General features: G+C 64.1%; 49 protein-coding genes and 1 tRNA gene (2 of these 50 only partly in view). 17 read left to right on the forward strand and 33 right to left on the reverse strand.

Features of this window, described 5'->3' with window-relative positions:
* The 3 genes in view from ACJRPG_RS17630 to ACJRPG_RS17640 are tightly spaced (each overlapping or abutting the next) and all read right to left on the reverse strand, a layout consistent with a single transcriptional unit that may run on beyond the window.
* Window positions 1-277: the 5' portion of a class I SAM-dependent methyltransferase gene (locus ACJRPG_RS17630; protein ID WP_408001407.1), read on the reverse strand. 941 nt of this gene lie to the left of the window's left edge; 277 of the gene's 1218 nt are visible here — the first part of the coding sequence; the start codon lies at window positions 275-277; the stop codon falls past the left edge of the window.
* Window positions 274-1014 (reverse strand): DUF1365 domain-containing protein, encoded by a 741-nt coding sequence (locus ACJRPG_RS17635; protein ID WP_408001408.1) that lies wholly within the window; start codon window positions 1012-1014, stop codon window positions 274-276. Before ACJRPG_RS17635 ends, ACJRPG_RS17630 begins: the two co-directional genes overlap by 4 nt.
* Entirely contained in the window at window positions 1004-2281 is a 1278-nt protein-coding gene (locus tag ACJRPG_RS17640; protein WP_408001409.1) for an NAD(P)/FAD-dependent oxidoreductase, read from the reverse strand. The genes ACJRPG_RS17635 and ACJRPG_RS17640 overlap by 11 nt, the downstream gene beginning before the upstream one ends.
* A 155-nt stretch (window positions 2282-2436) precedes the next feature.
* On the opposite strand from ACJRPG_RS17640, the gene ACJRPG_RS17645 reads away from it, so the two are divergent.
* Window positions 2437-3360 (forward strand): MerR family transcriptional regulator, encoded by a 924-nt coding sequence (locus tag ACJRPG_RS17645; RefSeq protein WP_408001410.1) that lies wholly within the window; start codon window positions 2437-2439, stop codon window positions 3358-3360.
* Between the two features lie 50 nt (window positions 3361-3410).
* Here the strand turns inward: ACJRPG_RS17645 and ACJRPG_RS17650 are convergent, their stop codons facing one another.
* From ACJRPG_RS17650 to ACJRPG_RS17695, 10 genes are all read right to left on the reverse strand, one after another.
* Window positions 3411-4757, reverse strand: a complete 1347-nt coding sequence (locus tag ACJRPG_RS17650) for a TolC family outer membrane protein (protein ID WP_408001411.1) — start codon at window positions 4755-4757, stop codon at window positions 3411-3413.
* Between the two features lie 71 nt (window positions 4758-4828).
* Window positions 4829-5152, reverse strand: coding sequence for a rhodanese-like domain-containing protein (locus tag ACJRPG_RS17655; RefSeq protein ID WP_408001412.1), 324 nt, complete (start codon window positions 5150-5152; stop codon window positions 4829-4831).
* Between the two features lie 9 nt (window positions 5153-5161).
* Window positions 5162-5815 carry a protein-L-isoaspartate O-methyltransferase family protein gene (locus ACJRPG_RS17660; protein WP_408001413.1) on the reverse strand — a complete coding sequence of 218 codons (654 nt, stop codon included), beginning with the start codon at window positions 5813-5815 and terminating at the stop codon, window positions 5162-5164.
* A gap of 141 nt (window positions 5816-5956) precedes the next feature.
* Window positions 5957-6592 carry a TetR/AcrR family transcriptional regulator gene (locus ACJRPG_RS17665; RefSeq protein WP_408001414.1) on the reverse strand — a complete coding sequence of 212 codons (636 nt, stop codon included), beginning with the start codon at window positions 6590-6592 and terminating at the stop codon, window positions 5957-5959.
* Window positions 6593-6719: 127 nt separating this feature from the next.
* Window positions 6720-7124 carry a helix-turn-helix domain-containing protein gene (locus tag ACJRPG_RS17670; protein WP_408001415.1) on the reverse strand — a complete coding sequence of 135 codons (405 nt, stop codon included), beginning with the start codon at window positions 7122-7124 and terminating at the stop codon, window positions 6720-6722.
* Between the two features lie 85 nt (window positions 7125-7209).
* Window positions 7210-7521, reverse strand: a complete 312-nt coding sequence (locus ACJRPG_RS17675; RefSeq protein WP_408001416.1) for a type II toxin-antitoxin system RelE/ParE family toxin — start codon at window positions 7519-7521, stop codon at window positions 7210-7212.
* A gap of 190 nt (window positions 7522-7711) precedes the next feature.
* Window positions 7712-9697: a TonB-dependent receptor gene (locus ACJRPG_RS17680; protein WP_408001417.1), complete on the reverse strand. Its 1986-nt coding sequence runs from the start codon at window positions 9695-9697 to the stop codon at window positions 7712-7714.
* A gap of 79 nt (window positions 9698-9776) precedes the next feature.
* Window positions 9777-10112, reverse strand: a complete 336-nt coding sequence (locus ACJRPG_RS17685; protein ID WP_408001418.1) for a hypothetical protein — start codon at window positions 10110-10112, stop codon at window positions 9777-9779.
* Between the two features lie 38 nt (window positions 10113-10150).
* Window positions 10151-10672, reverse strand: a complete 522-nt coding sequence (locus ACJRPG_RS17690; protein ID WP_408001419.1) for a hypothetical protein — start codon at window positions 10670-10672, stop codon at window positions 10151-10153.
* A gap of 50 nt (window positions 10673-10722) precedes the next feature.
* Window positions 10723-12357, reverse strand: a complete 1635-nt coding sequence (locus tag ACJRPG_RS17695) for a glycoside hydrolase family 43 protein (protein WP_408001420.1) — start codon at window positions 12355-12357, stop codon at window positions 10723-10725.
* A 142-nt stretch (window positions 12358-12499) separates the two neighbouring features.
* Here ACJRPG_RS17695 and ACJRPG_RS17700 point away from each other — a divergent pair, with 142 nt between their 5' ends.
* Both ACJRPG_RS17700 and ACJRPG_RS17705 read left to right on the forward strand, forming a co-directional pair.
* Entirely contained in the window at window positions 12500-13438 is a 939-nt protein-coding gene (locus ACJRPG_RS17700) for a retroviral-like aspartic protease family protein (RefSeq protein ID WP_408001421.1), read from the forward strand.
* Between the two features lie 145 nt (window positions 13439-13583).
* Window positions 13584-14753: a DUF445 domain-containing protein gene (locus tag ACJRPG_RS17705; RefSeq protein WP_408001422.1), complete on the forward strand. Its 1170-nt coding sequence runs from the start codon at window positions 13584-13586 to the stop codon at window positions 14751-14753.
* Here ACJRPG_RS17705 and ACJRPG_RS17710 read toward each other — a convergent pair.
* Window positions 14743-15648, reverse strand: a complete 906-nt coding sequence (locus ACJRPG_RS17710) for a LysR family transcriptional regulator (protein WP_408001596.1) — start codon at window positions 15646-15648, stop codon at window positions 14743-14745. The two genes, ACJRPG_RS17705 and ACJRPG_RS17710, sit on opposite strands and share 11 nt — an antisense overlap.
* 103 nt (window positions 15649-15751) lie before the next feature.
* Between ACJRPG_RS17710 and ACJRPG_RS17715 the strand changes: the two genes are divergently transcribed.
* Window positions 15752-16609 (forward strand): NmrA family NAD(P)-binding protein, encoded by an 858-nt coding sequence (locus ACJRPG_RS17715; protein ID WP_408001423.1) that lies wholly within the window; start codon window positions 15752-15754, stop codon window positions 16607-16609.
* Between the two features lie 15 nt (window positions 16610-16624).
* Window positions 16625-16912: a YkgJ family cysteine cluster protein gene (locus ACJRPG_RS17720; protein WP_408001424.1), complete on the forward strand. Its 288-nt coding sequence runs from the start codon at window positions 16625-16627 to the stop codon at window positions 16910-16912.
* A 4-nt stretch (window positions 16913-16916) separates the two neighbouring features.
* Here the strand turns inward: ACJRPG_RS17720 and ACJRPG_RS17725 are convergent, their stop codons facing one another.
* The 7 genes from ACJRPG_RS17725 to ACJRPG_RS17755 form a co-directional block, all read right to left on the reverse strand.
* Window positions 16917-17372: a GNAT family N-acetyltransferase gene (locus tag ACJRPG_RS17725; RefSeq protein WP_408001425.1), complete on the reverse strand. Its 456-nt coding sequence runs from the start codon at window positions 17370-17372 to the stop codon at window positions 16917-16919.
* Window positions 17369-18172: a hypothetical protein gene (locus ACJRPG_RS17730; protein ID WP_408001426.1), complete on the reverse strand. Its 804-nt coding sequence runs from the start codon at window positions 18170-18172 to the stop codon at window positions 17369-17371. Before ACJRPG_RS17730 ends, ACJRPG_RS17725 begins: the two co-directional genes overlap by 4 nt.
* A 94-nt stretch (window positions 18173-18266) precedes the next feature.
* Window positions 18267-19319 (reverse strand): LacI family DNA-binding transcriptional regulator, encoded by a 1053-nt coding sequence (locus tag ACJRPG_RS17735; protein ID WP_408001427.1) that lies wholly within the window; start codon window positions 19317-19319, stop codon window positions 18267-18269.
* A gap of 12 nt (window positions 19320-19331) precedes the next feature.
* Complete coding sequence (gudD, locus tag ACJRPG_RS17740; protein WP_408001428.1) at window positions 19332-20657, reverse strand: glucarate dehydratase; 1326 nt, start codon at window positions 20655-20657, stop codon at window positions 19332-19334.
* Complete coding sequence (locus ACJRPG_RS17745; protein WP_408001429.1) at window positions 20654-22873, reverse strand: glycoside hydrolase family 3 N-terminal domain-containing protein; 2220 nt, start codon at window positions 22871-22873, stop codon at window positions 20654-20656. The genes gudD and ACJRPG_RS17745 overlap by 4 nt, the downstream gene beginning before the upstream one ends.
* 6 nt (window positions 22874-22879) lie before the next feature.
* Entirely contained in the window at window positions 22880-24697 is a 1818-nt protein-coding gene (locus ACJRPG_RS17750; protein WP_408001430.1) for a glycoside hydrolase family 2 protein, read from the reverse strand.
* A gap of 94 nt (window positions 24698-24791) precedes the next feature.
* Window positions 24792-27185, reverse strand: a complete 2394-nt coding sequence (locus ACJRPG_RS17755) for a TonB-dependent receptor (protein ID WP_408001431.1) — start codon at window positions 27183-27185, stop codon at window positions 24792-24794.
* A 258-nt stretch (window positions 27186-27443) separates the two neighbouring features.
* Between ACJRPG_RS17755 and ACJRPG_RS17760 the strand changes: the two genes are divergently transcribed.
* From ACJRPG_RS17760 to recQ, 5 genes are all read left to right on the forward strand, one after another.
* Complete coding sequence (locus ACJRPG_RS17760) at window positions 27444-28265, forward strand: NAD-dependent epimerase/dehydratase family protein (RefSeq protein WP_408001432.1); 822 nt, start codon at window positions 27444-27446, stop codon at window positions 28263-28265.
* A gap of 139 nt (window positions 28266-28404) precedes the next feature.
* On the forward strand, window positions 28405-30594 hold the full coding sequence (locus ACJRPG_RS17765; RefSeq protein WP_408001433.1) for a BT3233 family polysaccharide utilization protein: 2190 nt from the start codon (window positions 28405-28407) through the stop codon (window positions 30592-30594).
* An 80-nt stretch (window positions 30595-30674) separates the two neighbouring features.
* Window positions 30675-33062, forward strand: coding sequence for a TonB-dependent receptor (locus ACJRPG_RS17770; protein WP_408001434.1), 2388 nt, complete (start codon window positions 30675-30677; stop codon window positions 33060-33062).
* 206 nt (window positions 33063-33268) lie between these two features.
* On the forward strand, window positions 33269-34102 hold the full coding sequence (locus ACJRPG_RS17775) for an undecaprenyl-diphosphate phosphatase (protein WP_408001435.1): 834 nt from the start codon (window positions 33269-33271) through the stop codon (window positions 34100-34102).
* Between the two features lie 5 nt (window positions 34103-34107).
* On the forward strand, window positions 34108-35922 hold the full coding sequence (gene recQ / locus ACJRPG_RS17780) for a DNA helicase RecQ (RefSeq protein WP_408001436.1): 1815 nt from the start codon (window positions 34108-34110) through the stop codon (window positions 35920-35922).
* Here the strand turns inward: recQ and ACJRPG_RS17785 are convergent.
* Window positions 35880-36770, reverse strand: a complete 891-nt coding sequence (locus ACJRPG_RS17785; RefSeq protein WP_510183111.1) for a helix-turn-helix domain-containing protein — start codon at window positions 36768-36770, stop codon at window positions 35880-35882. The two genes, recQ and ACJRPG_RS17785, sit on opposite strands and share 43 nt — an antisense overlap.
* Window positions 36771-37124: 354 nt before the next feature.
* Between ACJRPG_RS17785 and ACJRPG_RS17790 the strand changes: the two genes are divergently transcribed.
* Window positions 37125-38036: a DMT family transporter gene (locus tag ACJRPG_RS17790; RefSeq protein ID WP_408001438.1), complete on the forward strand. Its 912-nt coding sequence runs from the start codon at window positions 37125-37127 to the stop codon at window positions 38034-38036.
* Here the strand turns inward: ACJRPG_RS17790 and ACJRPG_RS17795 are convergent.
* A complete protein-coding gene (locus tag ACJRPG_RS17795) occupies window positions 37989-39014 on the reverse strand; it encodes a PEP-CTERM sorting domain-containing protein (protein WP_408001439.1) in 1026 nt (341 codons plus the stop codon). The genes ACJRPG_RS17790 and ACJRPG_RS17795 overlap by 48 nt on opposite strands.
* 115 nt (window positions 39015-39129) lie before the next feature.
* Here ACJRPG_RS17795 and ACJRPG_RS17800 point away from each other — a divergent pair, with 115 nt between their 5' ends.
* Window positions 39130-40860, forward strand: coding sequence for an amidohydrolase (locus ACJRPG_RS17800; protein WP_408001440.1), 1731 nt, complete (start codon window positions 39130-39132; stop codon window positions 40858-40860).
* A gap of 1 nt (window position 40861) precedes the next feature.
* Here the strand turns inward: ACJRPG_RS17800 and trmB are convergent, their stop codons facing one another.
* Entirely contained in the window at window positions 40862-41542 is a 681-nt protein-coding gene (gene trmB / locus ACJRPG_RS17805) for a tRNA (guanosine(46)-N7)-methyltransferase TrmB (protein ID WP_408001597.1), read from the reverse strand.
* Window positions 41543-41723: 181 nt separating this feature from the next.
* Here trmB and ACJRPG_RS17810 point away from each other — a divergent pair, with 181 nt between their 5' ends.
* Window positions 41724-42227: a hypothetical protein gene (locus tag ACJRPG_RS17810; RefSeq protein ID WP_408001441.1), complete on the forward strand. Its 504-nt coding sequence runs from the start codon at window positions 41724-41726 to the stop codon at window positions 42225-42227.
* Here ACJRPG_RS17810 and ACJRPG_RS17815 read toward each other — a convergent pair.
* The 4 genes from ACJRPG_RS17815 to ACJRPG_RS17830 form a co-directional block, all read right to left on the reverse strand.
* The gene (locus ACJRPG_RS17815; RefSeq protein WP_408001442.1) at window positions 42194-42493 is read right to left on the reverse strand and encodes a hypothetical protein; all 300 of its coding nucleotides are present in this window, start codon (window positions 42491-42493) and stop codon (window positions 42194-42196) included. The two genes, ACJRPG_RS17810 and ACJRPG_RS17815, sit on opposite strands and share 34 nt — an antisense overlap.
* A gap of 93 nt (window positions 42494-42586) precedes the next feature.
* Window positions 42587-42763 (reverse strand): DUF3606 domain-containing protein, encoded by a 177-nt coding sequence (locus ACJRPG_RS17820; RefSeq protein ID WP_408001443.1) that lies wholly within the window; start codon window positions 42761-42763, stop codon window positions 42587-42589.
* A gap of 91 nt (window positions 42764-42854) precedes the next feature.
* A complete protein-coding gene (locus ACJRPG_RS17825; RefSeq protein WP_408001444.1) occupies window positions 42855-43202 on the reverse strand; it encodes a nuclear transport factor 2 family protein in 348 nt (115 codons plus the stop codon).
* Window positions 43203-43231: 29 nt separating this feature from the next.
* Window positions 43232-43305 (reverse strand) — tRNA-Gly (locus ACJRPG_RS17830).
* A 491-nt stretch (window positions 43306-43796) separates the two neighbouring features.
* Between ACJRPG_RS17830 and ACJRPG_RS17835 the strand changes: the two genes are divergently transcribed.
* From ACJRPG_RS17835 to ACJRPG_RS17850, 4 genes are all read left to right on the forward strand, one after another.
* Window positions 43797-46493: a TonB-dependent receptor gene (locus ACJRPG_RS17835; RefSeq protein ID WP_408001445.1), complete on the forward strand. Its 2697-nt coding sequence runs from the start codon at window positions 43797-43799 to the stop codon at window positions 46491-46493.
* A gap of 65 nt (window positions 46494-46558) precedes the next feature.
* A complete protein-coding gene (locus ACJRPG_RS17840; RefSeq protein ID WP_408001446.1) occupies window positions 46559-47656 on the forward strand; it encodes an amidohydrolase family protein in 1098 nt (365 codons plus the stop codon).
* Entirely contained in the window at window positions 47653-50328 is a 2676-nt protein-coding gene (locus ACJRPG_RS17845; protein ID WP_408001447.1) for an alpha-galactosidase, read from the forward strand. The genes ACJRPG_RS17840 and ACJRPG_RS17845 overlap by 4 nt, the downstream gene beginning before the upstream one ends.
* Window positions 50325-51857, forward strand: a complete 1533-nt coding sequence (locus ACJRPG_RS17850; RefSeq protein WP_408001448.1) for a DUF4832 domain-containing protein — start codon at window positions 50325-50327, stop codon at window positions 51855-51857. Before ACJRPG_RS17845 ends, ACJRPG_RS17850 begins: the two co-directional genes overlap by 4 nt.
* A 12-nt stretch (window positions 51858-51869) precedes the next feature.
* Here the strand turns inward: ACJRPG_RS17850 and agaR are convergent, their stop codons facing one another.
* The 5 genes in view from agaR to ACJRPG_RS17875 are tightly spaced (at most 57 nt apart) and all read right to left on the reverse strand, a layout consistent with a single transcriptional unit that may run on beyond the window.
* Window positions 51870-52637 (reverse strand): transcriptional repressor AgaR, encoded by a 768-nt coding sequence (gene agaR, locus ACJRPG_RS17855; protein ID WP_408001449.1) that lies wholly within the window; start codon window positions 52635-52637, stop codon window positions 51870-51872.
* 57 nt (window positions 52638-52694) lie between these two features.
* Complete coding sequence (locus tag ACJRPG_RS17860; protein WP_408001450.1) at window positions 52695-53672, reverse strand: N-acetylglucosamine kinase; 978 nt, start codon at window positions 53670-53672, stop codon at window positions 52695-52697.
* Window positions 53656-54840 (reverse strand): SIS domain-containing protein, encoded by a 1185-nt coding sequence (locus ACJRPG_RS17865; RefSeq protein WP_408001451.1) that lies wholly within the window; start codon window positions 54838-54840, stop codon window positions 53656-53658. The genes ACJRPG_RS17860 and ACJRPG_RS17865 overlap by 17 nt, the downstream gene beginning before the upstream one ends.
* Window positions 54834-56144, reverse strand: a complete 1311-nt coding sequence (locus tag ACJRPG_RS17870) for a D-tagatose-bisphosphate aldolase, class II, non-catalytic subunit (RefSeq protein WP_408001452.1) — start codon at window positions 56142-56144, stop codon at window positions 54834-54836. Before ACJRPG_RS17870 ends, ACJRPG_RS17865 begins: the two co-directional genes overlap by 7 nt.
* Before the next feature lie 2 nt (window positions 56145-56146).
* Window positions 56147-56877, reverse strand: the 3' portion of a protein-coding gene (locus tag ACJRPG_RS17875) for an EamA family transporter (protein ID WP_408001453.1). 220 nt of this gene lie beyond the right edge of the window; only the last 731 of its 951 coding nucleotides appear in the window; its start codon lies off the right edge, out of view; its stop codon occupies window positions 56147-56149.

Raw genomic sequence — 56877 nt, forward strand, 5'->3', positions numbered from 1 at the left:
CAAGATCGTCGGTCTCCCAGTCGCCCGCGATATAGCCTTCCGCAAAACCGATATCGCCACGGCGCAGCAGCGCACCGAACACCGACCAGCGATGCAGCACCAGCGTGGCCGGTGCGCTGCCGTCGCCGAAGACCAGCGTGGCGCCGTCCGGCATGCGCAGGTGCAGCGTACCGTGGCGCAGGCGGCCGAGCAGCCGTAGTACCGGACGCGCGGTCCACGGCGGACGCGGCGCGGCGCGGCCGCTGATCGGGCAAGGGGGCAGGGTGTGGGCGCTCATCGGGTCACCTGTGGAATGTGAGTGGCGGGTTTGCTGAAGAAAGGCACGCGCCGCAGCCAGAGCCGCAGCGCCTGCACATGAATGCGGAACACGACCGCCAAGGTCGCCAGCGGGGCCGCGGCGGCCAGCCGCAGGATGGCGCCGTCCGTCATCGGCTGCGCAATACCGGTCAGGCTGGTGCGCAGCAGGATGCCGTCGCGGTCGTGGTAGTCGATGGCGGCCAGGTGCCGCCCCGCGCGCTGCGCGAAGCGGAAACGGTAGCGCCCTTCCACGCGGCAGAAAGGCGAGACATGGAACACCTTTTCCGCCTCGGCCGCGCCGTCTTCAAGGAGGTAGCAGTGGCGCTCGCCGAAGGTGTTGTTCACCTCGCACAGCACGGCGCGCAGCGTGCCATCCGCGCGGTGGCAGAACCAGAAGGAAACCGGATTGAATACGAAGCCGAACAGGCGCGGCATCGTCTGCAGCCATACCTGGCCGTCCGCGTCGTGGATGCCCTGCCCGTGCAGCAAGGCGTCGATCCACGGCAGCAGCGCAGTCTTGCCGTCGCCGTGGTCGCGGTCCAGCAGGGACAGCACATTCGGCCGGTTATAGGAAAACCAGCGCAGGACCGCCGCCGGCGCGCCGCCGCGCAGCGGCACGCGGATGAAGAAGGCCGGATAGCGGAAGGCATGCCGCACCGGGCGCCGCCGCGCATGGCGCACCTCGCCCCGGCACAGTTCCACGCGGTCAGGCGGCATGCCGCACCTGCGCTTTCGCAATCAGCGCATCCGCCACTTCGAGGCCGGAACGCAGTCCGTCTTCGTGGAAACCGTAGCCCGTCCAGGCGCCGGCCAGCCACACATGTCCCCTGCCCTGCGCCTGCGGCAGCCAGCGCTGGGCATCCACCGCGCGCTGGTCGAACACCGGATGCGCATAGTCGAACTGCGCCAGCACCGTCCCGCTTTCCGGTTCGCGCAAGGGGTTCAGCGACAGCAGCACCGGCTTGCGGAACGGCAGCGGCTGCAAGCGGTTCAGCAGGTAGTGCACGCAGACCCGCGGATCGCCGGGGCCGGCGCCTTCGTAGTTCCAGGCGGCCCAGGCTTTGCGCTTGCGGGGCAGGCAGGAGGCATCCGTATGCAGCACGGCGCGGTTCTGCTGATAGCCGACGGATTCCAGCACGCGCCGCTGCATAACGTCGGCATCGCCCAGCAGCGCCAGCGCCTGGTCGCTATGGCAGGCCAGCACCACCTCATCGAAAAACTGCTCCGCCGCGGCGGTGCGCACCCGCACCGGATGCGGCCCGCCCATGGGCATCCGCCGTACCGACAGCACGGGGGCGCCGGCCATCCGCTGCGGAATCTGCGCCAGCATGCGCTGCACGTAGTGCCGCGAGCCGCCGCGCACGGTGCGCCATTGCGGCCGGTCCGTCACCTGCAGCAGCCCGTGGTTGTGGCAGAAGCGCGCGAAAGTCGACAGCGGGAAGGCCAGCATCTGCGCCGTGGGGCAGGACCAGATGCAGGCCGCCATCGGCAGCAGGTACCAGTCGCGGAACGGCGCGCCGAATCCGTGCAGGTCGAGAAAATCGCCCAGCGAGAGCGGGCCTGCTTCATGCTGCACTGCTGCCGTAGCGAGCCGGTTGAAACGGGCGATGTCGGCCAGCATGCCGATGAACCGGCGGTCGAACAGGTTGCGGCGCTGGGCGAAGACGGTATCCACGCTGCTGCCGGACCATTCCAGCTTGCGGCCGGCGCGCGGCATCTGCACCGAGAAGCTCATATCGCTGTCCGCCACATCCACGCCCAGTTCCTCGAACAGGCTGCACAGGCGTGGATAGGTGCGGTGGTTGAACACCAGGAAGCCAGTATCAACCCCGGCGCTCTGCCCCTCCAGGCTGACTTCCACCGTATTACTATGGCCGCCGAACCTGGTGTCGGCCTCGAACAAGGTCACGTCCAGCCCTGCCCGCGCCAGGCGCCAGGCACAGCCGAGCCCGGAGATTCCGGCGCCCACCACAGCAATTTTCATGACAGTCTCCGTTTTGTCTTGGACAAATCAAATTTTTGTCTATGCTGAGACAAAGCGGAGAAAAAGTCAACAATACGTTTGCCGTCAACAGTTTAACTGCGTAGAATGGTCGTGAGCAGCGTTTCCCAGTTCGCATTAAAGGCCTATACAAAAGAATGTGCAGTCAGCCCGTCATTACGATCAGCGATGTGGAGCGCGACACCGGCGTCGCCAAGGAAACCCTGCGCAAGTGGGAACAGCGCTATGCCTTTCCGGCGCCCGAGCGCGATGCGCTCGGGGAGCGCGTGTATCCGCCCGAGCAGCTGGCCAAGCTGAGGGTGGTAAAACGCCTGATCGACCGCGGATACCGGCCGGGCAAACTGATGCGCTGCAGCGCCGAAGAGCTGGCCCGGCTGGAAGCCCATTGCGATCCGCGCCTGCCGCCGCCGCCCGTGCAGCCCGACCTGCAGGCCTACCTCCAGCACTTCCGCACCGAGGACGCGGCCCAGTTCCATGACAAGCTGCGGCAATCCCTCTACAAGCTCGGCCTGGAACGCTTTGTGATGGAGTTGGCTTCACCGCTCAGCACGTTGATTGGCGAAGCCTGGAGCACGGGCAAGCTCGGCGTGTTCGAGGAGCACCTGCTGAGCGAGGGACTGCAGCAGACGCTGCGCAGCGCAATCTACGGGCTGCCGCAGGCGCAGGGCGAGCCATCCGGGCCGCGCATCCTGCTGACGACCCTGCCCGACGAGAAGCACGGCCTGGGCCTGCTGATGGCGCAGGCCCTGTTCACCCTGCATGGCGCGCGCTGCATCTCGCTGGGGGTGCAGACCCCTGTGCCGGATATCCTGGCGGCGGCCGCGGCGCAGCGGGCCGATATCGTGGCGCTGTCCTTCTCCAGCGTCTGCAGCGCTTACCAGGTGCGGAAGGGGATCGAAGCACTGCGCGCCGGTTTGCCGCCACGCGTAGCGCTGTGGGCCGGCGGCAGCAATCCCGCCTTGCGGCGCCATACGCCGCCCTGGCTGCAGGTGCTGGACCTGCACAGCGCCGGACCTGCGCTGGCGGCCTGGCATGCCGCGCACGGGACGGACAGGACGTAAAAAAGCCGGCTTCAAGCCGGCTTTTTACTGCGATACGAATCCGCTGCTGCTTAGTTCACCAACAGGGCGTTGACCGGCTGCAGGTCCGTTTCCTTCAGCGTGCCGGCAGCGGCCTTCAGGCGCAGGCCGTTCATGATGGTGTCGTAGCGCGCTTTCGACAGGTCCTTCTGGGTTGCATACAGCTGGCGCTGCGCGTTCAGCACGTCGATGTTGATACGCACGCCAACCTGATAACCCAGCTTGTTGGAATCCAGCGCCGACTTGCTCGACACTTCCGCCGCTTCCAGCGCCTTTACCTGCGACAGGCCGGTATTCACGCCGAGGAAGGCAGTGCGGGCGTTCTGGGCGGCGGCACGCTTGCTCGCTTCCAGGTCGTTACGCGCCTTCTCTTCCAGTGCGATGGCTTCGCGCACACGGCTGGTGACGGCAAAGCCGTTGAAGATCGGCACGCTCCACTGCACGCCGATGGCGTTGTTCTTGGTGGTGCCCTGGATGTTGTTGAAGGAGTTGCGCTGCTTCTGCGCCACCAGGTCCAGCGTCGGCATATGGCCGGCACGCTGCAGCGAAATCTGGCGCTTGGCGATTTCCACCGCCAGTTCCTGCACCGTAACGCTGTAGTTCTGGCCTTCGGCTGCCGAGATCCATGGGTCGATGGCGGCCGGTTCGGGCGGCGCGATGGTCACGCCCGTACGCAGGCCTGCCAGGTCGCCCGGCGCCTGGCCGATGATCTGGCGCAGCGCATTGCGCTTCACTTCCAGGTCGTTGATCGCCGCAAATTCCTGCGCCACCACCAGGTCATACGCTGCCTGCGCTTCGTGCGTGTCGGTGATGGTCTGGGTGCCCACTTCGAAGTTACGCTTGGCCGATGCCAGCTGCTCGGTGGTGGCCGACTTCTGCGCCTGCGTGGCGGTCAGGTTGTCCTGCGCGGTCAGCACGTCGAAGTAGGCCTGGGCCACGCGCAGGATCAGGTCCTGCTGGGCCGCCGCGAACTGGGCTTCGGCCTGGGCCTGGGACAGCTTGCTCTGCTCGTACTGCTGGTAGTTCGCCCAGCGGAACAGCGGCTGCGTGAGCTGCAGCGTGTAGCTGTTGTTGTGGTTATCCTGGTTCACCTTGGTGATCTCCACCAGCTGGCCATCCACCACATCGATCGCGCCGATATTGCCCGGCGTGCGGTCGCCGTAGTTGCGCAGGTTCTGGCCGGTCAGCGTGACGGTCGGCAGCAGCAGAGAACGGCCCTGGGTGATGCGCTCCTGGCCGGCGGTCAGCGAATTGCGCGCGCTGGCGAAGGTGGCGTCGTTGGCCTGCGCTTGCTGGTACACCTGGAGCAGGTCGGCCGCCTGTGCGTTGAGCGTGAACAGTGCGCTGGCAATCAGCACGGCGATGAGGGGTCTCTGCATTGCTATCTCCGTTGGAGTCGTCAAAAAGTTTTCAGGATCTTGTTGTTCTTGCTGCTTGAAACTTGTTCCGCCTAGTAGCGCGGCATGGTGTCATCCACCTGCGTTGCCCAGGCATGCACGCCGCCGGTCAGGTTGCTCACCTTTGCGAAGCCATGCCGCTCCAGAAAGGCCGCCACCTGCAGGCTGCGCGCGCCGTGATGGCAGATGCAGACAATCTCCGCATCTTCATCCAGGTCGTCGATGCGGGCCGGAATGGTCTGCATCGGCATCAGCTGGGCGCCCGGAATGCGGCAGGTGTCGAACTCCCACGGCTCGCGTACGTCCAGCAGGAAAGGCTTGCTGCGGCCTTCATCCGTCAGCCATGCGGCCAGTTCCGGTGCGCTCAGATGCTGCATCGTCTCGCCTCAGAACGTGAAGTGCGAGGGCGTTACCGCGGCGCTCAGCGGCTTCACATCGGTTTCAAACAGCTTCTTGGTGTCGTAGCCGTTATCGCCGGTGCGGGTAATCAGGTGCGCGGACATCACTGGCGATTCGCCGATGATGGCCAGGATGCGGCCGCCGGTCTTCACCTGCTGCAGCACGCCCTCCGGCAGCACGGGCAGGCTGCCGGCAAACACGATGGCGTCAAAGGGCGCGCCGCTGGTCCAGCCCTGGGCGCCATTGCCCAGTTCCACGGTCACGTTGCTCACGCCATTGGCCGCCAGGTTCGCTTCCGCCGCCGCCTTCAGCTCCGGCGAGATTTCCACGGCGGTCACGTGGCGGGCCCGGTGCGCCAGCAGCGCGGCCAGGTAGCCGGTACCCGCGCCCACCAGCAGCACGTTCTCATGCTTCTTCACCTGCGCGTCCTGCACGATGCGCGCCTCGATTTTCGGCGTCAGCATCGATTCGCCACCGGCCAGCGGGATTTCCGTATCCACGAAGGCCAGATTCTTGTACGCGGCAGGCACAAAATTCTCACGTTTCACGACCAGCAACAGATCGAGGATATCCTTGTCCAGCACGTCCCAGGGACGGATCTGCTGTTCGATCATGTTGAAACGGGCTTGTTCGATATTCATCTTTTAAGACTCAGTGAAGGATTAGGAATCCGTCATTTTATCGTTGAACTGGTCAGGACGGCATATTAACGATAATGACCGGGGATCGAGGAAAATTGCGACAGTCTGCAGTTTAGAGGGGCTGAACGACGTAAAAAGGGGCTAGGCGGGCGCCTTCAGGCCGCGCTGGACCATGGCCAGGAAGGTGTCCATGAACACATCCGGGTCGATTTCGTGGGTATCGCAGGGGAAGAAGCTGTGGGTCCACATGGTGAGCATCAGCACTGGCGCGCACAGCACCATGGTCATGGTGGGCGCATGGTGCGGGATGAACTCGCCCCGTTCGATGCCGCGCTCCAGCACCACAGTGATCAGGTTCTGGGCCCGAGACACCACTTCCTCGTTATAGAACTGCGCCAGTTCGGGGAAGTTACCGGATTCGGCCATGATCAGCTTGTCCAGCCCGGCGGCCCGGGTGGCGCCGAATTCGGTCCACCAGCGGCTCAGCAGGGTACGCAGCAGCTCGGCGCTGCTGACTTCGGTCGCCGCGGCGAACTCGACTTCGGCATCGCCGATGATCTGCACGATGTTCTCGCGCACCACGGCCTTGAACAGCTCCTGCTTGTTCTCGAAATACAGGTACAGCGTGCCCTTGGAGACGCCGGCCTTGCGCGCCACGTCCTCCAGCCGGGTGGCGGCAAAGCCGCGGTCCACGAACAGGTCGAGCGCAGCCGCCAGCAGCTCCTGCGGCCGGGCGTCCTTGCGCCGCTCCCAGCGGGGCTTGGTTTCGGATTGCATAAAAAGGGGATTCGGGTAACTTACTTGCCAGTCAGTAATGATAGGCGGCAGGCAACCGCGAGTCAAGGCATGACGCACTACAAGCAGCCTCTGTCATGAAGAGAAACTTCCTACGCAAGTGAAAAATTCAACTGTTCAAGGCAGTTATGGCAACGTGGGGTTCCTTAGAGACTATTTTCAGTAACGCTTCAGCCGGTCCGGTTGGCTCTCGCCTGTGCTGCTCCCAATTCTGCAAGGTCTTCACACTAACATTCATAACTAATGCAAAATCAGATTGCGAAAGGCCGGTAAGCTCACGAACAACTTTCGCATCCACACGATACGGCTCGGTTCTTTCCACAGAACGGCCAGATAAGGCTGGCTTATTTCCACTGACGGTACTAGGTTTTTTGACCAAAACCTTAGCCCTACCTATGTCAGAGCTATTTTTTTTCTTTTGCGCAAACGCTTCAACAGACTCTGCTTCGCCTCGCGAAATAGCAGCGGCCTCTTTCAAGCTCTTTGCAAGCAATTGAAACAACTTAGCATCCATGACGAACTCCTTTAAATGTGCAAAAACCCCAACCCGATCAAACGATCCGATTGGGATACTAGTAATCAGGGATTTTTGCTTGAATCTATATCTCCTTAACCAGATTGCTTAAAATCTTCAATTCCGCGTCACTCAAATCATCTGAACCGGACTTCTCATAGGCCAGAAGAAAATAAATCTGATCTGCACTAGCCTTGTAATAATAAATAGCTCGCGCACCACCACTCTTACCTTGACTACCAACGGCAAAGCGGATCTTACGAACACCACCTCCACCTCTAATAACCTTCCCTGCATTCGGGTTTTTTAAAATTTCGTTTTGTAACTGTCTGAATTCTTCTTCAGTTGCTATTTTTTCGATACAACTCTTGAAGGTCGGTGTCTCGATCAGGACCATGGATTCTCCTAACTAACTCGGCGCGGCTCCTTATGCGCTATCTTTTTCATCCCTATATTCGCTCATTGTCACTTTGACTATACGCCATTGGCGTTCCATAGTGCATAGAATATACGCCACTGACGTACAACGCAAGTGTTTTTTGTACGTCAGCGGCGGATAGCCAGTTAGTAAAAGGCGATTGGTGCACTCAGAAGTGCGAGCGCACGCCGATCACGAAGTTACGGCCCGGCAGCGGCGAGATATCTTTCAGCACCGAGGTCGAGAGGCGGATGTCTTCGTTCGTGAGGTTCTTCGCCAGCAGGAACCAGGTCAGCTCCTGCTTGCCGATCATCTGGGTATAGGAGAGGTTGGCGTTCACCTGATTGTAGGAAGGCGTGGTGGTGGTTTCGAAGGACGCCAGGCGGTCCTGGCCGTCCGCGTGCACCAGCGACAGGCCGCCGCGCCACGCTCCCTCTCGGTAGCCGATGCTGGCGCCCACTCGCTTGGCGGGCTGCAGGGGCAGGCTGCCGCCCGCGTCCAGCTTGCCTTGCGAGCCATCGGCGAACAGGCGGCCGGACCAGCCCGCCCCCTGCGCGTTATACGTGATTTCGCCTTCCGCACCGTGGATGGTGGCGTTGGCTTGCTGGTAGATGCGTTCGCGCAGTTCGTCGCCCGGATTGCCTTCGTCATCCAGCAGGTTGCCGGTGATGTGGCCGAAGATGAAGTCGCGCACCTTGTTCTCGAAGATGTTCGCCTTCCAGCGCACCAGGCCGCGGGTTTTCTGTACGCTCAGCTCGGCATTGCGCGAAGCTTCTTTCCTGAAGTTGGGATTGCCCACGTCGAAGGTCACGGTGGCGTCGTGCGGGCCGTTCGAATACAGCTCTTCCGTGGCCGGCGCACGCTCGGCATAGGACAGGGTCAGGCCCGCGGCATAGCCGGGGGTGAACATCCACTGCCCGCCCACCGAGCCGGACTTCAGGTTGAAGGAGCGGCGCAGGCTGCCTTCCGGGGTGCGCTCCACCGATTCCACACGCACACCCGCGCTCAGCACCACGGGGCCGATGGTCTTTTCTTCCACCAGGAAGGCCGCCGCCGATTTGGAGTGCGTGACCGGCACGGTCTCGGCCACACCGTCCGGGCTCAGGCCGGAGAAGTGGGTGTTCTCGGTCTGGATGCCGAAGGAGCCGCGCATGCCGGCAAGCGGCTTGTGCGTCATTTCCGCGCGGGTTTCGAGCGAGCGGTTCTTGAAGATGACTGCCGGATCGTTTTCCTCATTCAGTTCCGCGTGCTCGTAGCTGGTGTAGCCCGCCTTGAACTTGAAAGACTCGATGCCGTCGAAGGGATTGCGCACCAGGCTGTCGAAGTCGTAGCGCGTCTGCTTCTGGTCGATGCGCGAGCCTTCTTCGCTCGGAATGCCGTACAGATTGCTCAGGTGCGAAGCGGAGAGGCCGGCAAAGCCCCAGTCCGCGATATAGGAGCCGCCGATGCCCACATTGCGTTCCTTGGTGGCCGAATGCGACAGGCGGCCGGTGCCGGATTCGGGATCGTCCAGCACGCGGCTGCCGGGAATCTTGTAGTCGTCCGTGTTGCGGATATTGCCGTCCGCATGCCAGCCGAACCGGCCGACGGAACCGTCGATGGTGCCGGAGGCGTTCTTGCCGCTGTCCACCGTGCTGTAGCGGGTTTCGACCTGGCCGGTGACTTCCTTTTCCAGCGCGGTAGGAATGCGTTCGTTGACCACGTTCACCAGGCCGCCGATGGCGCCGGAACCATACAGCAGCGCAGCCGGGCCGCGCAGGATTTCGATCTGGCGCGCCACCGCGCCTTCGGCCGACACGGCATGGTCGTTGGACAGGCCGGACACGTCGGACACGGCCATGCCGTTCTCCAGCATCTTCACGCGCGAGCCTTCCAGGCCGCGGATGATGGGGCGCGAGGCGCCGGCGCCGAAAGCGGAAGCGGATACACCCAGTTCCTCGGACAGGGTCTCGCCCAGCGAGCTGCCGACCTTGTCGCGCAGCTCGTCGCCGGACAGCACCTTGGCCGGGGTGAGGATCTGGTCCGCCTCCGCGCTGCGGAAGGGGTTGGCGGTAACAACGACCTTGGGCATGACAGCATCCGTGGCCTGTGCCAGGGACAGCGTGGAGAAGGTGGACAGCACTGCAGTAGCAAGCAGGGAGCGCTTGATGATCATATAAACCTCTGACTCTTGAAAAAATACATGCGGCAGCCAGCGCTACGCGAGCGCCGGCTGGATTGGCTGCGTGTTTTTTTCAGAGTGCGGGAGGGGCGCGCGAACGGAAGACGACCGTGGTGAGGCGGTCGAGGCGCTGATAGGCTTCAAAGCCGAGGTAGAAGGCCGGGGCGGCCACCACCTGCAGCCGGTGCATGCCGCCATTGATGGCAGAGGCCAGCTGCGAACCGACCAGGCACAGTTCGCACAGCACATCGCTGAGCACCGGCGCGTCGCTGGCGGCCGAGACAAGCGACTGGGTGGCTGCCGGAACGTCCTTGATCCGAACCCAGTGCGAATACACGTGCGACTGCGTCGCCAACTGGGACATCAGCAGCGAGAACGCAATCAGCAGTGGCAACAGGCGACGTAACATGGACGGCTTGGGATGAAAGTGCGGCTATTCTAACCGCATTAGGCCGGATTATGCACGGCCTTGCATCGTTCGAGCAGCAGGCCGTGGATGCGGCCCAGCTCGGCGCTCAGCTGTCCATGCCGGGCAACAAGCTCGTCCACGTGCTGCTGTTCGCCCGGCAGGCCGTCCTGCCTGCCCTGTTCGGCCAGCAGGGCGTAGCGTACCTCGGCCTGGTTCTTCTCCCAGTCGGTCATATGAATGGCAAGGTCGATGCGTTTCAGCTCGGCGCGCAGCTGGGCCGCCTCCTGCGCCGACACCAGGCCGTGCGTCGCGGACGCCACGATGGCCTTGTCCAGCACGTTGCGCGCGCGGGTGTGGGCGCAGGACAGCTGCTGGTCCCGCACCGCTTTCGAACACAGGCCGACGCGCACCATGCCGGGGTCGCTCTCAACCGCTCCATCACGGCGCCGGATGCCGTTCTCATCCATGAGCACCCGTTCATGCACCAGCCGGCATGGCAGCGCGCGCAGCGCGGCCAGCTCGGCGTGCAAGGTGGACAGGGTTGGGGTTTCCGTTTTCATACGGGCAGCATACCTGCGCAAGCCTGGCCGCACAACGGCCGGCGGCCGGCTCAGGGCGCGACGCGGAAGTAATCGATGTCCGCGTAGCCGCTGCCCGCCTTGCTGCCGACGCTGAACAGGCCCATCTGCGCCCCCACCCAGCGCCCGCGGGTGAGGGCGAACGCCGCACCGGCCGGGCTGTAGCGCCTGTCGTCCGTGCTGTAGAAGAAGCTGGCCTGGCCCGCCTCCACCCGCATGCGCAGGAAGATGGCCGATGGCGCCTCCTCCAGCACCGTCGTCACTTCCTCCTTGCACGACAGCGCGGCAGAGCCCGTGTCCACCTTGGGGTCAGGCACCTTTGTGGACACGGACTGGACTGTGCAGCGGGCCAGCACCAGCTGGCTGCGTCCGGCGTGCTGGCGCAGGCCGAGCCAGGCGGCGCCGAGGGCGTTCATGATGAGGCCGGCACGGTCGCCTTCGGCTGCCGATTTCAGTTCGATACGGGTATCCACCGTGAATGCCGGGGCCGGCAGCTTTTGTGTGAGGATGCTGGCGGCGCGGCGCACGGCGTCGTCCGGCGCGGCCTGGGTATGCAGGCGCAGCCAGCCGGGACGGGCCGACAGCGAATACTGCCCGGGCCGGGGATTGGCATTCCATTGCCATTGCAGGCCCAGCCTGTTCCCCTCGAATTCATCGCCGGCGGCAGGCGCGGTCACGGGCTGGCCGCTGATGGGCTTGCGCCATTGCGGCACCGGGTTGCCAGCCTGCCCCATCAGCGGCCAGTCGTCCTGCCACTGCATGGGCTGGAGGTGGACGATGCGGCCGTAGGCCTGCCGGTCCTGGAAGTGGAAGAACCAGTCGCTGCCGTCCTGCGCCCTCACCCATGCGCCCTGATGCGGGCCGTTGACCGGCGTTGCCCCCTGTTCAAGCACGATGCGCACCTCGTAGGGGCCTTCGATGCTGCGCGAGCGGAACACGCTCTGCCAGCCCTCTTCCACGCCGCCCGCCGGCGCGAAGACGTAGTACCAGCCGTTTTGCTTGTAGAGCTTGGGGCCTTCCAGGGTGCGATAGCCTTTGAGCTGGTTGCCGTCGATGACGATTTTGCCTTGTTCATCGAGCAGGCGGCTGCCGTCCGGCGCCATGGCGCGCAGCGTGAGCACATTGTTGAAGCCGGCGCGGCTCCTGGCCCAGGCATGCAGCAGCCAGGCCTTGCCGTCATCGTCCCACAGCGGCGTGGGATCGATGATGCCTTTGCCGGGCAGCAGCAGGTGCGGTGCCGTCCATGGACCGGCGAAGTTCTCCGCCGTCATCACGTAAACGCCGAAATCCGGATCAGGATAAAAGATCCAGAACTTGCCGTCGTGGTAGCGCAGGCAGGGCGCCCACACGCCTTCGCCATAGCGCGGCTGGGAGAAAGGGGCATCCGGCACCAGGCGCGGCAGGGCGTGGCCGACGAGGGACCAGTTCACCATGTCCTTCGAGCTCAGCAGCGGCAGGCCGGGCACGCTGTTGAAGCTGGAGGCCGTCATGTAATAGGTGTCGCCGACGCGGATCACGTCCGGGTCGGAATAGTCGGCATGCAGGATGGGGTTGCGGTAGCTGCCGTCGCCCGCGTCCGCGTTCCATGCGGCGCGCGGCGCCTGTGCATGGGAAGAAGCAGCCAACGCGGCGAGCAGGCAGAAGATGGCAACGCGTGCGAGTTTCATGGGCTGAAGTGGGAGTTTGGTCAGGCCAAATCCTAAACTGGCTAGGCCAAAGACACAAGCCTCTCATGCGCAGTGAGAATTTGAGAGCTTCTGGAGGGCATCTGGGGCGCATAATTGCGTTCTCACCAATACTCTATCCATCATGAAACTGTTTCGCTCCATCATGCTTGCCGCCGCGCTCGGACTCCCGACGCTGGCACTGGCACAGAACAGCTGCAAATTTACTGAACTGCTGAATCTCCCGGTTTCCAAGATGAAGAACAGGGTTTCGCTGGAAGTCGCTGGCGAAATTAATGGCAAACCCGTCAGCATGGGCCTGAGTACCGGAACCTTCCGGACCTTCGTGATGCGGCCTGAAATGGAAAAACAGGGCGTGCCTCTCGAAGAAACAAGGGATAGCGTGCGCAATACCAAGGGCCGGCAGCTGGTGTACGAAGCGCTGCTGCGCGACGTTTCCATCGGTCCGCTGCGCAGCGAGAACCAGCGCTTCCCTGTCGTTCAGCCGGCCTCCCACACCGCATTTGCCGCCGTGCTCGGCGCCGACTTCCTGCTGCAGACAGATGTGGAGCTGTTCCTGAGCAAGGGACAGGTCAAATTCTTCCGGGCGGCAGACTGCGCCGACCGCGGCTTGTCGTATTGGGATCCGGATGCCATCGTCGTGCCCCTGCTGAGGAAGGACCGCGACGCCCGTCCGCTGATCGATGTGACGATCAATGGCGTGAAGGGCCGTGCCTTGCTCGATACGGGAGCCGCACGATCGACGGTACTGCTGCATTTCGCCCGGCTGGCAGGGTTTGATCCGCACAAGGCCAAGGAAACCGCGAAGTACTTCGACGCTTTCCAGCCGGAAGACGTCAAGCTATGGAAAGGCGATTTCGTGGAATTCGCCATCGACAGCGAAGTTATCCGCCAGCCGGAACTGGTGGTGAGCTCCCGCATGCGCGACCGCGATAGCGCCTATGACATGATCCTGGGCCTTGATTTCCTGATGGCGCACCGTATCCTCATCTCCGTCAGCCAGGAAAAAGTCTATCTCAGCTATGTGGGGGGCGATGTATTTTCCAGCGCCAATAAGTGGTAGGCCTTATGTGAACTGAGGAGCAGACGGCTGGGCATGGCGGGGCGACAATACCTTATCGAAGCCATCGTTGATCACCATGCCCGATCGAGATCCCGCCCGGCGCTTGCGCCGGAACCGGCAGCTGGCGACAGGCCTGCTGGTGTTGATGACAATGCTGTTTCTCGCTGCCCGCTCGCAGGAGCAGCACTACCCCTGGCTCGCCTTCGTGGCGGCGTTCGCGGAAGCCGCGATGGTCGGCGCGCTGGCCGACTGGTTTGCGGTGACGGCCCTGTTCCGCCATCCGCTCGGCCTGCCGATTCCGCACACGGCCATCATCCCGCGCAACAAGGACCGCATCGGCGCCAATATCGCGGACTTCCTCGAACATAATTTCATCACGCATGAAGTGCTGCGCAGCGAACTGGCGCAGGTGGATTTCGCCGGCGCCGCAGCGCGCTGGCTGGCGCAGGAGCAGAACAGCCGCGCCGTGGCCGAAAAACTGGCGGGAACGGTGCCCCTGCTGCTGCGCATGGTGGAGGACCGCGATGCGGGCGAGTTCGTGCGCAAGGCCATGGCGTCCGCGCTGCGCGAGGTGCAGCTGGCGCCGATGGCCGCCAACATCCTGTCCGTGCTGGTGGCGGGCCGCCAGCATGTGCGCATGCTGCAGCGTGTGCTCGGCATCGTCGCCCGCACGCTGGACGAGAACCGCGACTACCTGCGCCAGAAAGTCCATGAGCACAGCCCGCGCTGGATGCCGCGCGCCATCGACGACAAGTTCTTCGAACGCCTGATGAACGGCCTGCAAAGCATCCTGGACGACCTGGGCGACGAGGACAGCGAATGGCGAGCCCGCTTCCAGCAGGCGCTGGATGAACTGATCGAACAGCTGGCGCACTCCCCGGAATATGAAGAGAAGCTGCGCGGCTGGCTCGCTGCCGGCCTGGCGCATCCGGTGTTCCGCGATTACGTACGCGATGTGTGGGAAGACATCCGCGAGCGCCTGCATGCGGAAGCCGCCGATCCCGCATTGCGCATCACCGCGCATGTGCAGCGCGCGCTGGCTGCATTCGCGCGCACGCTGCAGGAGGACGCGGCGGCGCGCGAGCGCCTGAACGGCTGGCTGCGCGGCTTCACCACGGACGCGGTGGTGGAACGGCGCGGCCTGATTGTGGCCGTGGTGCAGCGCGTGATCGATAAATGGGACGCGCAGACCATTTCGCAGAAGGTGGAACTGTACCTGGGCAGCGACCTGCAGTTCATCCGCATCAACGGCACCCTGGTGGGCGGGATGGTGGGCCTGCTGCTGTATTGCGTGTCCCTGCTGCTTACCCGCTGAGCGAACTCACGAAGTCGAGGAAGGCCGCCGTCTTTGCGGGAATATACTGGCGCGAGGGGTACAGCGCATACAGGGGAAAGCGTTCGTCCGGCCAGTCCGGGAACAGGTCAACCAGCTTGCCATCTTCCAGCAGTTTCTCCGCTCCCAGGATCATCATCTGCGCGATGCCGTGCCCCGCCAGGCATACGCTGTGCAGGGTGCCCGCATCGTTCAGCACCAGCTGTCCCGGCGGATCCAGCTCCAGCTTGCGGCGACCCTTGTGGAATTCCCAGCTGAAGGGGCGGCCAGACTGCGGATCGCGGAACAGGATGCACACATGCCTGCCCTCCGCCAGCTCCTGCGGCGATGCCGGCCTGCCGTACTGTTTAAGGTAAGCCGGCGCGGCGACGGTAACGATACGGCTTTCCAGCAGCTTTCGCGCCACCAGGCTGGAGGAGCGCGGAAAGCCGAAGCGCACTGCGAGATCGAATCCCTCGCCCACCAGGTCGCCCAGCTGGTCGCGGTTGACCATCTCCAGCTGCAGCTCCGGGTGTGCGCGCAGGAATGCGCCAAGGCGCGGTCCGAGCATCAGCCGTGAAAAGAAAGGATCGATATTCACGCGCAGCCTGCCGCGCACCGTGCTGCGGCCCAGCGCGGCCGCACTGGTGGCCTCTTCCAGCTGCTCCAGCAGCGGCAGCACCTGCTCGTGGAAGCGCCTGCCTTCATCGCTCAGGGACACATTGCGCGTGGTGCGCTCGAACAGGCGCGCGCCGAGCCGCTGCTCGAGCCGGGCAACTGCGCGGCTTACGCCGGAGGGCGTCATGTCCAGCATATCGGCGGCGCGGGCGAAGCTGCCGGCATCAACGATAGCCAGCAGCACGCGCAGGCCGTTCACTATCTTTTCATCGAGGGTCAGCATTCCTGATTTTCAGTCATCAATCATGTGATTCCCATGCTATCGCGAAATCAATGCCGTGGAAAGAAAATGCTCCCATCGTAATCAGCAAAGGAGGAACATCATGTACGCTGTAATGGGTATCACCGGCCAGGTTGGCGGCGCGGTAGCGCGCGCACTGCTGAAAGCAGGGCAGAAAGTGCGCGCCGTCGTGCGTGACGAGGCAAAGGGCGCCGTGTGGCGCAACCAGGGTTGCGAGGTGGCCGTGGCGGATATCGGCAATCCCTATGCGCTGCGGGATGCCTTGTCGGGCGCGCAGGCGGTATTTGCCATGCTGCCGCCGCTGTTCGACCCGGCGCCGGGCTACCCGGAGGCCTCGGCGATGATCCGTTCTCTGCGCGCCGCACTCGAAGTGGCCCGCCCCGCCAAAGTGGTCGCACTCTCGACCATCGGCGCTGCGGCGGCGCAGCCGAACCTGCTCAACCAGCTCGGCATGCTCGAACACGAACTCCGGGAGCTGCCCATGCCGGCAGCCTTCGTGCGGGCCGCCTGGTTCATGGAGAACTTCGCCTGGGATATCGCCACTGCGCGCAGCAGCGGAACGCTGCACAGCTATTTGCAGCCCCTGGACCGCGCCATACCGATGATTGCGACTGCAGACGTGGGTGCCACCGCCGCCGCACTGATGCAGGAAGACTGGCAGGGCAAACGCATCGTGGAACTGGAAGCGCGGGAACCTGTCAGCCCGGCCTTTGCGGCGCAAACCCTCGGCCGCGTTCTGGGGCGCGATGTGCGGCCGCAGGCCGTGCCGCGCGACAGCTGGCAAGCGCTGTTCGCGGCGCAAGGCATGCAGCATCCTCTGCCCCGCATCCAGATGCTGGACGGCTTCAACCAAGGCTGGATTGCCTTCGATGGGCAAGGAGAACAGCGCTACGGCGAAACTACGCTGGAGACCGTGCTGGCGGGGCTGGCAGCGGCGTAGCGGTAAAATACGGGGATGAACTGCCGCGATCACTGCGGGGCGTGCTGCATCGCCCCTTCCATTTCAAGCCCTATCCCCGGTATGCCGAACGGTAAGCCGGCAGGGGTGAAGTGCATCCAGCTCGACGAAGACATGCGCTGCAAGATCTTCGGCCATCCCGATCGCCCGCAGGTTTGCGGCTCGCTGCAGCCGAGCGAAGAGCTGTGCGGCGACACGCGCGAGCAGGCCTTGCGCTGGCTCGGCCACCTGGAAGACGCCACGGCGCCGGAAAGTCAGCCCACCAGTTCGACAGCAACTTTATAGCTGCTCATTGCAGCGCCTTGCGCTGGAATACGGTGGCTTCGGGATTGTCGTTGTAACGCTCGCAGTCCTGGTAGCCGCGCTTGCGGTACAGGCGGATGGCGGCATCCAGGCCGGCCTTGCTGTCGAGGTAGATCCAGCTCCGGCCTTCAGCGGCGGCGTGCGCTTCCATCGCATCGAGCAGGGCTTCGGCGATGCCGAGGCCGCGGTGCTGCGGGCGGACATAAAGCCGCTTGCATTCCACCGCGCCGCCGACCTGCGGCAGCGGCAGCGGGCGCAGAGCGACGCAGCCGGCCGGCGCGCCGTCCACATAGGCCAGCCACAGCGCCGAGTCCGGCGCGCTGAGGAAGGCCTTTACGCCATCCGGCGTGTCGCGTACGACGACGTTGATGGCTTCGAAGTATTCGTTGAGGAGGGCATGCGTGTCCTCCAGCTGTTCGAGGGTGGCGCGGATGATCTTCATGGTGCGGCCAGTGTAGCAGCCTTGCTGCGCGATTGCAGCGGGGTGCTGGCCTGGCCGTGGGTGGAAAAATCGATGCGCGACATCGCAATGGCGCTCTCCATTGCCAGTGCTGCCGCGGCGCCGGGTTCGAACTGGTGCCGGTAGCGCTGCAGCGCTTCCTGGATCGCATAGGCGTAAGCCACCGGCCACTGGTCCGGCGCGGAGCAGAACTTCATCACCATGGGCTGGAAGGCGGGCCATTGCGCACGCAGGTACAGGAAAGGCAGGTCGCGCGGCGCACGCGGGCCGCGCTGGCGCGGCTTGCCGAAGTCCGGCGTGCCGATGCTGCCGGCAACGTGGTGGAACAGTTCACCGACGTCCGGCAGCGTTTCGAAGCCCGCCTGGCGCGCGCCATCCATCAGCAGGCACCAGACGGCGCTTTGCGATTCGGCCAGCATGGCGTCCACGCTGTCGCTGCGGTAGTAGGTGCGCCCGTCCGCGCCCTGCGTTGGAGAAAGCAGGGGTGCGGGCGCAAGGCCGCGCGCGGTGGCCTGGGCCCGCACCGCGGTCTGGCAGGCATATCCCGCCAGCGCGCCCAGTGCGCAGAACAGCGATTCGGCATGCACACCCGTCTCGGTAGCGAGCATATTGCCAAGCCGGCGCAGGATCTCCTTGCTGGCAATGCGGGCGCCGATCAGCGGATCCTGCGCCCGCATTTCGACGATCTGCCGCAGCAGGACTTCTTCGATCGGGCTGGCCGAGGGCCGCGCAGGCGCAGCCCCCGCCCCGCCGCCGAGCGAGGTGAGGATTTTTTTCAGCATGTGAGGAAGTGTTATTTATTTATCGTTTTGCTCAAGTATAGCGAACGATGGCGACGGAATAGTCACCCTTTCTCACTGCCGGGGAAATAAATGCTCAGGCGCTGTGGCGCTCGATGATGGTGAATCCCACGTCGCAGACCGGGTCGGCCACCGGTTTTCCCTCTGCGCGCTGGATGATGTAGCGCGCTGCCGTCTGCCCGATCAGGGTGCCGTCAACCCGTACCGTGGTCAGTGCCGGATGCAGGTCTTTGGACAGCGCGAGGTCGCCCAGGCCGACCACCGCCAGCTGCTGCGGAATGGCGATGCCCTGCGCCTGCGCTTCGATCATCACGCCCAGCGCCACCATGTCCGAGCTGCAGAAGATGGCGTCGATGCCGGGATGCTGCGCCAGCAGGGCGCGCAGCCCTTCCCTGCCGCTTGCCACGGAACTCGGCGCGGGAACGATATGCGACGGCACTGCAGCGTTGCCGCCGGCCACGCCAAGCGCACACGCGGTATCGGAATAAGCCTTGTTACGGCGCGCGGCACGTTCGTCGTCCGCAATGATGGCGGCGAGATGGCGCCTTCCACGGCGATGCAGGTATTCGGCCACCGCCGCGCCTACCTTCTCGTGCGAGAAGCCAACCAGCATATCGACCGGCGTTGGCGTGAGGTCCCACGTCTCGACCACGGGAATGCCGCTGGCGGCCAGGCGGCGCCGTGCCAGCGGCGAACGCATGATGCCGGTAAGGACCACGCCATCCGGGCGGCGTCCGATGATCGCTTCCAGCAGCGCATCCTCGCGCGATTCCACATAGCCGGACTGGCCCAGCATCATCTGGTAGCCGGAAGCGGCCAGCGTTGCCGTCAGCGCCTGCACCGTTTCCAGGAAAACGGAACCGGTGATCGTGGGCACCAGCGCGGCGACCAGGCGGCTCTTGCGCGAGGCCAGGCCGCCGGCCAGCAGGTTGGGCACATATCCGGTGCGTTCCACCGCGTCGCGCACGCGGGCCAGGATCTTGTCCGACACCGCTTCCGGCGTATTCAGCGCGCGGGAAGCGGTGATCGGCGCCACGCCGGCCATTTTTGCTACGTCGCGCAGGGTCAGGCTCTGGCCCTTGTTGCGCTTGCGTTTTACGGGTTGGGTGGGCTTCTTGTCATCACTCATGCACCGATTGTATCAGCGCACAAGGCAGGGGCGCTTGCTGTCGAAAGTCCAGCCGGGAATCAGGAACTGCATGGCGACCGCATCGTTGCGTGCGCCCAGGCCCATGTTCAGGTAGCGCTGGTGCGCCGCCTCCACCTCGGCCATGTCCAGTTCCACGCCGAGCCCGGGCTTCTTCGGCACGTCCACCATGCCGCCCACGATCTGCAGCGGCGCTTTGGTCAGGCGCTGGCCATCCTGCCAGATCCAGTGCGTGTCGATGGCCGTGATCCGGCCCGGCGCCGCGGCGGCAACGTGGGTGAACATCGCCAGCGACACGTCGAAGTGGTTGTTCGAATGCGAGCCCCAGGTCAGGCCCCATTCATGGCACAGCTGGGCCACGCGCACCGAACCCTGCATGGTCCAGAAGTGCGGGTCGGCGAGCGGAATCGTCACCGACTGCAGCTGGATGGCGTGGCCAAGCTCGCGCCAGTCGGTCGCGATCATATTGGTGGCGGTCGGCAGGCCCGTGGCGCGACGGAACTCAGCCATCACTTCGCGGCCGGAATAGCCGTTCTCCGGACCGCAGGGGTCTTCGGCATAGGCCAGCACATCGCCCTTGTCGCGGCACAGGCGGATGGCGTCCTTCAGCAGCCAGCCCCCGTTCGGGTCCAGCGTGATGCGGGCATCGGGGAAGCGTTCGGCCAGCGCGGTAACAGCTTCCATCTCTTCCTCCCCGCGCAGCACGCCGCCTTTCAGCTTGAAGTCCTTGAAGCCGTAGCGCTTGTAGGCCGCTTCGGCCAGCGCCACCACCGACTTCGCATCCATCGCTTCTTCATGGCGCAGGCGCAGCCAGTCGTCTTCCGCCTGTTCATCGCTGTCATAAGGCAGGTCGGTGCGGCGGCGGTCGCCGATGTAGAACAGGTAGCCCAGCATCGGCACCTTGTCGCGCTGCTGGCCGTCGCCGAGCAGCGCAGCCAGCGGCACGTTCATGAACTGGCCCACCAGGTCGAGCAGCGCGCATTCGATCGCCGTCACGGCGTGAATGGCAATGCGCAGGTCGAAGGTCTGCTGGCCGCGGCCGCCCGCATCGCGGCTGGCGAAGGCGCTGCGCACGCTGTTCAGCATGGCGTTGTGGTGGCCGATGGGCTGCCCCACCAGCAGAGGTCCGGCGTCCTGCAAGGTCTGGCGAATCGCTTCGCCGCCCGGCACTTCGCCAACGCCCTGATTGCCGGAACTGTCCGTCAGGATCAGCAGGTTGCGCGTGAAATATGGCGCATGCGCGCCGCTCAGGTTGAGCAGCATGCTGTCGCGGCCCGCTACAGGAATAACGCGCAGGGAAGTGATGGTTGGTGTGTTCATTTTTCGAGAAGGCGGAGTGGCAGTTCGGCACGGATGTCGTCAGATGCGCTGCCGACCATCAGCTTGAAATCCCCGGGCTCGGCGCCCCATTTCAGTTGAGTGTTGAAGAAGGAAAGCGTGTTGCGGTCAATCGTGAAACTGATGCGGCGCTGTTCGCCCGGCTGCAGGCGCACCTGCTGGAAACCCTTGAGCTCCTTCAGCGGACGCACGACGGAGGAGACCAGGTCGCGGATATACAGCTGCACCGTCTCAGTACCGGCCGCCTTGCCGCTGTTGGCGATATCGAACGAGAGCGTGATGCTTTGGCCAGGCCGCATGGTGTTGCTGCTGAGGCTCGCACCGGAGTATCTGAAGCTGGTATAGCTCAGGCCATGGCCGAAGGCATAGCGCGGCGTGTTCACCGAATCGATATAGGCTGATTTGTAGACGATGTTTTTCTCGTCCAGCACCGGGCGGCCCGTCGAGTACTGCGCGTAGGACAGCGGCAGCTGGCCCATATTGCGCGGGAAGGTGACGGGCAGCTTGCCGGACGGGTTGTAGTCGCCGAACAGCACATCGGCCACGGCATTGCCGCCCTCGGTGCCGGGGAACCATGCGTACAGGATGGCGTCCGCCTGGTCGGCGATGGTATTGAAGATCAGCGGACGGCCCGCCAGCATTACCACGACCACCGGCTTGCCCGTGGCCTTGATGGCCTCGAACAGCTTGTTCTGCTGGCCCGGAACGCCGATATCGGTGCGCGATTTCGCCTCGCCGCTCATGTCCCAGGTTTCGCCGATGGCCAGCACCACCACGTCCGCGTCCTTCGCTGCAGCGACGGCGGCATCCAGCCCATCCATCGTGGCGCAACCGGGAGCGCAAGCGGCAGCGTGCGTCACCGTTGCGCTGCCGGCGCGGCGGCGGATGCCTTCGAGAATGCTCACGACATCTGCACGCTCGCCCTGCACTACCCAGCCGCCCTCAAGGTCGCGCTTCGAATCGGCCAGCGGACCGATGACGGCGATGCGCTTCGCGCCGGCAGCGAGCGGCAATGCATTGTTATCGTTCTTCAGCAGCACCATGGATTTGCGCGCCACGTCGCGCGCTATCTCGCGGTGCTTCGGGTCGTTCAGCGCAGCCTGCTCGCGCGCCGCATCCGAGAACCTGTAGGGATCGTCGAACAGGCCGAGTTCGAACTTCTTCACCAGCACACGGCGCACTGCATCGTCCAGCAGCTTCGCCTGCACCTTGCCGGACTTCACCGCATCGGCCAAGTGCTTCGTATAGGCATAGCCTTCCATATCGATATCGCTGCCCGCGTTGAGCGCCCTGGTGGCGGCGTCCGCCAGGTCGGCCGCATAACCATGCGGCACCATTTCCTTGATCGAGGCCCAGTCGCTGACGACAAGGCCCTTGAACTTCCATTCTCCTTTCAGGATATCGCGCTGCAGGTGCGCGCTGCCCGTGGCCGGGATGCCGTTCAGGGTGTTGAAGGAGTTCATGAAGGTTGCCGCGCCTGCGTCCAGCGCTGCCTTGAACGGCGGCAGGTAGACTTCGTGCAGCTGCTGCTCGCTCATGTCCACCGCGTTGTAGTCGCGGCCTGCAATCGCGGCGCCATAGGCGGCGAAGTGCTTGGCAGTGGCCATGATGGCGTCCGTTCCGCCCAGCTTCGAGGTCTGGAAACCCTTGACGCGGGCACGCGCGATCTGCGAGCCAAGGTAAGTGTCTTCGCCTGCGCCTTCCATCACGCGGCCCCAGCGCGGGTCGCGCGAGATATCGACCATGGGTGCGAAGGTCCAGTGGATGCCGGAGGCAGCGGCCTCGATGGCGGCCACGCGCGCGCCCTGCTCGATCGCTTCCAGGTCCCAGGAAGCGGCTTCGCCCAGCGGCACCGGGAAGGTGGTCTTGTAGCCGTGGATCACGTCAAGGCTGAACAGCAGCGGGATACGCAGGCGCGACTGCAGCGCCAGCGCCTGGATTTCGCGCGTCTCCGCCACGCCCTTCACGTTCAGCATGGAACCGACCTTGCCGGCGCGGATATCGGCCAGCTTGTCCGCAAACTTACTGCTTTCGGGACCGGTGAACTGGCGGCCGGACAGCTGGTGCAGCTGGCCAACCTTCTCTTCCAGCGTCATCTTCTTCAGCAGCTCATTCACCTTGCGGTCGATCTGCGCGTCCTGCGCAAAGGCGAAGGACGGCAGCAATGCGGCAGCCAGGAGGTGGCGAAGTTTCATCATGTCTCCTTATTTCTTGTACTGCTGTTCTTTTTTGTCGTAGTAGGACTTCAGCGTATGGAAGGCCTGCTTGCGTTTGCCGGTTTCCGAAATCAGGCCCTTGCGGTTCCAGAAGTCCTGGTAGTAGGGATGCGGACGGCGCGGCGAACGGAAGTCCACCAGCACCCACGGCGTCATGCCGCGCAGGCCCGGAATCGCCTCCAGCATCTTGAACTGGTTCTTGTAGAGCTGGTCCTGGTATTCCTCGCTCCAGCGCGTGTCGCTGTCGCCGTGGAAGCCGCCCAGCGCATCGGCGCCGAATTCGGTAATCATTACCGGCTTGTTGTAAGGGATGTTGAAGTGGAAGTTCAGCATGTCCTTGTTGCTGGCCCAGTACCAGCCTGCGTACTCATTGAAGCTCGCCAGGTCCAGCTTGTCCGCCAGCGGATCTTCCACCGTCACCTCGGAACCCTTGCGGTGCACTTCCAGCGCGGCGCCGATCAGGCGCGTGCCATCCAGGCCGCGCGCGGCGTCGGCCAGCTTGCTCATGAAGACGTTGCGCGGCTCGCTCACCGGCGTTTCGTTACCGATGGACCAGACCACGACGCTGGCGCGGTTCTTGTCGCGCACGATCAGGTCCGTCAGCTGCTTGCTGGCGTTGGCGTAGGTATCGGCGTTCTCCCAGGAGATGGTCCAGTACACAGGAACCTCGGCCCACACCATCAGGCCCATCTCGTCCGCCAGCCGTATCATCTCTTCGCTGTGCGGGTAGTGCGCCAGGCGCACGTAGTTGCAGTTCATGTCCTTCGCCCACTGCAGGATCATGCGCATGTCGCCGGAACCGCGCAGGCGGCCGGGGATCAGCGGATTTTCATCGTGCACGGAAACGCCGCGGAAGAAGACGGATTTGCCGTTAAGAAGAATATCGCGGCCGCGGGTTTCGATGGTGCGGAAGCCGATGCTGTCACTGATCCTGTCGGTGGCGGCGCTGATGTTCACCTTGTACAGCTTCGGATCTTCCGGCGACCAGTAGCGCAGCGATTTCACGGGAATGCTGATGGCGGCCCGGCCATTGGCATCGGTGCGCACGGAAGTGCGCAGGCCCGCTTCCGGAATATCGATGGTCACGGACTGCTCGGCCTGTGCCCCGGCCAGCTGCACATAGCCTTCGATGCGTTTCAGGTCGCCCTTCGCCAGCTGCACCTTGTAGTCGGCGATATAGGTCGCCGGCACTTCGGCCAGCAGCACGTCGCGCGTAATGCCGCCGTAGTTCCACCAGTCGGTGCTCACGGTAGGAATCTCGTCCTGGTGGCGCGTGTTATCCGCCTTGACGATGACCGTGTTCTCGCCCGCATTCAGCTTGCCCGTCACCTCGAACTGGAAAGGCGTGAAGCCGCCTTTGTGGCTGCCCAGCTTCTTGCCGTTCAGGTAGACATGCGATTCATAGTTCACGGCGCCGAAGTAAAGGAAGTAGCGCTTGCCCTCCCTGGGCGCCGCATTGAAGCGCTGGCGCAGCCAGACCGTGCCTTCGTAGAACTCCAGCTTCGTGTTTTGCGAGTTCCAGTCGCCCGGCACGGCCATGGTCTGCGCCAGGTCGAAGCTGTATTCGATGGTTTCGCCCTTGTCCTTCTGCTTGCGGTCGTCATAGAAGCCGCCGCTGCCGCTTGCCGACTGGTCGTGCGGCTTGCGGCGGTAATCGTAGTAACCCGTCTCATAGGGGTCGATGATGTAGTGCCAGCGCCCGTTCAGGCTCTGGTGCTCGCGTCCATAGATATTTTGCAGCTGCGCATTTGCCAGTCCGCTCGCCAGCCAGAGGCAGGCTGCCAGCCATTTCAGAGTTTTTGTCACCGCCATCTCCTGTTTATTTTTGGTACCGCTACCAATTCTACCTAAAAAAACTGCCGTGGCGCAGAAAATACGCCACGGCACAAGGCAGAGAGAATCAGAACTTCACATCCAGACGCGCACCGACGTAGCGGAAAGCGTCACGCGCCGGCACCCAGCTGGTGGTCGTTACATTGACCACAGGGTTCGGGGCGCGCGAGCTCCAGCTGCCGCCGCCACCCAGGCCGGCGTTCGCATAGCGATGGTCGAACAGGTTGTTCACGAAGAAGGTGAACTTGTACTTGTCCTTCTTGTCGCGCACACCGAAGCCCACATTGGTCAGTGCGTAGCCCGGAACGCGGTTGCCCGGATCCTGGTTCAGGTTCGTGATCACTTCCGAGGTGTAGCGGGTGTTGAAGGTCATGAAGCCGTTGAAGCTGTAGCTTGGCAGGCGCAGGTCGTATTGGCCGCCGATGTTGATCTTCCATTTCGGCGCGTTCGGCATCTGGCCGCCCGAGATGTCCTGCGTATTCTGGTTGCCGTACAGTGGATTCTTCAGCACGCAGGCTGCATTGAAGCCGCCGTTGGTGCTGCCGGTCACGTTGTAGCAGGGCGCATTCTTGAAGTCGGAGATCGAAGCGCGGGTATAGGCGATGCCTGCGTTCACCACCAGGTCTTCCACCACCAGCGCCGACACATCCAGCTCCACACCCTTGGTCTCCACGCCGCCCACGCTGTTCAGGCGGGTGACGTAGGTGGTGGTGCCTGGCAGGTAGCTGCCGGAGTTCTGCTGGTAGTCCTTGAACTTGCTGAAGAAGGTGGCCAGGTTCACGGTCAGGCGGTTGTTGAAGAAGTTACCCTTCATACCTGCTTCAACCGTCTTCGCCGTTTCCGAAGGCACCGGCTGTTCCGCAGCGGTGGCCGCGTTCAGGCTGGAGGTCAGGTCGTAGGCCATGCCTTTGTAGCCGGTGGCGCCCATCACGTAGCCCATCACGCCTGGCGTGAACTGCTTCTGCAGGCTCAGTTTACCGGTGACGGCGTTTTCGCTGTTATCCGTGCTGGAGAACACCTCGGTCGGCACGAAGGCGCCCGGCGGCGGCAGGCCTTTCGAGAAGATGTAGCCCGACGTCTCGCGGTTGAAGCGCAGGCCGGCCAGCAGGCTGTAGGTCGGCGCGAAGTCCCAGGTCAGCTGGCCGTAGGCGGCGCGGTTCGAGTTGGTGGTGCTGGTGTCGTAACGTGCGGGGGTGGACAGTGCCACATCGCGGTAGCCGCGGGTGAATTCGCGGGCGATGCTGTTCCGCGCATACCACAGGCCTGCCACATAGCGCACGGTGCCGCTGTCCGGCGAAATCAGGCGCAGTTCCTGGCTGCGGCTATCCACTTCGGTAACGCCGTACTGCACATAGCCTGCGTTGGCGCCGGCCGGCTTGCCGTTACCCAGCGGGTAGTAAAGCAGGGTTGGCGCATCCACGAAGTCCTGGTCGCGCGTGTCGTCCGCCGTGTAGTGCGACACGGAGGTGATCGAGGCCAGCGTGCCGCCGTTCGGCATGGACCAGGTGACTTTCAGGCCTGCGCCACGGTCGGTCGAATCCTGGCCGGTGCGGTCGTTGTTGCGGATGTTGACGTTGTCGGCGCTTGGCGTGATGCCGGCCAGCAGCTGGCTGGCTGGCAGTTGCGGGATATTGCTCAGCAGGCCGCCGGTGGCCGGGGTCATGCTGGTCAGCGCGATGGCGCAGCAGGTACGCTCGGAACGGTTGATGCGCGGCGAGAAGTCGATGTCGATATCGTCGGTCAGGCGATAGCTCAACTTCACCATCAGCGATTTATCGCCGCTGCCGTTGGCATGGCGGCCCGTGGTCAGGTTGTACAGCAGGCCGGGGAAGCGCTCGTTGCTGGCGGAGATGCGGAACCCGAAGCGGTCGGTGAGCATGCCGCCGTAGCTGCCGCTCAGGCGCCATTCACCGTCTTCCGTGTACATGGTGCTGGCCTTGCCGGCCAGCGGGCCGGAGATCGGCTTGGTGGTGATATTGATCGCACCGGCGATGGCGGCCTTGCCGAACAGGGTGCTCTGCGGGCCTTTCAGGATCTCCACGCGCTGCAGCTCGGCCAGGTTCTGGAAGGCCTTCACCTGCATGCCCATCGGGATATCGTCCAGGATCACCGACACGTCGGCTTCCACGCCGATACCGATCGAGGTGGTGCCCACGCCGCGCAGGTTGATGCCGTTGTTCTGCGGCGTGGTGCCGTAGGTTACGCTCAGCGCCGGCGACAGGTTGATCACGTCTTCGATGTCGCGCACATTGTTGTTCTGGATGACGCTTTCGCTCAGCACCGAAATCGCCATTGGCACGTGTTCGAGTTTTTCAACGCGCTTGTTCGCGGTAACGACCACGGTTTCCAGGCCGCCCGATTGTGCTCCGTCCTGGCCCCATGCCAGCGCAGGCAGCGCCAGCGCCACGGCGAAGGCCATCGGCGTGAGGCGGCTATTCATCCCATATTTCACTTGTTGCATCAAGGTCTCCTTGTTCACTTCGTCTATTTAATGCTGCACGCTTTCGCATTATTTGGAAAACGTTTAACCGGATGGTAGATCATTTCTCAACACAGAACAAGCTCGCTGTCGTAAAAAAAGCACGCCTTGTGGAAGATCGGCGACAGGCATGGCCTTTGGTGCGCTGCAAAATCGCGGGCCTTCGCTGCCAATTGACTCGGACAAGATTTTCGATATACTGAGTTAAACGTTTTTCTTCCGAACCCATAAAAACACACTATGACCACGACAACGACAAACAAACCCTTCAAGCGCCTGCTGCTGACCGGCGCCGGCGGTGGCCTGGGCCAGGTGCTGCGCGACCGCATCAAGCAATGGGCCGACGTGGTGCGCATCAGCGACATCAAGGACCTGGGCCCTGCCCGCGAAGGCGAAGATGTCATGCAATGCGACCTGGCCGACCGCGCCGCCGTCATGAAGCTGGTGGAAGGCTGCGATGCGATCCTCCATTTCGGCGGCATCTCGGTCGAAGACCGCTTCGAACCGATCATGAACGCCAACATCCTCGGGCTGCACTACTTGTACGAAGCGGTGCACAAGTTCGGCGTCAAGCGCGTGGTGTACGCCAGTTCCAGCCACACCGTGGGCTTCTACAAGACCACCGATATCGTGGACGCCGACATGCCGCTGCGCCCGGACGGCTTCTATGGCCTGAGCAAATGCTTCGGCGAGGCGCTGTCGCGCTACTACTATGACCGCTTCGGCACCGAGACGGTGTGCATCCGCATCGGCTCGTCCTTCCCCGAGCCGCGCAACCCGCGCATGATGGTCACTTATCTCGACTACGACGACCTGCTGGAACTGCTGCGCTGCTCGCTGTTCACGCCGCGCGTCGGCCACACCATCACCTTCGGCACCTCGGACAACGACGTCCGCTGGTGGGACAACCGCAAGGCCTCCCACCTGGGCTACAAACCGAAGTCCAGCTCCCGCCGTTTCGCCGCGAACTTCCCCGACACGGCAGAACGCCCTGGCGCGGACGACCTGCCCACCATCTACCAGGGCGGGCCCTTCGTCACCGCCGGCCCGATGTACGAATAGCCAGTACCGGCCCTGACACCATGGTGCCTGACCCCATGGTGTCAGGGTTTTTGTTCCTATCAGAATGGTAGCGGTGTCATTCTTCACCGCAATTATAAATGGAAAGCTTTCCAGACTTTCCGGCACAAAGGAGACCGAAATGAAGCATCCACGCCTTGCCACCCTCGCCATCGCCGCCGCACTGGCCTGCAGCGCTGCCGCTTATGCACAAAGCCCTGCGCCGCAGCCTGCGCAGGCCGCGGTGCAGCTGTCCGCCGCCGTGGCGCCGAAGGCGGTGCTGGCCGCCATGGAGCGCGTCGCCGACTGGCAGCTCGCCAATCCAAGCCGCCACCGCACCACGGACTGGACGCAGGCCGTGGGCTATAACGGCATCATGGCGCTGGCGAATATCTCGGGCGACCGGAAATACCGCGACGCGATGGTCGCCATGGGCGAGAACAATGGCTGGAAGCTTGGTCCGAACCATTACCACGCGGACGACCATATCGTCGGCCAGACCTACGCCGAGCTGTACCTGCAGCTGCGCGAGCCGAAGATGATCGAGGGCCTGCGCGCGCATTTCGACGATATCCTCGCCAATCCGCGCGAAGGCACGCTGGACTTCACCGTGAAGGGCAACCAGGACCGCTGGTCCTGGTGCGATGCGCTGTTCATGGCGCCGCCCGCATGGATACGGCTGTGGGCCATCACCGGCGACCAGCGTTACTTCGACCTCGCCGTCAATCACTGGTGGCGCACCTCGGATTACCTGTACGACAAGGAAGAACACCTCTACTACCGCGACAGCAACTACTTCAACAAGCGCGAGGCCAATGGCCAGAAGGTGTTCTGGAGCCGGGGCAACGGCTGGGTGATGGGCGGCCTGGTGCGCATGCTGCAATACATCCCGGAAGGCCATCCGGCACGCGCCCGTTTCGAACAGCAGTTCAAGGAGATGTCGGCCCGCGTGCTCGGCCTGCAGCAGGAGGACGGCCTGTGGCGCGCAAGCCTGCTGGATCCGGCCACCTATCCGATGAAGGAGTCCAGCGGTTCCGGCCTGTACACCTACGCGCTGGCCTATGGCGTCAACCAGGGCATCCTGGACCGCGCAAAGTATGAACCGGCGGTGCGCAAGGCCTGGGCTGCCCTGGTCGGCAATGTGGCGCCGGATGGCAAGCTGACCCACGTGCAGCCTATCGGCCTGGCGCCGAAGTACTTCGACAGCGATCTCACCGAAGTCTATGGCGTGGGCGCCTTCCTGCTGGCGGGCAGCGAGATGTACCGCATGGCGGCGCTGGAAAAAACGAAGCCGTACCAGGTGAGCGTGACGAATCCCGGTTCCACGGTGCGCGACGACGAACTGGCCGAGGCAAAGCTGCCGAAAGGCCTGCGCAATCCGGTGGTGATGGATGCGCACACCTCGGCCATCGTGAACTCCCAGCTCGCCGGCGACCGCATCCTGTTCCCGGTGAACCTGGCGGCGGGCGAAACGCACCGCTATTTCCTGCTGCCGAAAGAGCGCCTGGCCACCGTGCCGCCGGCCGATGTGAAAACCCATGCGCGCTTCGTGCCTGAACGCCTCGACGATTTCGCCTGGGAGAGCGACCGTATAGCGCACCGTACCTATGGCCCGGCCATCATCAAGGATCCGAAGGAGCAGCTGGTCAGCAGCGGCATCGACGTGTGGGTGAAGCGCACTCGCGCGCCGGTACTGGACAAGTGGTACAAGGCGGGCAACTACCACAAGGACAACGGCGAGGGCATGGACTACTACCATGTCGGCAGCACGCGCGGCTGCGGCGGCACCACGGTCTACGTGGACGGCAAGTTCCACAACTCTCGCAACTTCGAAAGCTGGAAGGTGCTGGCGGACGGCCCGCTGCGCTCCGTGTTCGAACTGCGCTTCCCTGCCTGGGATGCGGCGGGGCGCAAGGTCAGCGAAGTCAAACGCATCTCCATCGATGCGGGCTCCAACTTCAGCCGCGTGGAAAGCCGCTTCACCGCCAGCGGCAAGCAGCCGCTTCCCGTCGGCGTGGGCATCGTGCAGCGCGAAGGCGAAGGCAAGTACCGCAGCGACGACAGTGCGGGCTGGATGAGCTACTGGGAGCCGCAGCACGGCGAAGACGGCAACACCGCCTGCGCCGTGCTGATTCCGGGCGGCGCCACCGGCTTCGCCAACGCGGACAAGCACTACCTCGCGCTCGGCAACGCCACGCCGGGCAAACCTTTTGTGTACTACTTCGGCGCTGGCTGGAGCAAGAGCGGCGACTACGCCGACGCGGCCTCCTGGGAAGCAGGTGTCAGCAACTTCGCCCAGCGTGTGAAGACTCCCCTCGTCGTCAAACCATAGAAAGGAGGATCCGTTTTACCAGGAATCACCTGAAGCACCGGGCCGCAGCCGCGGTCCGCAATAATAATCAGGAGACTTATATGCAATCTGTAAAACAGCGGCGGACCTTCCGTCCGTTGCCCCTCGCTGTAGCCGCCGCACTGCTGGCCAGTGGCGCCGCCCAGGCCCAGACTCAGGATGCGGCCGATAGCGGAAAACTCGAATCCGTGGTCGTTACGGCCAATAAACGCGCCCAGAACCTGCAGGACGTTCCTGCATCCATTACGGTGCTGGGCGATGCGATCCTGCAGCGCTCCAACGTGCGCGAGCTGGAGGACATACCCAGCCTGTCCCCCGCGCTGACCCTGTCCTACGGCACGCAGCCGGGCAACTTCAGCATCAATATGCGGGGCGTGGGCACGTTCTCGCTCGGCATCGGCGTGGAAGCCGACGTGGCGGTGATTGTCGACGATATCCCGCTCGGCATGCAGGCCAACGCCTTCAAGGACCTGGCCGATGTGAACCGCATCGAAGTGCTGAAAGGCCCGCAGAGCACCCTGTTCGGCAAGAGCTCCATCGCCGGCGCCCTGAACATCACCACCAAGCCGATCGGCGGCCCGGTCAAGACCAATACCACCCTGCTGGTGACGGAGGACGACGAGTGGCGTGCGGGCGTTAGCGTCTCCGGCGCCGTATCGGATACGCTGCGCATGCGCGTGGCAGCCAGCAAGACCAGCTACAAGGGCACGCTGAACAACCTCACCACCGGCGGCAAGCTCAATGGCAGCAAGGGCGAAAACATCAACGCCAAGTTCGAGTGGAAGCCGACCGACGATCTGACCTTCACGCTGACGCCGCGCTACAACCGTACCGAGAAATTCTGCTGCACCAATGCCTTCAGCTCAATGACGCCGGGCGGCATCTATCGTAACGCGCCGCAGCTGCCGCAATCCGTGGTCCTCGCGGGCATCAACATCAATCCGGACAACCGCGATATCCGCAACGACTATCCCACCGGCGGCAAGTTCCATGACTGGGGCACCGGCCTGAAAGTGGACTATGCCTGGGGCGACCACACGCTGAGCTCCATCTCGTCCTACAGCAAGTACCACATGGACGACTACCAGGACAACGACGATACCGATATCGACATCCTGCAATTCCTCACCCTGCAGGACGGCTCGCCGACCAATATGCATGGCGGCCTGTATCAGTATGGCGTGTTCAATGTAAAGTCCACCACCCAGGAATTCCGCCTCACCTCGCCGGACAAGGGCGCGCTGCGCTACGTGGTCGGCCTCTGGTACGGCAAGAACTACCTGAACCGCGAACTGGCCAAGGCGCCGCTGATCTTCAACTACGGCACCAACTACGGCGCCGATGCATGGAACGTCAACAAGGCGATCTACGGCCAGGGCAACTGGGACTTCCGCCCGGATACCAGCCTGATTGTGGGCGCGCGCTTCAACGACGAAGACACCGGCTACAACTTCCGCCGCTACACGGTGCCGCCGCAAGCAATTGTGACGACGGAGTTCTATACCAAGGCAGACAGCAACACGAGCCACACCTGGAAGCTGGGCCTGGAGCACCGCCTGAACCGCGACGCCATGGTCTACGGCACCATCTCCACCGGCCACAAGGGCGTGGCCTATGACCTGACCTCCGGCTTCACGGCGGCGCTGGCGAAGAAGGACGCGGTGCCGGCCGAATCGGCGCGCAGCTATGAACTGGGCTGGAAGCAAAGCCTGTGGGACAACCGCGCCATGTTCAGCATGGCCGTATTCCAGACCAACTTCCGCAACTTCCAGCAGTCGGCAGGCTTCTTCGACTACGACGGCATCTTCCGCACGGCCCTGAACAGCCTTGGCGGCTTGCGTACGCAAGGCTTCGAGGTGGAAGGCAGCGTGCGCGTTACGCCGCAGCTGCAGCTGAACGGCAGCCTGGCCTACACGGAAGCGACCATCCGCGAGTTCAGGAATGGCCCCTGCTACAACGTCCTGAATGCCGCCGGAACCGGCTCCACGCCCGGCCCTGGCTGCGTGCGCAGCCCGGAATTCAACAACACCAATGTGCAGGACCTGGCGGGCAAAACCCTGCCGAATGCGCCGAAGGTAAAAGTGAACCTGGGCGGCCAGTACGACATTCCGCTGGCATCGCAGAACTTCAACGCCTTTGTTTCGGGCACCACGCGCTTCCAGAGCCGCACGCAGTTCTCGCTGAACCAGGATCCGATGACCATCCAGGGCGCTTACAGCATCACGAACCTGAGCTTTGGCATCAATGACAAGAAAGGCCGCTACAAGGCTTCCTTCTTCGTCAATAACCTGTTCGACAAGCGCTATGCCGCGGGCCTGAACAACAGCATTGCCAACAGCAACTGGAGCCCCAAGGCGCCTAATGTGCCGCTTGCCGTCAATACGACCGCCTGGCTGCCGCCGCGCGACTTCGCTCGCTACTTCGGCGCCCGGCTCGATATGACGTTCTGAACCCGGCAACGCATGCCGGTCTCCCCTGCGCCGTCCACAATGCATCGTGGACGGCGTTTTTTTTCGCCCCCGCATCCGGATTGCGTCAAAACGCCCGCCACGGGACTGCGCTACGCTTGAGCAGCGTGCCTTCGGAATAGCGGGCGTGGTAAGCTTCGTGCCCGCGTAGTGTCGCCCCTTCCCGAACCGCTTTTATAAAAATCGCAATGGATATCGTTCTTGCACTGAAGGCCCTGATTATGGGTCTGGTTGAAGGCTTTACCGAATTCCTGCCCATTTCCTCTACCGGCCACCTGATTCTGGCCGGCAGCCTGCTCAACTTCACCGGCGAGAAGGTCAAAGTGTTCGAGATTGCGATTCAGGCGGGCGCCATGCTGGCGGTGATCTGGGAATACCGCGTGAAAATCGGCAGCGTGCTGGCGGGCGTGTTCAGCGAGCGCAAGGCGCAGCGCTTCCTGATGAATATCGTGATCGCATTCCTGCCTGCCGCTTTACTTGGCTTCATCTTCGCCAACGCCATCAAGGCCAGCCTGTTCGCCCCGGTGCCGGTGGCGCTGGCCTTCATTATCGGCGGCTTCGTCATCCTGTGGGTGGAGCGCCGCGCCAGGCTCAATCCCGTATCGGTGCGCGTGCATTCGGTGGACGACATGACGGCGCTGGACGCCATCAAGGTGGGCTGCGCCCAGGCTTTCGCGCTGATTCCCGGCACCAGCCGTTCCGGCGCCACCATTATCGGCGGCATGCTGTTCGGCCTTTCGCGCAAGGCCGCGACGGAATTCTCCTTCTTCCTCGCGATTCCAACGCTGCTGGGCGCCACCTTCTATTCGCTCTATAAGGAACGCGCGCTGCTGTCGGCGGCCGACCTGCCGCTGTTCGGCATTGGTACAATATCGGCCTTCGTGTCGGCCTTTCTCTGCGTGCGCTGGCTGCTGCGCTATATCAGCACGCATGATTTCACGGTGTTTGCCTGGTACCGCATCGTCTTCGGACTGGTGGTGCTGGCAACCGCCTACTCTGGCCTGGTAGTGTGGGCCGAATAGACATAATGAACGACACCAGCGAACGCGCCCTCCACCTGCTCCAGACGATTTTCGGCTACCCCGCCTTCCGCGGCAACCAGGCCGAGATCGTGGAACACGTGGGCAATGGCGGCGACGCGCTGGTGCTGATGCCCACGGGCGGCGGCAAATCCCTGTGCTACCAGATTCCGGCGCTGCTGCGCGACGGCGTGGGCGTGGTGATCTCGCCGCTGATCGCGCTGATGCAGGACCAGGTGGACGCGCTGGCAGAAGTGGGCGTGCGCGCAGCCTTCCTGAACTCCACCCAGACCTGGGAAGAAGCGGCGCGCATCGAACGCCTGGTGCGCACCGGCCAGCTGGACCTGGTCTATGTAGCGCCGGAGCGCCTGATGACGCAGCGCTGTTTCGACCTGTTCCAGGATTCGAAGATTGCGCTGTTCGCCATCGACGAAGCGCACTGCGTGTCGCAATGGGGCCATGACTTCCGGCCGGAATACATCAAGCTCTCCGTGCTGCACGAGAACTTCCCCAACGTGCCGCGCATTGCGCTCACGGCGACGGCCGACCAGCAGACCCGCGCCGAGATCGTGCACCGCCTCAAGCTGGAGGATGCGGCGCAGTTCGTATCCTCCTTCGACCGTCCGAATATCCGCTATTCGATCGTAGAAAAGGGCAATGGCCGCAAGCAGCTGCTGGACTTCATCACCACCGAGCATGCAGGCGATTCCGGCATTGTGTACTGCCTGTCGCGCAAGAAGGTGGAAGAGACGGCCGAATTCCTGAACGAGAACGGCATCCGCGCCCTGCCCTACCACGCCGGCATGGAGCACACGAAGCGCGCCGCCAACCAGGCCCGCTTCCTGCGCGAAGAAAACCTGGTGATGGTAGCCACCATCGCTTTCGGCATGGGCATCGACAAGCCGGACGTGCGCTTCGTGGCCCACCTCGACCTGCCCAAGAGCATAGAAGGCTACTACCAGGAGACCGGCCGCGCGGGCCGCGACGGCCTGCCCGCCAGCGCCTGGATGGCCTACGGCCTGCAGGACGTGGTGCTCCAGCGCCGCATGATCGACGAATCCGAAGCGGATGAAGGCTTCAAGCGCGTGCTGGGCACCAAGCTCGATGCCATGCTGGGCCTGTGCGAAACCCTGAGCTGCCGCCGCGTGCGCCTGCTGGATTATTTCGGCGAGCCCGCCACGCCCTGCGGCAACTGCGATACCTGCCTGATTCCGCCTGTGTCCTTTGACGGCACGGTGCCGGTGCAAAAGCTGCTGTCCGCGATCTACCGAGTGGACCAGCGCTTCGCGGCGGGCCACGTGATCGAAGTGCTGCGCGGGATCGAAACGGACCGCATCCAGACCTGGCACCACAATGCGCTGTCGGTGTTCGGCATCGGCGCCGACCGCAGCGAGCAGGAATGGCGCGCGATCTTGCGGCAGGTGATTGCGCTGGGCCTCGTCACCGTCGATCACGAGCAATACAGCTCGCTCAAACTCACCGATGCCGCGCGGCCCGTGCTGAAGGGCGGCCAGAAAGTGCAGCTGCGGCAGTACCAGAAACCGGTCAAACAGAAACGCACGGCGGCGCCGAAAGGCTATGTGGAGACCGACCTCGATACGGACGAACAGAAAATCTTCGACAAGCTGCGCTGGTGGCGTGTGGAGACGGCGCGTGCGCACAATGTGCCGGCCTATGTGATCTTTGTCGATGCCACGCTGCGCGAGATCGCCAAGGCCAAACCGCGCTCGCTGGACGACTTGCGCGGCGTATCTGGCGTGGGCGAGAAAAAGCTGGCGTCCTACGGCGAGGAGATCGTGCGGCTACTGGCCGACATGATCTGACGGAAGCGCGTGGGCGACGTACCCAGCGCATCGCGGAAACGGTGGCCGAAGTGGCTCAGGTCCGCGTAGCCGCAGGCATCCGCGATCTGCTGCAAGGGCAAGTCGGACATTTTCAATAGCTGGCGCGCGCGTTCCACGCGGCGCGCGGCGATCCACGCCGAAGGCGGCATGCCGAAACTGATGCGGAACATGCGCGCCAGGTGGAACTCCGACAGATTCGCCTGCTCCGCCAGCATGCCCAGCGTGATCGGTCGTTCCAGCTGCGCTTCGATATAGGCAGCCAGATGGCGGCGCGTATGCGGCGCCAGGCCGCCGCGCAGGCGCAGCGCGGGTCTGGTCATGGACTGCGAGTGCAGCAGCGCGCTGAGCGTCTCGTGGGTGATCTCGTTGGCGCGCAGCAGCTGGTCGGGATCCTGCCACGGTGTGGCCATCAATTCTCCCAGCAACTGCACGATGCGCGGGTCCTCGAAGTAGGTGCGGTCCTGCAGCGTAAGCTCACGCGGTTCGCGGTCCAGCTCCGCCACGGCGCGGCGCGTGAAATGCTCCGGCATGAAATACACATGCAGCAGGCGCAGGCTATCGCGCACCACCCATTCGGATTCATGCCAGTCCGGCAAGGAACACAGGCGGCCCGGCGCCCCATACTGGCCCGGCGCCCCGCCCCGCTCCACGCGGTAGCCGCCGCCCAGGTAGCAGGACAGCGTGTGGTGGCCGGGCTGTGTGTAAGCAGTCAGCTGCTCATCGGTCTGCCGCTGCCAGACCGCGGCAGCCAGCCCGTCGCCCAGCCAGGCAAAGCGCTCCAGCACCGCGTCGGTGGTCGACATGGTGCCGAACACCGCATGCGACATCGCATCGCGCGGTGCCGCATCCAGCGCCACACGCGCCGCCGGCGCCACGCGGCCTTTGGCAGCAGGAAACAGCTCGGCAAGTGACGGTGCGCAAGAACCCATGCCAAAAAGTCTATCACGCCCCTCCCCGCGGCGCTGGCGCCCCCCAAAAACTGCGCAAGCCTAGACAACTGACATGGGGTCAGGCACCAAGGTGTCAGTCAGCCGTGGAAATGCGCAAGGTGAAACAAGCGGAGATGGCGTCCGGGCGGGACACTGACACTGGGGGCCTGGCCCCATGGTGTCGCGGGCTCGGCCAGGGAAATGCGCAAATGGAGACAAGTGCGAGCGCGGCGGGGCCAGGATACTGGCGCCATGAATACATTTCTCTACCTGCTTACCGTCCTGATCTGGGGTACTACCTGGATCGCCATCAAATTCCAGCTGGGCGAGGCGGCCGCGCCGGTGTCGATCGCCATCCGCTTCTGGCTGGCGACCGCGGTCATGTTCGCCATCATGCTCCTCCTGCGCAAACCGCTGAAGCCGCCGCGCGCGGCCTGGCGCTACCTGGCCGCCCAGGGCCTCGCCTTGTTCTGCCTGAATTTCATCTGTTTTTATTATGCCAGCCAATGGATGCCGAGCGGCCTGGTCGCCGTCGTGTTCTCTACGGCCCCGATCTGGAACGCCATCAATGGCCGCATCTTCCTCAAGCGCACAATCCGCCCGCAAGTGCTGGCGGGCGCGCTGATGGGCCTGGCGGGCATCGGCATGCTCTTCCTGCCGCAGATGCGCGGCCACTGGGGCGACAGCAGCATGCTGCTGGGCCTCGGCCTCGCGCTGGCGGGCACGCTGTGCTTCTCGGCGGGCAACCTGCTGTCCAGCCGCATGCAGGCGCTGGGCCTGTCGCCATGGATGACGAACACCTGGGCCATGCTGATCGGCTCCTGCGTGCTGACCGTCGGCGCCCTGGCCTGCGGCATGAGCTTCAGCTTCGAGCCGAGCGCGCGCTACATCGGTTCCCTGCTCTACCTCGCCATTCCCGGCTCGGTGATCGGCTTCACCGCCTACCTGCTGCTGGTCGGCCGCATCGGCCCGGACCGCGCAGCCTACAGCACGGTGCTGTTCCCGGTAGTCGCGCTGACGGTATCCACCTTCTTCGAAGGGTATCAGTGGACGGCGCCAGCATTCGCGGGGCTGGTGCTGGTGTTAGGCGGAAACCTGCTTGCCTTCCTCAAGGCCTTACCCCGCCTGCCTGCGCTGTCGCCGCGCCAGTGCGAGGACAACTAAGCCCGCGAGCAGCAGTCTCAGCTGCCCGGGCTCCGGTATCGGGGTGGCCAGCGCCAACACCCGTTCCCATGGGCGCTCGCCATCTACTTCAAGGAGTATCTGGCCCTCGTCATTGATATCGAAGGCTTCATAGACTTGCAGGCCGCCGGTGTACTGCGGCCCCAGCAATCTGAGTCCGCCGTCGCGCCAGTAGTATGGTTCGAGGTCGGCGCCGTAACCGATGATTTCGCCCCGGTTATTCATCGTGGTGACGTGGAAGTTCCCCAGTTCGATCATCGTGCCATCACGCCAAAGCACCGCGCGCCCACCGATATTGCCGGCAATCCACCCCAGCTCATTGATCGCGACGGCGTCACCGCCCGTTCCGCCCGGCAGAAGTTCCGGCACGCCATCGCGCCACACTGCCGCATTCCAGCTGTGCCCCTCGCCTACCCTGCCCACCAGCACGCCGGAATCGTTGAGATCGGAAAGCGCGGCGTATTTGTAGCCTGCCGTGTCCGCATAACTCAGCCTGCCGTTTTGCCAGGTCCAGCCAATCGACTCGTCGGCACGAATAAAGGTGCGCCCAAGAATGACCCCGGAGTTATTGATGCGCTTGGCATACGAGGGCAGCGCGCCCGCCACCTCGATGAAGTGCATATTGCCCTGCTGATCCCACCATACCGGCCGCTGCTGGCCAACCGTGTAGTTCCAGGTGTTGCCTGCAACAATGCCGAGGTCGTTGATGTCTCCCATACCGCCCCAAAAATCGTCACTGGCCTGAAGGCGCCGGCGCGTACCGTCCGGCTCCACCAACACGGGCCGGTAATATGCCCGCGACGCGATATAGTCGATCTGTTGCCCGGTAATCTGGCCTGCATTATTCAGGCGATAGAATCCAACATCGATATCGGGCAGTTTGATTACCCTGTAGTCCGCGAGCGCAGCGCCGCTCGCGAAACAAAAGATGATTGCTGCAAGAATGTGTTTGCTGAGCATGGCGGGCCTCATTGCATTGAAAGCTTCATCATGCTGAAATGTCGCACTTGCTGGGCAGTGAATGTATGGAGTGCGCGACAGCTTGCAGGCCGCAAGCATATTAAATGGAGGTAACATGCGTTTGCTGTTTCCGCTTCTTGGGCTTGTCTTCGGCCTGGCGCAAGCCGCCACGCCTGCCGACGCCGTTTACCGAAACGGGCTCGTTGTAACGATGGATGCGCAGAATAGCGTGATGCAGGCGCTGGCGGTCAGCGGCGGGCGTATCGCCTACACCGGCAGCAATGAAGGCGTACAGGCACACATCGGCCCGCGCACGCGCGTGATCGACCTTCAGGGCCGCCTGCTGATGCCGGGCCTGGTGGACGCCCACATGCACCCGCAGTCAGGCGGTGCGCGCCTGCTGAACTGCAACCTCAATTACGAAAAGCTCACGGTGCCGCAGTTCCAGTCGCGCATCCAGGCCTGCCTTGACAAGGACCGCAATGGGAAACGCTGGCTGGTGGTGGTGAACTGGTTCCAGCAAGGCATGCAGCCGGGCGGCGTGGCCGTCAGCCATGCCACGCTGGATGCGCTGCGCACCAAACGCCCCATCCTCGTGCGCTCCTCCTTCGGCCACTCGGTGCTGCTGAACGCGCGCGGCCTGCAGCTGGCCGGTGTGAAGGACGACACGCCCGACCCGCACGGCGGCAAGATCGCCCGCGATGCGCAGGGCAAGGCGACCGGCCTGCTGGAGGATGCCGCGCAGGATATGGCCATGAAGCTGCTGCCGCCGCTCACCGTCGCCGAAAATCTCGCCGCCTCATCGCGCGCGCTCGATGCCATGCGCAAGCAGGGCATCACCACTTTCCTCGACGCCTACACCGATCCCGAAACGCTCACCGCCTTTGCCACCCTGCAGCGCCAGAACAAGCTCACCGCCCGCGCCCACTTCGCGGTGCTGGTGGAGCCGGAGCAGGCGCCCGACCAGGCCGTGAACGAGATCCGCAAGCTCGCCGGCCAGTTCGACCAGGGCGCCACCCGCACGGAGCCCTCAATGCAGGTACGGCATGCGAAGCTCTTCATGGACGGCGTGATCGCCGCGCCCGCGCTGACCGGCTCCATGCTCACGCCCTACTTCACGGAGAGAGGCGAACCGGGCGCCAGCGCCGGTCCCGATCCCTATTTCGCGCCGCCCGTGCTGCAAGCCATGCTGCGGGCGCTGGCAAAAGCGAACATTGATCCGCACCTGCATGTGGACGGCGACCGCGCCGTGCGCGAAGCGCTGGACGCCATCGAAGCCGTGCGCGCCACGCCCGAAGGCGCCGCCATGCGCCCCGCCCTGGCGCACAACGAGATCGTGGACCCGCAGGACTTCAACCGCTTCGCCCAGCTCGATGCCACGGCCGTGCTGTCCTTCCAATGGGCGAAACCCGCGCCCGATACCGTGGAAGCGCTGCAGCCGTATATGGGCCCGATCCGCTACGGCTTCGTGGAGCCGCAGTTCATGCTCCGCACCGCAGGCGCGCGCATCGCCTTCGGCAGCGACTGGCCGGTCGATCCGCTCAATGAATGGTTCGCGCTGCAGGTGGCCGTTACGCGCGCGGCCGGGCCGGACGCGGGGCCGCAGTATCAAGGCCGCCTCGGCACGCAGCCCGGCCTGCCGCGCGCCGCAGCGCTAAGGGCAATGACGATTGAAGCGGCTTATGTGCTGCGGCAGGAGCAGGACATCGGCTCGCTGGAGCAAGGCAAGCTCGCCGACATGATTGTGCTGGACCGGAATGTGTTCGACATTCCGCCAGAGGAGATCGCCCGGACCAGGGTGCTGCAAACGATCGTGGGCGGTAAAACGGTATACGAAGCGAAGTAGCTTACTTCTTCATGAAGACCAGGTCCCATACGCCGTGGCCCAGCTTCAGGCCGCGGTTCTCGAATTTGGTGAGCGGACGGTAAGCCGGCTTCTCGGCATAACCTTCCGCCGTGTTCTGCAGGCCAGGCTCGGCGCCCAGCACTTCCAGCATCTGCACGGCGTAGTCTTCCCAATCGGTGGCGCAATGCAGGTAGCCGCCGGGCGCGAGGTGGTCCACCAGCTTCTTGACGAAAGGCGCCTGGATCAGGCGGCGCTTATTGTGGCGGGCCTTGTGCCACGGGTCCGGGAAATAGATATGCACGCCGGCCAGCGAATTGGCCGGAATCATATGGTCCAGCACTTCCACCGCGTCATGCTGGATCACGCGCAGATTGGCCAGCTCCTGCTCCCCGATCAGCTTGAGCAGGCTGCCCACGCCGGGCGTATGCACTTCCACGCCGATGAAATCCTGCTCCGGCGCGTTCTTCGCGATGAACGCCGTGGTATCGCCCATGCCGAAGCCGATTTCCAGGATGACCGGCGCCTTGCGGCCGAAGGCTGCCTCGAAATCGAGCGGCGCCTTCGCGTAAGGAATCATGTACTTCGGCCCCAGGTCGTTCAGCGCACGCTCCTGCGCAGTCGACAGACGGCCCGCGCGCGTCACGAAACTGCGGATGCGGTGCTCGGTGGGGTCATACAGCATGGTCCGCGCAGGACCGTTCGAAGGCGTATCGGAAGACATGGAAAGCTTACGGCAAAAGGGAACGATTATACCACCTGAGCCCGTGTCCACTTTCGGGTCTGACCCCGGGGTGGACACGGCCTGAGCTGCTGGATGGCGGCACCTGCGATAATAGCGGCTTTACGCATTTTCCCGGACTGGCATGGCCCAAGCACTCAATATCGCAATCATCGTCGTCGCCCTGCTGGCGCTCTATTACCTGCTGAAAGGCGCCCCGAAGGCGAAGCCGGTAGCGCTCCAGCACCCGGCGGGCGGCTCCTACACTCCGGTGCCGGAAGGCGAGCCGGTGCGCCACTGGAGCGACGGCGGCCGCTTCAACCTGGAAGTGGTGGGCGAATCGCGCTACCGCGACGCGGTGCGCGCGCTGGCCGGAGAACATGGCGAAGGCAAGGCCGACGCCCGCCATCGTGCCCTGCTGCTGCCGGACGATGACAATCCCTACGAAGACAAGGCCGTTGCCGTGTTCCTCAGCGGTGAAATGGTGGGCTACCTCGCGCCGAAAGATGCGCTGGCCTTCCGCGCCCTGCTCAAGCGCGAAGAACTCGACGGTAAACTGACCTCCTGCGACGCCGCCGTGCGCGGCGGCGGCACCTGGGAAGGCAAGCTGCTGGCTTATTCGGTGTGGCTGGACCTCGATCCGGCCTGAGACTCAATGGCGGGGGCGGGGGGCGGGCCCAGCCGCGCCTCGATGGCGCCGCTGTCAATCAGTTCGCGCGCCAGCGCGCGGGCTTCGATCTCTGCGGCGTGTTCGCGCTTGAACAGCGCTGGGGTTTCAATCAGCACCGGCGGCACGAAGCTGCGGCCGGAATAGCGGTGGGACTTCACCAGGATCTGACCACGAAAACGCCCCTCGTCCTGCTGAACGACAGTCACGCAATACACATACCCTTTGACCCAGATATCTTCAGTCATACAGCCCTAGAAAAGGCCGCATGCTAGCACGGGGGTTTGCGCGCGCGCGCACGCTTGCCTCCGGAAACTTTTTGCATTTTCCCCAGCGCAGTATTACTTGCCGAGATGCTGGCGCACAGCACTCACGCTGGGCCCGGCAGCCTTCACCGCCGCCTCCAGTTCTGCCTTACTCAGGCCCAATTCCTTGGTCCAGTAAGCCACTTCCCATTCCTCGTTAACATTAATACGGCTGCGGTCCTGCGGGCCGCGGTTCTGCAGGTTGTCGGACATGACAGGCTCCTCGATGCACGGTGTATTCCGTAGCCTGAGCATCGCGCCGTATGGCGCCGCTGTCGGTTAAGTCGCTCACGGATGGCGCCCCTCACTTCTTGATGACAAACGCCCTTAACTCAACCATCTTCCCATCCTTGAACCGCCAGACATCGCAGTAAGCATGGAGCGCGCGCTGGCCAGCTTCGTCCTGAACGACGATTTCGCCAAGGGCTGCAAGGAGGTCGCCATCGGCGATCAGCTCATGAACATTGAACTCGGGTGGCCGGATGTATTCCGTCTTCATCCAGGAACGCACGGCATCCTTGCCATGCAGCGTTTCCCCACCCACGGTAGACCACTCGATGTTTTCGTCGCAAAAAGCGAGAAAACCCTCGTGGTCGCCAGCAGAAATGGCAGCGTTTGCTGCGATCAGAATGGCTTTATGGCCGTCCGGCATGTGCCCTCCCGGATGAAAGGTAGCGGCGATGGAGCGGGTGAAGGGAATCGAACCCTCGTATGAAGCTTGGGAAGCTGCCGTTCTACCATTGAACTACACCCGCGTTGCCGGGCATTTTATCAGGCTTCCAGACGGATGAGCTGTTTCGGTATAGTTCCTTGGAATACTTTCGAACGAAAGAATGATAACGAAAGCGCAAAAATACAACAGGAAACTCGAAAAAACGTAAGAACCTTTGTATTGCTCGGAGTTTCACTATAGACTGAATTTCGCCGCACCCTATAATGCCCCGGCGACAGATTTCGAAAGCTCCAAATCGAAACATTTTCGGGTCAAGATCAGTGTCATTCGAAACAAAACGAAAGCGCAATAAGGTCATGCCAGCCAGCCTGGACTAGGTGGTAGGACTGGTGAGCGCAAACAACTTATAAAAGGAACCGTTTAATGAGTTCTCACCTGAAACACCGCCCGCGCGGAGACAGTCATACCCCCTTCGTACTGAACCCGTTAACTGCCGCCTGCCTCCTGGCACTCGGCACTATGGCAGCGCCGGCTTATGCCCAGCAGGAAGCCACGGCGACAGATAGCGAAAACATGACCCAGGTCGTCGTGACCGGCACCCGCGCCAGCCTGCAGCAGTCCCTCGCCCTGAAACGCAACTCCTCCGTAGTGCAGGACAGCATCAGCGCAACGGAGCTGGGCCGCTTCCCTGACAATAACGTGGCCGACTCGCTCAGCCACATCACCGGCGTGTCGATTTCCCGCACGGCCGGCGGCGAAGGCCAGAAGGTCAGCATCCGCGGCCTGGGCCCGGATTACACGATCACCACCTTCAATGGCCGCCTGCTGGGCACCGACAGCGCGGGCCGCTACTTCGCCTACGACGTGCTGCCGGCCGACGTGATCAGCGGCGCCGACGTCGTCAAATCGACCCAGGCGCAGCTGATGGAAGGCGCCATCGGCGGCCTGGTGAACCTGCGCTCCGCCAGCCCCTTCGACCAGAAAGGCCAGCACGGCCTGCTGCGTGTGGAAGGCGACCGCAACCAGATGAGCGACCTGAACGGCAAGAAGGTGTCTGGCACCTACAGCAAAACGTTCAGTAACGAACTCGGCGTGTTGCTCGGCGTCGTCTACGCCAAGCGCGACGTGCGCACCGACACGGCCGGCAACGACGGCGGCTGGTCGCGCAATCCCATCCCAAGTGACCCAAGCCAGTTCTGGGAGTGGGGCAATACCTGGGGCGGCGCCATCGACCCGAACGGCAACGGCGTGCTGGACCGCGACGAAGAAGGCCTGATCGGGCCGGGCCAGTTCCGCTTCGGTTCCATCATGGAGAAAAAGGAACGCCTGGCAGTGTCGGGCAAGGTCGAGTGGCGGCCCAGCTCCGACGTGAAAGTCATCGTCGACGGTTTCAAGACCCGCCTGGATTCGCCGCAGGTCGGCTACCAGCTGTCCTTCTATCCCCTGTTTGCGCCGGGCCGCTGGTCGAACATGAAGGTCACCAACGGCGTCGTGACCGACCTGACCTTGTCCAATACCGATCCCGAAATGCGGCTCAATCCCGAGATCCTGAACAAGACCGAATACCGCGTGGTGGATACCGCGATGTACGGCGCCCGGACGGAATGGAAGGTCTCGCCTACCCTGAAAGTCGCAGGCGACATCTACGAGTCCACCTCGAAGCGCCACTCCGGCGGCAACGACAGCTACGTGGTGCTGCGCATGAACCAGCCCAACGTAACGCGCATCCAGCTCACCGGCGCTGCCGTTCCTGACGTGAAGACCACCTTCGCCGACGGCCGCGACCTGCAAAGCGGCCTGGCCCAGGGCCTGTTCAAGCCGAGCGACTTCAACACCCACTACTACAGCCGGGCAGGCGACAATATCGACGACCGCATCGGCGGTGCGACGGTGAATGCCGACTGGAAGCTGGACCGCGCCAACATCGAAACGCTGCGATTCGGCCTGAGCCAGACCAACCGCAAGAAGAAGCGCGACATGATCAACAACGCCTTCAATGCGGGCCAGGACCACTACTCCGGCGAGAATGCGATCAACCTGGGCGCCCTGGGCGGCAACGTCATCAACCAGACCCTGAGCCCGAGCGGCTTCCTGTCTGGCGTGAGCGGCAACTTCCCGCGCAGCTTCCTCGGCTTTGACGTGGCGAACTACGCAGAAGCACTGAAGGCCTACGACGGCAAGCCAAGGCCGGGCGGCGGCGTCTACAGCTCGACCCTGTCTGCACCTGCCTGGAACCCGCTGGAAAGCTACCGCGTGACCGAGAAGACCACGACCGCTTTCGTGCAGGCCGACCTGGCCGGCGAAACCTGGAACGCGGACGTCGGCGTGCGCCTCGTGAAGACCCGGACCACCTCGCAGGCCTGGGACGCCAAGATCAACGAGATCATCGAGAACGGCGCCTTCAACTATACGGCCGTCTACGCCGCACCGTCCGTGGTGCAGCAGAAATCGGACTACACCTTCGGCCTGCCCTCGTTCAATTTCACCTACCTGTTCACCGACACGCTGCAGCTGCGCATCGGCGGCGCCAAGACGATGGCCCGTCCATCGGTGGACAAGCTGGCGCCGTCCAGCACCACCGCCAGCATCTCCTGGGGCGACTTCACGCAGATCTTCGGCGGCAATGCGGAGCTGAAGCCGTACAGCGCACGCCAGGCTGACGTTTCGCTGGAGTGGTACTACGCCAAGGACTCCGCGCTGACCGTGGCCGTCTACCAGAAGAACATCAAAAACCAGATCACCAACCTCTGGCTCTCTGGCCAGGACATCGGCGCTCCCGGCGGCCGCCTGTTCAACGTGCAGCGCCCTATCAACGGCGACAGCGCCAAGGCGCGCGGCGTCGAAGTCGGCCTGCAGCATCTGTTCGACAACGGCTTCGGCGTGCGTGCACAGTACACCCGCAACCAGTCGAAAAGCTGGGTGGCCGGAACCGAGCGTCCGCTGGAAGGCATCGCGCCTGCAACCGCATCCCTGGGCCTGCTGTATGAGCGCGGCCCATGGAGCATGAGCACCACGGCCGACTACACCGACTCCTTCGTCACCGCCACCAATGTGATCGGCGCGGGCTGGAACGAAACGGCCAACTCCATGACGTGGGTAACGGCACAACTGGCCTACCAGGTGAACAAGTCGCTGCGTCTCAGCATCGAAGGCAACAACCTGACCGATGCGGTGCAGGCGCCGAAGCTGGGTAACGGCACCATCAGCCTGCCGAACGGCTATTATCGCTATGGCCGTTCCATCACCCTGGGCGCAAGCCTGAAGTTCTGATGCAGTAAGGGGCTCCTGTGCACGGCATGGGGGCCCCACCTGCACTACTGAAAACTGGAATCCTGATGCGATCATCTTTTCTCTCCATTGCCGTCCTGCTGTCAGGGACGGCCTTTTTCTCTGCCCATGCCGCGGACCAGGCCAGCTACTCAATGGCCGACTACTCCCGCGTCGTAAAGATCGATGTGCACCTGCACCTGCACAACCCGGCGCCGGCTTTCATGGAAGCCGCGAAGCGCCAGAACTTCAAGGTGCTGACGATTAATGTCGACTACCCCGACTTCCCTCCCCTAGATGACCAGCAGCGCGTTGCCATCGCGCTGAAGAAGCGTTTCCCGCAGGACGTGGCATGGGCCGCCAGCTTCTCCGTCGACGGTTCCGACCAGCCCTCCTGGCTGCCCGCCACGCGCCAGCGCATTGCCGCGTCGATGAAGGCCGGCGCCGTCGGCGTGAAGGTGTGGAAGAACATCGGCATGAGCCTGCGCAGCACTGACAAGAAGCTGGTCATGATCGACGACGCCCGCTTCGCGCCGCTGTTCGAGGATTTCGCCCGCCAGGGCATCCCCTTGCTGGGCCACCAGGGCGAGCCGCACAACTGCTGGCTGCCGCTGGAGAAGATGACGGTCAATAACGACCGCGAATACTTCAAGGCTCACCCGCAGTACCACATGCACCTGCACCCCGAGATGCCGAGCTGGGAAACGCAGATGGCCGCGCGCGACCGCATGGTCGCGGCACATCCGAAGCTGCGCTTCATCGGCGTGCACCTGGCGTCGCTGGAGCGTGATGTCGACGAACTGGCTGCCTTCCTCGACAAATTCCCGAACGCGGTGGTGGACATCGCCGCGCGCATCGGCCAGGTGCAATACCAGAGCCAGAAAGACCGCGATCGCGTGCGCCGCTTCTTCATCAAGTACCAGGACCGCATCCTGTACGGCAGCGACATGGCGCAAGCGCCCGATCAGGACGGCGCCGCGATGGGCCGTGAAGCCGAAGAGGTGTGGCGCATGCACTGGCGCTATTTCAATACGGCGGACTCCTTCAAGGTTTCTGACCTCGACCAGCCGGTGCAAGGCCTCGCGCTGCCGCGCCAGGTAGTGGACAAGCTTTATCGCACGAATGCCCAACGCGCCTTCCCCACAGCCTGGGGAGGCAAGCGATGACCGCGCGCCGCGCCTTCCTCCAGTGGCTGGGCGCCGCACCGCTGGTAACGCAGCTTCCGTTCGCCCAGGCGGCGGAAGGCAAAGGCCATGTGCGCGTACAGGACGCCGCCGTGTCGCTGCAGTTCGACCAGCAGATGCGCTGCCGCGTCGTGAACATGATGGGCAGGCAGCCCGCTGCGCTGACCGGCTTCGACACCAGCGAACACCTGGTCGTCAAAGGCAAGCCGCTCGGGCGCTTCACGCTGCAGAAGGCGGATCCGGCCCGGGCCATGACGCCGTTCGGCGCCGGCCAGGCGCTGCGCCTTGCAGGCCGCTCGGCGGAAGGCATCGAGAAGCGCGTCACCGTGACGCTGCTCGACGAGCATCCCGGCCTCGCATTGCTGGAAGTGAGCTACGTGAACACGGGCAGCCAGCCGCTGGCCATTGAGGCCTGGGTGAACGGCGCGCACCGCCTGGCGGCGCCACCGCGCCATGCGGGCGGTTACTGGACCTACTCCGGCGCCAGCCATGCCGACCGGCGCGACTGGGTGCAGCCCGTCAAGCGCGGCTTCGAGCAGGGCAACTTCATGGGCATGAACTCGTCGGACTACGGCGGCGGCACGCCGGTCGCCGATGTCTGGCGGCGCGACGTCGGCCTGGCCGTGGGCCACTTGGCCCTGCAGCCGCTCCTGGTCTCCCTGCCCGTCAAGGCAGCCGGCGACCAGGTGGACATTTCGCTGCGCGGCGACGTGCCGCAGACCCTGGCGCCTGGCGCCACGTTCACCACGCCGCCCAGCTTCATCGCCGTGCACCGCGGCGACTTCTACGTGCCGCTGGACCGCTACCGCCGCCTGATGGCGGCGCAGGGCCTGGCGGCTCCCGAGCCGCCGCAAAGCGCCTACGAGCCACAATGGTGCGCCTGGGGCTACGAACGCGACTTCTCGCTCGACTATGTGCGCGCCACGCTGCCGAAGGTGCAGGAACTGGGCTTCAAGTGGGCCGTGCTGGACGACGGCTGGCAGGTGAAGACCGGCGACTGGACGCCCGACCTTTCCAAATTCCCGCGCGGCGCCGCCGACATGAAGGCGCTGGTGGCCGACATCCACGCGCGCGGCATGAAAGCGCGGCTGTGGATCGCGCCGCTGGCCGTGGCTCCCGGCAGCGACGAACTGCATGACCACACCGACCTGCTGCTGCTCGACCAGAACGGCGCCGCGCAGGACGTGACATGGTGGAACAGCTTCTACCTCTGCCCCGCCTACGAGAAGACGCAGGCGCGCCTGGCCGAGACCATCCGCATGATCATCGCCGACTGGGGCTTCGACGGCCTCAAGGTCGACGGCCAGCACCTGAATGGCGTGGCGCCCTGCTTCAACCCCAAACACAAGCACAAGCGGCCAGAGGAATCGGTCGAGGCAGTATCGGCCTTCTACAAGGTGATGCACGACACCGTGCATGCCATCAATCCTGAAGCGGTGCTGGAAGTATGCCCCTGCGGCACCAGCTACGCCTTCCACAACATGCCTTTCATGGACCAGGCGCCGTCATCCGACCCGCTGTCGAGCTGGCAGGTGCGCCACAAGGGCAAGACATTGAAGGCGCTCATGGGCCCATGGTCCGCCTACGCGGGCGACCATGTGGAGTTGAGCACCGGCGGACAGGACTTCGCATCCAGCGTGGGTATCGGCGCCGTGGTGGCTACCAAGTTCACCTGGCCGGTAGATCCGAAGCCCAAGGATTCCTTCCTGCTGACACCCGAGCGCGAGGCACACTGGCGCAAGTGGGTGGACCTCTACAACAAGCAGCGCCTGGCCGAAGGCCGTTACCGCGGCGATCTGTACGACCTGGCTTTCGACAAGCCGGAGACCCACGTGGTGGAACAGGGCGGCTCCCTGCACTACGCCTTCTATGCCGAACGCTGGGATGGCATGGTGGCATTGCGCGGCCTCGGTCCGGGCGTCTGGACGGTGCGGGATGCGCTCACCGGGCAGTCGCTGGGCAAGGTGACAGCCGACAAGCCTACGCTGCCCCTGCGCTTCACACATAGCCTGCTGATCGAAGCACAGCCCGAAGTTCCGGACACGCTGCCGGTGGCGTTCGCCGGCAAGATCGCGGAGGTAGGCGCGGACGGCTTCCCTCGCCCATCGCAATGGGCTGACGCACCGGCGACCTTCTTCCGTCACGACTGGCAAGGTAAGCCGCTCGCCGGTCCGCAGTCGACCCGTGTTCAGCTGCTGCGCGGCGCAGGCCACCTTTACCTGCGCTTCATCTGCAAGTTCGATACGCTGAACACCTTCGAGCACGCCGGATCGGAAACCGCCATCTGGCCACTGTGGGAACGCGACGTGGTCGAAGTCTTCCTGCAGGCGCCGGACCGCGCGGGCCTGAAGAGTTATCGCGAGGTGGAAGTAGCGCCCAACGGACTGCTGCTGGACATTGCCGTCGAAGTATCGGGCAAGCGCCGTATCGTCGGCGAGAGCCGCGCCAAAGCGCACATCGATGCCGGAAACAAGGTCTGGACAGCCGAACTGGCCGTGCCAATGGGCAGTGCAGACGAGGGCTGGCGCCTGAACCTGTTCCGCGTGGAGGGCTCGGGCCAGCGCCGTGTCTATTCGGCGTGGAGCCCGACCCGCACCGGTACGCCGGACTTCCACGTGCCGGCTGCCTTCGGCCGCCTGCTGCCCGCCGCATGATGCTGCCGCTTCCCCGCCCACGCCGCAGGCACCAGGGCTTCAGGCGCCTCGACTTGCTGGCCTGCGTCACTCTGGCGCTGCTTTCCGCCTGCGGTGGCACGAACGGCGCGGAGCAGGTGCCGGCAGCGCCGCAGGTGCCGCAGGTGCCAGAAGCGCCGCAGGTGCCGCAGTCGCCGCAGCATCCCGATACGCCAACGCCCTCTTCGGGCATGGCGGTCGAAACCACCTTCCTTGCCACCGGCGAGGAGATCGCCAATCCAGAGCGCGGCATGTACGTCTGGGCGGCGGACAATCTCGCCTCATGGACGCAGGCGCAAGCGGATGCTCAGTTCAAGGCCGGCTATCGGCTCGTCTATGCACCGGTGCGGCTCGACGCGTATGCCAACAGCACGCTGCCGGAGAGCGCACTCACCGGCTTGGCCGACGTCTTCGCAACGGCGCGGCGTGCGGGCCTGAAAGTCATTCCGCGTTTTCTGTATAACTACCCTGCCGGCGAAACCGAATACCGCGCAGCGAAAGATGCGCCTCTCAGCCGCGTCCTGCAGCACATCGCGCAGCTCAAGCCGGTGCTGGCGGCAAATGCGGATGTCATCGCGTATCTGCAGGCCGGTTTCGTCGGCGCCTGGGGCGAGTGGCACACCTCATCCAACAATCTCACCGCGCCCGCAGCGCGCACGCAGATCCGCAACGCGCTGCTTGCCGCACTTCCCGCCGGCAGATTCCTGCAATTGCGCTATCCGGGCTATCTGATGGAATGGTCGCCGCAGGCGCCGCAATGGCGCGACGGTTCCGCCGCCTCGCGCATCGGCGTGCATAACGACTGCTTCATGGCTTCTACCACTGATGTGGGCACCTATAGCGAAGATGCGGCGGTCCGCCAGCGCGAGCGCGGCTACGTTGCCGCCCTCTCGGCCGTAGCGCCCTTCGGCGCAGAAACCTGCAACCCGGCGGACGAACCCAATCCAACGCCGCGCACGGACTGCGCGGACATCGTGCGCGAAGGGCGCCAGTTTGGCCTGACCTATCTCAATGACAGCTACTACCGCGCCCTCTTCCACACGCGCTGGCAAGCGCAAGGCTGCATGGCCGAGGTAAAGCGCAGCATGGGCTACCGCTTCGAGCTGGTGGCGCTGCGGCACAGTGCCGCCGTCGCTGCCGGCCAGTCCGGCGAACTCACGCTGACCTTGCGCAACAGCGGCTGGGCACGCGCCTTCAATCCGCGCAGCGTGCAGGTTTTGCTCAGGCACCGCAGCAGCGGCGCCGTGCTGCGCATGGCGCTGGCATCAATCGATCCGCGCGAATGGCTGCCAGGCAGCACCAGCACAGTGACTGCGCCTTTTCTCGTGCCGGCAAGCACACCCTCAGGTACCTATGACATGCTGCTTGCCCTGCCGGATGGCGCCCCTTCACTGGCAGGCGATGTGCGCTACAGCGTGCGGCCTGCCAACGCAGAAGATGCCGCCAGGTCGCAGGGATGGAATGAAGAACTGGGAGCGTTCCGTACCGGGACAATGCTGAGCGTTCCCTAGGAACGCTGGCGCCTAATCGGCAATCAGCAGCTCGATGCCCGCATCGCGCAGGCCATCGCGGTACTGCGCGCTGAGATTGCCGTCAGTGATGATGGTATGCACGCGGTCGAGCTGCACGATGCGGTGCAAGCTGATGACGCCGAACTTGGAAGCATCGGCAAGGACGATGACCTTCCTGGCGCGGTCCACCATCTTGTGGTTCAGGCTCGCTTCGGGCTCATGGTGGGTCGTCAGGCCGAATTGCAGGTCGAAGCCGTCGACGCCGAGGAACAGCTTGTCGAAGCTGTAGGCCTGCAAGCAAGCCTCGGCCTGCAGGCCCTGGATCGACAGCGACTGCTTGCGCAGCAGGCCGCCGGTCAGGATCAGGTCAACGCCGGGTGCGTTGGCCAGTTCCCAGGCGATATTCAGGCCATTGGTCATCACGGTCACGTTCTGGGCTTCGCGCAGGTGGCGCGCCAGCGAGAGCGTCGTGGTGCCCGAATCGATGATGATGTTCTCGCCCGGCTTGACCAGGCTCGCAGCCAGCTCGCCGATGCGCTCCTTCTGCTCGTGATTCAGCGCATCTTTCTGCGACACCGTATGTTCGGTGGGCGGTACGCGCGCCAGCATGGCGCCGCCGTGGCTCCGGATGGCGAGGCCCTGCGCCTCCAGTGCGGTCAGGTCGCTGCGGATCGTTACCGCCGAAACGTTGAGCTGTTTAACAAGTTCGCTGACTTGCACCGAGGCGTTTTCGGTAAGTACCTTAAGGATGGTAGCGCGGCGCTGACCTGTTTGTCCCATGGCCGGACGGATAGTTAGAATAAAGTAGCAGCTTACCAGATTGCAGCAGGGCCGGCACTACTGTTTGGGGCCTTGCGCTGCAAGGCGTTCGAGCGCTTCGGCGGCGAGCGGCGTGCCGGCATTCAGCGCCGCATACAGCGCAGCGCCCAGCACCGGCGGCAGGCGCGGTGATACGACGCGGTATGCGCCGGCGCCGCTGGCGGCGAGCGCCCGCGCGAAAGGCGCGCGCATCGGCCCATCCGCGCCGAACAGGCCGCCGGAATAAGATACCGCCACTTCCGTCGCCGGATCGACACCGAGCGCGCCGCGCACCGCATCGACCAGGGCTGCCACTTCGGCGGCGGCCGACTCGATGATCGCAGCCGCCTGCAGGTCGCCCTGCGCTGCGGCCTCGGTGACGAGCCGCGACAGCGCAGCGATCTTGCTGCGCTCTCCTTTCAGTTCGCCGTACACGACCTGGCACAGGTCGAGATCGTCCTGCAATGCCAGGCGCTCGCGCATCAGCGCATGCAGGGGGCCGCGTTCCATGCGCCCGTCGCTCATGCGGGAAAACAGCGCCAGCCCGGCACGCGCGATCCAGTAGGCCGAGCCCTCGTCGCTGAACAACTCGCCCCAGCCGCCGGCGCGTGCGCGCTTGCCGCCGATTTCGCCATAGGCCATCGACCCGGTGCCGGCGATGACGCTGATGCCATCGGCGCAGGCCAGCGATCCGGCCCAGCTGCACACCATGTCGTTGCCGCACAGGTAGCGGCGGTGACCCAGCACGGCGAGCGGCAGCGCATCCAGCTGCGGCTGCACCGCGCGGTCTTCGCCATAGGCCGGCAAGCCGAAGAAGGCGAATTCGACCTGCTCCGCAGTGATGCCGGCCATGGCGAACAGCACCGCGCAGCCGCGCGCCAATACCGTGGCGGCGCCTTCCATGCCGACTTCGAGGTAGTAGGCGCTGCTTTCCTCGTGGCGCGCGAGGATGCTGCCTTGCCGGTCGACCAGCGCGAACGCAGTCTTGGTGCCGCCGCCGTCAACCCCGAGGAACACTGCTCTCTCCTGACAAAGGATAAATGGTAACACCGCGCACCACACGGTTAACGGTGCCCGAAACGCTCGGCGTGTCCGGGCGCAGCCCCAGCGCCAGCGATTGCAGCAGCGCGAAAGCCTGGCAGAACAGGATGTATGGCAGCGCCAATGCCAGGTCGGCGGCCTGCTCTGCGCCATGCAGCGTCAGGCAATCCGCGCCCAGTTCCGGCTCGTCCTGGGCGCTCAGCGCCAGCACACGGCCGGCGCGGCCATCGTTACGCAGCTCGCGCAGCAGGTCCATATCATAGCGGCGCGCCTGCGGGTCGTTCGACAGCAGCACCACGATCAGGGTGTTGGCATCCACGATGGTCTTGGGGCCGTGGCGGAAGCCCAGCGGCGAATCGAACAGCGCCACCACCTGGCCATCGGTCAGCTCCAGCAGCTTCAGCGAGGCTTCGCGGGCCAGGCCGCGCAGCGCATTGCTGCCGAGGTAGACCACGCGGCGGAAGCGGCGCGCCACCAGCGCTTCCAGCAGCGGCGATGCCGTTTCCAGCACATCGTCCGCGGCCGCCGAAGACGCCCCGGTGGCGCCCGGCGCCAGCACGCCGAAGGCGCCTGCCGCGGCCAGCATCATCGACGTGAAGCTGGTGGTCATGGCGAAGCCGCGGTCGTGCGTGGCATCGGGCAGCAGGATCACGTGGGCGTTACTGCGTCCCTGCGACAGCTGGCACAACTCGCCGTCGGCGTTACAGGTAATGACGAGGTGGTATACGTCATCGACCAGCTGGTCGGCCAGCTTGACGGCAGCCACGCTTTCCGGGCTGCTGCCCGAGCGGCCGAAGGACACCAGCAGCGTAGGCACATGCGGCTGCAGGAACTGGCGCGGGCCGGAGACCAGGTCGGTGGTCGGCACGGCTTCGGCGCGCAGGCCGGCGCCCAGCAGGGCCGGCACCAGGCATTCACCGATGAAGGCCGAGGTGCCGGCGCCGGTCAGCACAACGCGCAGGTTGGGGCGGGACAGCAGCGGGCCGAGAAACGCGTCGAGCGCCGCGCGCTGTTCCGCCACCAGTGCCTCGATCTCGGGCCAGACGGCGGGTTGCTGCGCGATTTCACGCGCGGTCAGGCCGGCGCCGGCGGCATCGAGCCGGTCGGCGCTGATGCCAAGAATGTCTCTCTGTGCTACTAACATGCTTCCAGCTCCTTGATTGCGGCGCCCGCATTGCAGGCTTCCATATACTGGCGCAGCACACGGGCCACGCCTTCTTTCAGTAAATCGACCGGCCGGTTGCGCACCCGCCCTTCGCGCACCGCTTCATATTGCGGCGGCAGGTATTGGCTCAGCAGGGTAAGCGGCGGCGCCTGATGCTCCAGGTTCTGCAGCAGCTGCGCCTGCGCCGCCTGGATGGCCGGATGCGGCCAGTAGTAGCGGATCCGGTCGCTCAGGCTGTATTGCTGGTCGAAGCGCGCGCGGCGCGCATCGCCGCTGTAGTACTTGCGCCAGTATTCCGGTTCGGCGCGCATCACTTCCAGCACCTTGTTCTTGAAATCCGATCCCTGGCCGTCGCCCAGCATCGCCGCCTCGATGTCGGCCAGCGCCCACAGCGTTTCGCGCAGCGCGAAAGTGGCGCCGGGGCCCACCTTGAGAATGGCGAAGTGGCCTGCGACCAGCGCGGCGAGGTTGGCGGGCGTCTGGTAATCCGTCGAATGCGCTTCGTAGAGCAGCGTAGGTTCGCTCTCAATAAAGCGGCTGAGCGCCACAGCCTTTTCAGGCTGGAAGTCGATCACCTTGTGGTGGTCAAATTCCACGCCGGGCTGCACCACAATTCCGATTACGCGCGGCCACACAGCATCCAGTCCGGCGGCGGCGAATGCGCTCCGGTGCGAGGCGATCGTCTTGGCCGCTGCCTCGGGCGTGGTGACGGCCAGCTCGCCCAGATCCTCATGCGCCCCGCCGGGCACCGGCACTTCGGTGCCGACGATGTAGACCGGCGCCTCGCCGCCTGCGGCGCGCCAGGCCCGCTCGGCAACGGCGCACAGGCGGGCGGCACGTACGGCCACCACCTCGTCCGGCAGCGGCACCGGATCGCCGGCGCAGGACATCGAGCAGTCGAGATGGATCTTGCGGAAGCCTGCGGTGACATACTGGTCGATCAGCACTTCGGCCTTGGCCATGGCCGCGTCGGCAGGCTCGCCTTGCCAGGCGTTCGGTCCCAAATGGTCGCCGCCCAGCAGCACGCGCCCGCGCGCCAGGCCGGCGCGGTCGGCGATGCCGTAGACGAAATCGCGGAAGCCGGCCGGCGTCATGCCGGTGTAGCCGCCATCCTGGTTGACCTGGTTCGAGGTAGCCTCGATCAGTACCCGCTGTTCCGGGCCCGCCGCCAGCGCTACTTCCATCGCGGCTTCGATCACCAGCGGGTGCGCCGAGCACACGGCAAAAATGCCGGCCGGTTCCCCGGCCTTGTGCCGGCGCACCAGGTTCAGTAAATAATCCATCGTCAAGCTCCTTGATTGGTTTCGTTTCCGTCGCTTGCGCCCTCATCCGGATTCAGCGAGAGAAACAGGGCCGCAGCCAGGGCCAGGCCGATGCCGGCCAGCCGGTAGCCGCCCGGCATCGATGCGGCCAGCGCCATGGCGATCACCGTGGTCAGCAGCGGTGCGCCCGCGTTCACCAGCGGCGACACCGTCAGCGCCTTGCCGTGCCGGAAGGCGTACACCAGCGTCAGCGCACCGACGGCGTTCAGGATCTGCGTGGCGGCGGCCAGCAGCGGCCCGCCCGGACCGTAGTTGATCGGCTGCGAGAAATCGGTCATCGCCAGCGCCACCGGTATGCACAGCAGCGCGCTGACGGTCATATAGAAGAAGATGCTTTCGGCATCCATGCTGGTATTGGCCAGCTTGATGAAATAAGCCTGCAGGCCCCAGGCCACCAGCACGGCCAGCGCCAGCACGAACCACAGGCCGTACTGCTGCGGGGCGCCGCCCGGCGTGTAGTCGAACAGCGGCAGCGCGCAGATCGCCAGCACAATGCCGGCGATGCCCATCGCACCGGTACGCTCGCGCAGGAACAGGAAGGACAGCGCGATCGTGATGACGGGCGACAGCGAAATCAGCGGAAAGATCAGGTAGGTCGGCCCGGCCTTGACCGCATAGAACAGCACCATCTGCCCGCCCGCACCCAGCAGGCCGATCACCATTCCATAAGCGATGGCGCGGCGGTCGCGGCGCA

Source organism: Pseudoduganella rhizocola, assembly GCF_045984285.3.
GTDB lineage: Bacteria > Pseudomonadota > Gammaproteobacteria > Burkholderiales > Burkholderiaceae_D > Rugamonas.

Excerpts from the sequence above, each read along its gene's own strand:
- ACJRPG_RS17635 (WP_408001408.1), bottom strand. The coding sequence starts at position 1,014 with ATGCCGCCTGACCGCGTGGAACTGTGCCGGGGCGAGGTGCGCCATGCG.
- ACJRPG_RS17640 (WP_408001409.1), bottom strand. The coding sequence starts at position 2,281 with ATGAAAATTGCTGTGGTGGGCGCCGGAATCTCCGGGCTCGGCTGTGCC.
- ACJRPG_RS17645 (WP_408001410.1), top strand. The coding sequence starts at position 2,437 with ATGTGCAGTCAGCCCGTCATTACGATCAGCGATGTGGAGCGCGACACC.
- ACJRPG_RS17650 (WP_408001411.1), bottom strand. The coding sequence starts at position 4,757 with ATGCAGAGACCCCTCATCGCCGTGCTGATTGCCAGCGCACTGTTCACG.
- ACJRPG_RS17655 (WP_408001412.1), bottom strand. The coding sequence starts at position 5,152 with ATGCAGCATCTGAGCGCACCGGAACTGGCCGCATGGCTGACGGATGAA.
- ACJRPG_RS17660 (WP_408001413.1), bottom strand. The coding sequence starts at position 5,815 with ATGAATATCGAACAAGCCCGTTTCAACATGATCGAACAGCAGATCCGT.
- ACJRPG_RS17665 (WP_408001414.1), bottom strand. The coding sequence starts at position 6,592 with ATGCAATCCGAAACCAAGCCCCGCTGGGAGCGGCGCAAGGACGCCCGG.
- ACJRPG_RS17670 (WP_408001415.1), bottom strand. The coding sequence starts at position 7,124 with ATGGATGCTAAGTTGTTTCAATTGCTTGCAAAGAGCTTGAAAGAGGCC.
- ACJRPG_RS17675 (WP_408001416.1), bottom strand. The coding sequence starts at position 7,521 with ATGGTCCTGATCGAGACACCGACCTTCAAGAGTTGTATCGAAAAAATA.
- ACJRPG_RS17680 (WP_408001417.1), bottom strand. The coding sequence starts at position 9,697 with ATGATCATCAAGCGCTCCCTGCTTGCTACTGCAGTGCTGTCCACCTTC.
- ACJRPG_RS17685 (WP_408001418.1), bottom strand. The coding sequence starts at position 10,112 with ATGTTACGTCGCCTGTTGCCACTGCTGATTGCGTTCTCGCTGCTGATG.
- ACJRPG_RS17690 (WP_408001419.1), bottom strand. The coding sequence starts at position 10,672 with ATGAAAACGGAAACCCCAACCCTGTCCACCTTGCACGCCGAGCTGGCC.
- ACJRPG_RS17695 (WP_408001420.1), bottom strand. The coding sequence starts at position 12,357 with ATGAAACTCGCACGCGTTGCCATCTTCTGCCTGCTCGCCGCGTTGGCT.
- ACJRPG_RS17700 (WP_408001421.1), top strand. The coding sequence starts at position 12,500 with ATGAAACTGTTTCGCTCCATCATGCTTGCCGCCGCGCTCGGACTCCCG.
- ACJRPG_RS17705 (WP_408001422.1), top strand. The coding sequence starts at position 13,584 with ATGACAATGCTGTTTCTCGCTGCCCGCTCGCAGGAGCAGCACTACCCC.
- ACJRPG_RS17715 (WP_408001423.1), top strand. The coding sequence starts at position 15,752 with ATGTACGCTGTAATGGGTATCACCGGCCAGGTTGGCGGCGCGGTAGCG.
- ACJRPG_RS17720 (WP_408001424.1), top strand. The coding sequence starts at position 16,625 with ATGAACTGCCGCGATCACTGCGGGGCGTGCTGCATCGCCCCTTCCATT.
- ACJRPG_RS17725 (WP_408001425.1), bottom strand. The coding sequence starts at position 17,372 with ATGAAGATCATCCGCGCCACCCTCGAACAGCTGGAGGACACGCATGCC.
- ACJRPG_RS17730 (WP_408001426.1), bottom strand. The coding sequence starts at position 18,172 with ATGCTGAAAAAAATCCTCACCTCGCTCGGCGGCGGGGCGGGGGCTGCG.
- ACJRPG_RS17735 (WP_408001427.1), bottom strand. The coding sequence starts at position 19,319 with ATGAGTGATGACAAGAAGCCCACCCAACCCGTAAAACGCAAGCGCAAC.
- gudD (WP_408001428.1), bottom strand. The coding sequence starts at position 20,657 with ATGAACACACCAACCATCACTTCCCTGCGCGTTATTCCTGTAGCGGGC.
- ACJRPG_RS17745 (WP_408001429.1), bottom strand. The coding sequence starts at position 22,873 with ATGATGAAACTTCGCCACCTCCTGGCTGCCGCATTGCTGCCGTCCTTC.
- ACJRPG_RS17755 (WP_408001431.1), bottom strand. The coding sequence starts at position 27,185 with ATGCAACAAGTGAAATATGGGATGAATAGCCGCCTCACGCCGATGGCC.
- ACJRPG_RS17760 (WP_408001432.1), top strand. The coding sequence starts at position 27,444 with ATGACCACGACAACGACAAACAAACCCTTCAAGCGCCTGCTGCTGACC.
- ACJRPG_RS17765 (WP_408001433.1), top strand. The coding sequence starts at position 28,405 with ATGAAGCATCCACGCCTTGCCACCCTCGCCATCGCCGCCGCACTGGCC.
- ACJRPG_RS17770 (WP_408001434.1), top strand. The coding sequence starts at position 30,675 with ATGCAATCTGTAAAACAGCGGCGGACCTTCCGTCCGTTGCCCCTCGCT.
- ACJRPG_RS17775 (WP_408001435.1), top strand. The coding sequence starts at position 33,269 with ATGGATATCGTTCTTGCACTGAAGGCCCTGATTATGGGTCTGGTTGAA.
- recQ (WP_408001436.1), top strand. The coding sequence starts at position 34,108 with ATGAACGACACCAGCGAACGCGCCCTCCACCTGCTCCAGACGATTTTC.
- ACJRPG_RS17785 (WP_510183111.1), bottom strand. The coding sequence starts at position 36,770 with ATGTCGCATGCGGTGTTCGGCACCATGTCGACCACCGACGCGGTGCTG.
- ACJRPG_RS17790 (WP_408001438.1), top strand. The coding sequence starts at position 37,125 with ATGAATACATTTCTCTACCTGCTTACCGTCCTGATCTGGGGTACTACC.
- ACJRPG_RS17795 (WP_408001439.1), bottom strand. The coding sequence starts at position 39,014 with ATGCTCAGCAAACACATTCTTGCAGCAATCATCTTTTGTTTCGCGAGC.
- ACJRPG_RS17800 (WP_408001440.1), top strand. The coding sequence starts at position 39,130 with ATGCGTTTGCTGTTTCCGCTTCTTGGGCTTGTCTTCGGCCTGGCGCAA.
- trmB (WP_408001597.1), bottom strand. The coding sequence starts at position 41,542 with ATGCTGTATGACCCCACCGAGCACCGCATCCGCAGTTTCGTGACGCGC.
- ACJRPG_RS17810 (WP_408001441.1), top strand. The coding sequence starts at position 41,724 with ATGGCCCAAGCACTCAATATCGCAATCATCGTCGTCGCCCTGCTGGCG.
- ACJRPG_RS17815 (WP_408001442.1), bottom strand. The coding sequence starts at position 42,493 with ATGACTGAAGATATCTGGGTCAAAGGGTATGTGTATTGCGTGACTGTC.
- ACJRPG_RS17820 (WP_408001443.1), bottom strand. The coding sequence starts at position 42,763 with ATGTCCGACAACCTGCAGAACCGCGGCCCGCAGGACCGCAGCCGTATT.
- ACJRPG_RS17825 (WP_408001444.1), bottom strand. The coding sequence starts at position 43,202 with ATGCCGGACGGCCATAAAGCCATTCTGATCGCAGCAAACGCTGCCATT.
- ACJRPG_RS17835 (WP_408001445.1), top strand. The coding sequence starts at position 43,797 with ATGACCCAGGTCGTCGTGACCGGCACCCGCGCCAGCCTGCAGCAGTCC.
- ACJRPG_RS17840 (WP_408001446.1), top strand. The coding sequence starts at position 46,559 with ATGCGATCATCTTTTCTCTCCATTGCCGTCCTGCTGTCAGGGACGGCC.
- ACJRPG_RS17845 (WP_408001447.1), top strand. The coding sequence starts at position 47,653 with ATGACCGCGCGCCGCGCCTTCCTCCAGTGGCTGGGCGCCGCACCGCTG.
- ACJRPG_RS17850 (WP_408001448.1), top strand. The coding sequence starts at position 50,325 with ATGATGCTGCCGCTTCCCCGCCCACGCCGCAGGCACCAGGGCTTCAGG.
- agaR (WP_408001449.1), bottom strand. The coding sequence starts at position 52,637 with ATGGGACAAACAGGTCAGCGCCGCGCTACCATCCTTAAGGTACTTACC.
- ACJRPG_RS17865 (WP_408001451.1), bottom strand. The coding sequence starts at position 54,840 with ATGTTAGTAGCACAGAGAGACATTCTTGGCATCAGCGCCGACCGGCTC.
- ACJRPG_RS17870 (WP_408001452.1), bottom strand. The coding sequence starts at position 56,144 with ATGGATTATTTACTGAACCTGGTGCGCCGGCACAAGGCCGGGGAACCG.